This window comes from Pseudomonas sp. D2002, from assembly GCF_013385735.1.
Classification (GTDB): domain Bacteria; phylum Pseudomonadota; class Gammaproteobacteria; order Pseudomonadales; family Pseudomonadaceae; genus Aquipseudomonas.
Window position 1 is genome coordinate 23909 of record NZ_JACAPL010000011.1, and the last position, 57671, is coordinate 81579.

At 61.2% G+C, this 57671-nt stretch carries 51 protein-coding genes (1 of these 51 cut by a window edge); 13 read left to right on the forward strand and 38 right to left on the reverse strand.

What is annotated here, in order from left to right; genetic code table 11:
• Nucleotides 1-751: 751 nt before the first annotated feature.
• From HX783_RS21365 to HX783_RS21410, 10 genes are all read right to left on the reverse strand, one after another.
• Nucleotides 752-2455 carry an AMP-binding protein gene (locus tag HX783_RS21365; RefSeq protein ID WP_177018125.1) on the reverse strand — a complete coding sequence of 568 codons (1704 nt, stop codon included), beginning with the start codon at nt 2453-2455 and terminating at the stop codon, nt 752-754.
• Between the two features lie 30 nt (nt 2456-2485).
• Nucleotides 2486-3784: an acetyl-CoA C-acetyltransferase gene (locus HX783_RS21370; RefSeq protein ID WP_177018126.1), complete on the reverse strand. Its 1299-nt coding sequence runs from the start codon at nt 3782-3784 to the stop codon at nt 2486-2488.
• Nucleotides 3784-4671: a MaoC/PaaZ C-terminal domain-containing protein gene (locus HX783_RS21375; RefSeq protein ID WP_177018127.1), complete on the reverse strand. Its 888-nt coding sequence runs from the start codon at nt 4669-4671 to the stop codon at nt 3784-3786. Before HX783_RS21375 ends, HX783_RS21370 begins: the two co-directional genes overlap by 1 nt.
• A 3-nt stretch (nt 4672-4674) precedes the next feature.
• On the reverse strand, nt 4675-6018 hold the full coding sequence (locus tag HX783_RS21380) for a 3-oxoacyl-ACP reductase (protein WP_177018128.1): 1344 nt from the start codon (nt 6016-6018) through the stop codon (nt 4675-4677).
• Nucleotides 6019-6324: 306 nt separating this feature from the next.
• On the reverse strand, nt 6325-8850 hold the full coding sequence (locus tag HX783_RS21385) for an acyl-CoA dehydrogenase (RefSeq protein WP_177018129.1): 2526 nt from the start codon (nt 8848-8850) through the stop codon (nt 6325-6327).
• A gap of 259 nt (nt 8851-9109) precedes the next feature.
• Nucleotides 9110-10555: an outer membrane protein transport protein gene (locus HX783_RS21390; protein ID WP_177018130.1), complete on the reverse strand. Its 1446-nt coding sequence runs from the start codon at nt 10553-10555 to the stop codon at nt 9110-9112.
• Nucleotides 10556-10678: 123 nt separating this feature from the next.
• Complete coding sequence (praB, locus tag HX783_RS21395) at nt 10679-11191, reverse strand: alkane oxidation protein activator PraB (protein WP_159957141.1); 513 nt, start codon at nt 11189-11191, stop codon at nt 10679-10681.
• 136 nt (nt 11192-11327) lie between these two features.
• The gene (gene praA, locus HX783_RS21400) at nt 11328-11822 is read right to left on the reverse strand and encodes an alkane oxidation protein activator PraA (RefSeq protein ID WP_159957143.1); all 495 of its coding nucleotides are present in this window, start codon (nt 11820-11822) and stop codon (nt 11328-11330) included.
• Between the two features lie 129 nt (nt 11823-11951).
• Nucleotides 11952-13232 carry an alkane 1-monooxygenase gene (locus tag HX783_RS21405; protein ID WP_159957145.1) on the reverse strand — a complete coding sequence of 427 codons (1281 nt, stop codon included), beginning with the start codon at nt 13230-13232 and terminating at the stop codon, nt 11952-11954.
• 258 nt (nt 13233-13490) lie between these two features.
• A complete protein-coding gene (locus HX783_RS21410; RefSeq protein WP_177018131.1) occupies nt 13491-14489 on the reverse strand; it encodes an alpha/beta fold hydrolase in 999 nt (332 codons plus the stop codon).
• Between the two features lie 275 nt (nt 14490-14764).
• Between HX783_RS21410 and HX783_RS21415 the strand changes: the two genes are divergently transcribed.
• Genes HX783_RS21415 through HX783_RS21425 form a run of 3 tightly spaced genes read left to right on the forward strand, consistent with a single transcriptional unit; the run spans nt 14765 to nt 18051 of the window.
• Nucleotides 14765-16300 carry an NAD(P)/FAD-dependent oxidoreductase gene (locus tag HX783_RS21415; protein WP_177018132.1) on the forward strand — a complete coding sequence of 512 codons (1536 nt, stop codon included), beginning with the start codon at nt 14765-14767 and terminating at the stop codon, nt 16298-16300.
• Nucleotides 16297-17187, forward strand: coding sequence for an SDR family oxidoreductase (locus tag HX783_RS21420; RefSeq protein WP_177018133.1), 891 nt, complete (start codon nt 16297-16299; stop codon nt 17185-17187). The genes HX783_RS21415 and HX783_RS21420 overlap by 4 nt, the downstream gene beginning before the upstream one ends.
• Nucleotides 17188-17202: 15 nt before the next feature.
• Nucleotides 17203-18051, forward strand: a complete 849-nt coding sequence (locus HX783_RS21425; protein WP_177018134.1) for a metal-dependent hydrolase — start codon at nt 17203-17205, stop codon at nt 18049-18051.
• Here the strand turns inward: HX783_RS21425 and HX783_RS21430 are convergent.
• Entirely contained in the window at nt 18048-20120 is a 2073-nt protein-coding gene (locus HX783_RS21430; RefSeq protein ID WP_177018135.1) for a PTS sugar transporter subunit IIC/EAL domain-containing protein, read from the reverse strand. The two genes, HX783_RS21425 and HX783_RS21430, sit on opposite strands and share 4 nt — an antisense overlap.
• A gap of 174 nt (nt 20121-20294) precedes the next feature.
• Between HX783_RS21430 and HX783_RS21435 the strand changes: the two genes are divergently transcribed.
• Nucleotides 20295-20624 (forward strand): DUF6388 family protein, encoded by a 330-nt coding sequence (locus tag HX783_RS21435; RefSeq protein ID WP_177018136.1) that lies wholly within the window; start codon nt 20295-20297, stop codon nt 20622-20624.
• Nucleotides 20625-20632: 8 nt separating this feature from the next.
• Here the strand turns inward: HX783_RS21435 and HX783_RS21440 are convergent, their stop codons facing one another.
• From HX783_RS21440 to tssA, 16 genes are all read right to left on the reverse strand, one after another.
• A complete protein-coding gene (locus HX783_RS21440; RefSeq protein ID WP_177018137.1) occupies nt 20633-21475 on the reverse strand; it encodes a serine/threonine-protein kinase in 843 nt (280 codons plus the stop codon).
• On the reverse strand, nt 21472-22194 hold the full coding sequence (locus tag HX783_RS21445; RefSeq protein ID WP_256347245.1) for a PP2C family serine/threonine-protein phosphatase: 723 nt from the start codon (nt 22192-22194) through the stop codon (nt 21472-21474). Before HX783_RS21445 ends, HX783_RS21440 begins: the two co-directional genes overlap by 4 nt.
• A 5-nt stretch (nt 22195-22199) precedes the next feature.
• Nucleotides 22200-25559, reverse strand: coding sequence for a type VI secretion system membrane subunit TssM (gene tssM / locus HX783_RS21450; protein ID WP_177018139.1), 3360 nt, complete (start codon nt 25557-25559; stop codon nt 22200-22202).
• Nucleotides 25560-25575: 16 nt separating this feature from the next.
• Nucleotides 25576-26436: a type IVB secretion system protein IcmH/DotU gene (icmH, locus tag HX783_RS21455; protein WP_177018140.1), complete on the reverse strand. Its 861-nt coding sequence runs from the start codon at nt 26434-26436 to the stop codon at nt 25576-25578.
• A 5-nt stretch (nt 26437-26441) separates the two neighbouring features.
• A complete protein-coding gene (gene tssK / locus HX783_RS21460; protein ID WP_177018141.1) occupies nt 26442-27770 on the reverse strand; it encodes a type VI secretion system baseplate subunit TssK in 1329 nt (442 codons plus the stop codon).
• 1 nt (nt 27771) lies between these two features.
• On the reverse strand, nt 27772-28257 hold the full coding sequence (gene tssJ, locus HX783_RS21465) for a type VI secretion system lipoprotein TssJ (RefSeq protein ID WP_177018142.1): 486 nt from the start codon (nt 28255-28257) through the stop codon (nt 27772-27774).
• An 11-nt stretch (nt 28258-28268) separates the two neighbouring features.
• A complete protein-coding gene (gene tagH / locus HX783_RS21470; RefSeq protein ID WP_177018143.1) occupies nt 28269-29438 on the reverse strand; it encodes a type VI secretion system-associated FHA domain protein TagH in 1170 nt (389 codons plus the stop codon).
• Between the two features lie 17 nt (nt 29439-29455).
• Entirely contained in the window at nt 29456-29587 is a 132-nt protein-coding gene (locus tag HX783_RS21475; RefSeq protein WP_177018144.1) for a type VI secretion protein, read from the reverse strand.
• Nucleotides 29588-29670: 83 nt separating this feature from the next.
• Entirely contained in the window at nt 29671-31203 is a 1533-nt protein-coding gene (locus HX783_RS21480; RefSeq protein ID WP_177018145.1) for a sigma-54-dependent Fis family transcriptional regulator, read from the reverse strand.
• On the reverse strand, nt 31203-33626 hold the full coding sequence (locus HX783_RS21485) for an AAA family ATPase (RefSeq protein WP_177018146.1): 2424 nt from the start codon (nt 33624-33626) through the stop codon (nt 31203-31205). The genes HX783_RS21480 and HX783_RS21485 overlap by 1 nt, the downstream gene beginning before the upstream one ends.
• Before the next feature lie 12 nt (nt 33627-33638).
• The gene (gene tssG, locus HX783_RS21490) at nt 33639-34646 is read right to left on the reverse strand and encodes a type VI secretion system baseplate subunit TssG (RefSeq protein ID WP_177018147.1); all 1008 of its coding nucleotides are present in this window, start codon (nt 34644-34646) and stop codon (nt 33639-33641) included.
• On the reverse strand, nt 34610-36397 hold the full coding sequence (tssF, locus tag HX783_RS21495) for a type VI secretion system baseplate subunit TssF (RefSeq protein WP_177018148.1): 1788 nt from the start codon (nt 36395-36397) through the stop codon (nt 34610-34612). Before tssF ends, tssG begins: the two co-directional genes overlap by 37 nt.
• On the reverse strand, nt 36387-36806 hold the full coding sequence (gene tssE, locus HX783_RS21500; protein ID WP_177018149.1) for a type VI secretion system baseplate subunit TssE: 420 nt from the start codon (nt 36804-36806) through the stop codon (nt 36387-36389). Before tssE ends, tssF begins: the two co-directional genes overlap by 11 nt.
• Nucleotides 36803-38281, reverse strand: coding sequence for a type VI secretion system contractile sheath large subunit (tssC, locus tag HX783_RS21505; protein ID WP_177018150.1), 1479 nt, complete (start codon nt 38279-38281; stop codon nt 36803-36805). Before tssC ends, tssE begins: the two co-directional genes overlap by 4 nt.
• Before the next feature lie 27 nt (nt 38282-38308).
• A complete protein-coding gene (gene tssB / locus HX783_RS21510; protein WP_177018151.1) occupies nt 38309-38806 on the reverse strand; it encodes a type VI secretion system contractile sheath small subunit in 498 nt (165 codons plus the stop codon).
• 32 nt (nt 38807-38838) lie between these two features.
• Nucleotides 38839-40392 carry a type VI secretion system protein TssA gene (gene tssA / locus HX783_RS21515; protein WP_177018152.1) on the reverse strand — a complete coding sequence of 518 codons (1554 nt, stop codon included), beginning with the start codon at nt 40390-40392 and terminating at the stop codon, nt 38839-38841.
• A 489-nt stretch (nt 40393-40881) separates the two neighbouring features.
• Between tssA and HX783_RS21520 the strand changes: the two genes are divergently transcribed.
• Nucleotides 40882-41397, forward strand: a complete 516-nt coding sequence (locus tag HX783_RS21520) for an Hcp family type VI secretion system effector (RefSeq protein WP_159957170.1) — start codon at nt 40882-40884, stop codon at nt 41395-41397.
• A 56-nt stretch (nt 41398-41453) separates the two neighbouring features.
• Here HX783_RS21520 and HX783_RS21525 read toward each other — a convergent pair whose 3' ends face one another.
• The gene (locus HX783_RS21525; RefSeq protein ID WP_177018153.1) at nt 41454-42275 is read right to left on the reverse strand and encodes an aldo/keto reductase; all 822 of its coding nucleotides are present in this window, start codon (nt 42273-42275) and stop codon (nt 41454-41456) included.
• Between the two features lie 106 nt (nt 42276-42381).
• Between HX783_RS21525 and HX783_RS21530 the strand changes: the two genes are divergently transcribed.
• Complete coding sequence (locus HX783_RS21530) at nt 42382-42876, forward strand: DUF1543 domain-containing protein (protein ID WP_159957174.1); 495 nt, start codon at nt 42382-42384, stop codon at nt 42874-42876.
• Nucleotides 42877-42880: 4 nt separating this feature from the next.
• Here the strand turns inward: HX783_RS21530 and HX783_RS21535 are convergent, their stop codons facing one another.
• The 3 genes from HX783_RS21535 to HX783_RS21545 all read right to left on the reverse strand — a co-directional run bounded on the left by HX783_RS21535 (nt 42881) and on the right by HX783_RS21545 (nt 46074).
• Nucleotides 42881-43426, reverse strand: a complete 546-nt coding sequence (locus tag HX783_RS21535) for a GNAT family N-acetyltransferase (RefSeq protein WP_159957176.1) — start codon at nt 43424-43426, stop codon at nt 42881-42883.
• Nucleotides 43427-43550: 124 nt separating this feature from the next.
• Nucleotides 43551-44756 carry a YgcG family protein gene (locus tag HX783_RS21540; RefSeq protein ID WP_177018154.1) on the reverse strand — a complete coding sequence of 402 codons (1206 nt, stop codon included), beginning with the start codon at nt 44754-44756 and terminating at the stop codon, nt 43551-43553.
• A gap of 79 nt (nt 44757-44835) precedes the next feature.
• Nucleotides 44836-46074: a YgcG family protein gene (locus HX783_RS21545; protein WP_177018155.1), complete on the reverse strand. Its 1239-nt coding sequence runs from the start codon at nt 46072-46074 to the stop codon at nt 44836-44838.
• Nucleotides 46075-46203: 129 nt separating this feature from the next.
• Here HX783_RS21545 and HX783_RS21550 point away from each other — a divergent pair, with 129 nt between their 5' ends.
• A complete protein-coding gene (locus HX783_RS21550) occupies nt 46204-47019 on the forward strand; it encodes an alpha/beta fold hydrolase (RefSeq protein ID WP_177018156.1) in 816 nt (271 codons plus the stop codon).
• Nucleotides 47009-48142, forward strand: a complete 1134-nt coding sequence (locus HX783_RS21555; protein WP_177018157.1) for a PAS domain-containing sensor histidine kinase — start codon at nt 47009-47011, stop codon at nt 48140-48142. The genes HX783_RS21550 and HX783_RS21555 overlap by 11 nt, the downstream gene beginning before the upstream one ends.
• Here HX783_RS21555 and dapF read toward each other — a convergent pair.
• Nucleotides 48139-48942, reverse strand: a complete 804-nt coding sequence (gene dapF, locus HX783_RS21560) for a diaminopimelate epimerase (RefSeq protein WP_177018158.1) — start codon at nt 48940-48942, stop codon at nt 48139-48141. The genes HX783_RS21555 and dapF overlap by 4 nt on opposite strands.
• A 108-nt stretch (nt 48943-49050) precedes the next feature.
• On the opposite strand from dapF, the gene HX783_RS21565 reads away from it, so the two are divergent.
• Together HX783_RS21565 and HX783_RS21570 are read left to right on the forward strand one after the other, a co-directional pair.
• Nucleotides 49051-50097, forward strand: a complete 1047-nt coding sequence (locus HX783_RS21565; RefSeq protein ID WP_177018159.1) for an alginate lyase family protein — start codon at nt 49051-49053, stop codon at nt 50095-50097.
• 43 nt (nt 50098-50140) lie between these two features.
• The gene (locus HX783_RS21570; protein ID WP_177018160.1) at nt 50141-50635 is read left to right on the forward strand and encodes an AAA family ATPase; all 495 of its coding nucleotides are present in this window, start codon (nt 50141-50143) and stop codon (nt 50633-50635) included.
• 19 nt (nt 50636-50654) lie between these two features.
• Here the strand turns inward: HX783_RS21570 and HX783_RS21575 are convergent, their stop codons facing one another.
• Nucleotides 50655-52241 carry a murein L,D-transpeptidase gene (locus HX783_RS21575; RefSeq protein WP_177018161.1) on the reverse strand — a complete coding sequence of 529 codons (1587 nt, stop codon included), beginning with the start codon at nt 52239-52241 and terminating at the stop codon, nt 50655-50657.
• A 38-nt stretch (nt 52242-52279) separates the two neighbouring features.
• Between HX783_RS21575 and HX783_RS21580 the strand changes: the two genes are divergently transcribed.
• Both HX783_RS21580 and HX783_RS21585 read left to right on the forward strand, forming a co-directional pair.
• Nucleotides 52280-52993 (forward strand): murein L,D-transpeptidase catalytic domain family protein, encoded by a 714-nt coding sequence (locus tag HX783_RS21580; RefSeq protein ID WP_159957186.1) that lies wholly within the window; start codon nt 52280-52282, stop codon nt 52991-52993.
• Between the two features lie 30 nt (nt 52994-53023).
• Nucleotides 53024-53770 carry a creatininase family protein gene (locus HX783_RS21585; protein ID WP_159957188.1) on the forward strand — a complete coding sequence of 249 codons (747 nt, stop codon included), beginning with the start codon at nt 53024-53026 and terminating at the stop codon, nt 53768-53770.
• Nucleotides 53771-53937: 167 nt separating this feature from the next.
• On the opposite strand, the gene HX783_RS21590 is transcribed toward HX783_RS21585, so the two are convergent.
• The gene (locus HX783_RS21590) at nt 53938-54279 is read right to left on the reverse strand and encodes a hypothetical protein (RefSeq protein WP_159957190.1); all 342 of its coding nucleotides are present in this window, start codon (nt 54277-54279) and stop codon (nt 53938-53940) included.
• A 45-nt stretch (nt 54280-54324) separates the two neighbouring features.
• Nucleotides 54325-54969, reverse strand: coding sequence for an ATPase (locus HX783_RS21595; RefSeq protein ID WP_177018162.1), 645 nt, complete (start codon nt 54967-54969; stop codon nt 54325-54327).
• Between the two features lie 143 nt (nt 54970-55112).
• Between HX783_RS21595 and HX783_RS21600 the strand changes: the two genes are divergently transcribed.
• Complete coding sequence (locus tag HX783_RS21600) at nt 55113-55376, forward strand: hypothetical protein (protein WP_159957194.1); 264 nt, start codon at nt 55113-55115, stop codon at nt 55374-55376.
• Here the strand turns inward: HX783_RS21600 and HX783_RS21605 are convergent.
• The 3 genes from HX783_RS21605 to HX783_RS21615 all read right to left on the reverse strand — a co-directional run.
• A complete protein-coding gene (locus HX783_RS21605) occupies nt 55353-56186 on the reverse strand; it encodes an amidohydrolase (protein ID WP_177018163.1) in 834 nt (277 codons plus the stop codon). The genes HX783_RS21600 and HX783_RS21605 overlap by 24 nt on opposite strands.
• 27 nt (nt 56187-56213) lie before the next feature.
• Nucleotides 56214-57494, reverse strand: coding sequence for an MFS transporter (locus HX783_RS21610; RefSeq protein WP_177018164.1), 1281 nt, complete (start codon nt 57492-57494; stop codon nt 56214-56216).
• A gap of 113 nt (nt 57495-57607) precedes the next feature.
• Nucleotides 57608-57671, reverse strand: partial view of a GntR family transcriptional regulator gene (locus HX783_RS21615; RefSeq protein WP_159957198.1) — the 3' end only. Its footprint extends 668 nt past the window's final position; the window shows 64 of its 732 coding nt (coding positions 669-732); its start codon lies beyond the right edge, outside the window — the gene reads right to left on this strand; the stop codon is at nt 57608-57610.

The following is a 57671-nucleotide window of genomic DNA, read 5'->3' on the forward strand; positions in this document are numbered from 1 at the left end:
CAAGCCCGCTCCCACACTGATCGTGCTCATCCCGCATATCTTGCCGTGTAAACCCAATCTCTGTGGGAGCGGGCTTGCTCGCGAAGGCGCTGGGTCAGTACCAATTATGCAAGCTGACACACTGCATTCGCGAGCAAGCCCGCTCCCACACTGAACGTGTTCATCCCGCATATCTTGCCGTGTAAACCCAATCTCTGTGGGAGCGGGCTTGCCCGCGAAGGCGCTGGGTCAGTACCAATTATGCAAGCTGACACACTGCATTGGCGGGCAAGCCCGCTCCCACACTGACCGTGTTCATCCCACATTTCCTGCCGTGTAAACCCAACCTCTGTGGGAGAGGGCTTGCTCGCGAAGGCGCTGGGTCAGTACCAAATATGCAAACTGACACACTGCATTCGCGAGCAAGCCCGCTCCCACACTGACCGTGTTCATCCAACATATCTTGCCGTGTCAACCCAATCTCTGTGGGAGCGGGCTTGCCCGCGATGGCGCCGGGTCAGTACCCAATATGCAAGCTGACACTCTGCATTCGCGGGCAAGCCCGCTCCCACACTGATCGTGTTCATCCCACATATCTTGCCGTGTAAACCCAATCTCTGTGGGAGCGGGCTTGCCCGCGAAGGCGCCGGGTCAGGACCCAATGTGCAAACTGACACACCGCTTTCGCGGGCAAGCTCCCACATTGACCGTGTTCATCCCACATTTCCTGCTGTGTAAATCCAATCTCTTTGGGAGCACCTGCATCTGCCGATCAGCGCAAGGCGCGGCGCAGTACTTTGCCGACGGTGGTCTTGGGCAACTCGGTGGTGCGGAACTCGACATATCGCGGCACTTTGTAGCCCGTGAGGTATTCGCGGCAATGCGCCAGAAGCTGTTCCTGGGTCAGGTTCGGGTCTTTGCGCACCACGATGATCTTGACCTTCTCGCCGGTCACCGCATCTTCCACGCCGATCGCGGCGACTTCACCCACGCCTGGGTGCAGCGCCACCACGTCTTCGATTTCATTCGGGTACACGTTGAAGCCCGAGACCAGGATCATGTCTTTCTTGCGGTCCACCAGGCGGATGTAACCGCGCTCGTCCATCACGCCAATATCACCGGTCGACAGCCACCCCTGCGCATCCAGCACTTCGGCGGTTTCCTTCGGGCGCTTCCAGTAACCCTGCATTACCTGCGGGCCGCGCACTTGTAATTCGCCCTGCTCACCGACGTCGGCCAGTTCGCCGTCCTCACGCATAAACCGCACCCAGGTCGACGGCAAAGGCACGCCAATGCTGCCGGTGAATTCCATCTCGCGCATGCGGGCGATGTTGATCGGGCTGATGCTCACCACCGGCGAGCACTCGGTCAGCCCGTAGCCTTCGATGATCGGCAGCCCAGTGACTTCCTTCCAGCGCTTGGCCACCGCCGTGTGCGTGGCCATGCCGCCGGCGATGACCATGCGCAGGTCGGAGAAATCCCGCGCGCAGAATTCCTGGTTTTCCAGCAAGCCATTGAACAAGGTGTTGACCCCGGCAATCCCGTTGAAGCGCTCCTTGCGCAGGATCATCTGCACGCGCTTCACGTCACGCGGGTTGGCGATCAGAATGTTGCGTCCGCCCAGGCACATGAACATCAGGCAGTTCACCGTCAGCGAAAAGATGTGGTACAGCGGCAGCAAGGTGACGTTGGTTTCCTGCTTGTTCTGGTCCAACTGGTCCCCAACCCAGGCCTTGGCCTGCAGCAGGTTGGCGATGATATTGCGGTGGCTGAGCATCACGCCCTTGGCGTCGCCGGTGGTGCCGCCGGTGTATTGCAGAAAGGCCAAATCATCCAGGTTCATCGCCACCGGAAAGTGGTTCAGCACCCGCCCCTGTTTCAACACCTGGTTAAAGCGCAAAGCGCCTGGCAGATCGAATTTGGGCACCTGCTTTTGCACGCTGCGCAGGATGAAGTTCATCGCCGCGCCCTTGAAGGTGCCCAGCAAGTCGCCGATGGCCGCCACCACCACGCGTTTGACACTGCTGCCGGCAATGACCTTTTCCAGGGTGTGGGCGAAGTTTTCGAAGATCACCACGGTTTGGGCTTCGCTGTCCTTGAGCAAATGCTTGAGCTCATGGGCGGTGTACAGCGGGTTGACGTTAACCACCACCGCACCGGCCAGGATCGTGCCCAACAGGCAGATCGGGTACTGCAAGCAGTTGGGCATCATCAACGCCACGCGGTCGCCCTTCTTCACGCCCTGGCCCTGCAGCCACGCGGCAAAGGCCAGGCCTTGCACTTTCCAGTCGGCATAGGTCATTTCGGTGCCGATGCTGACGTAGGCAACACGCTCGCGGAACGTGTCCAGGTGCTCCAGGAACACCTCGCGCAACGACGGATAGGCCTCGATGGCGGCCTCAATGTCTGCCGGCACGCCGGGCAAGTAAGCGTTCAACCAGATCCGTTCTGCGTGTTCCAGGCTTACAGCGTTCATGGCAGTCTCCTTGTTGTTATTGTTTTAACGCTACTTTTCGACGATGGCGGTAATGCCCAGCCCGCCCGCCGCGCAGATCGAAATCAGGCCACGCCCGCCGCCATTTTCATGAATGGTTTTGGCCAGCGCGGCCAATTGCCGGCCGCCGGTCGCCGCAAACGGGTGACCACAACCCAGCGAGCCGCCGTTGACGTTCATCTTGCTGCGGTCGATGGCGCCCAGCGGTGCGTCCAAGCCTAGTCGCTCGCGGCAATAATCGGCGTCTTCCCAGGCCTTGAGTGTGCACAGCACCTGGGCGGCAAACGCTTCATGGATTTCAAAGAAATCGAAGTCGGCAAAGCTCAAGCCTTCGCGTTTGAGCATCCTCGGTACCGCATAGGCCGGGGCCATCAGCAGGCCTTCGGTGCCGTCGACAAAATTCACCGCCGCCGTCTCGCCGGTGCGCAAGTAGGCCAGCACCGGCAAGCCGTGTTCGGCGGCCCAGGCTTCGCTGGCCAGCAGCACCACCGAGGCGCCATCGGTCAGCGGCGTGGAGTTGCCTGCCGTGAGCGTGCCGTTCTGGCGGTCGTAGGCGGGCGAGAGGCCCGCGAGTTTTTCCAGGCTGGCGTCGGCGCGCAGGTTATTGTCGCGCGCCAGACCTCGATAAGGGCTGATCAAGTCGTCGAAAAAGCCGCGTTTATAGGCCGCATCCAGGCGTTGGTGACTGGTCAGGGTCAGCTCATCCTGGGCCAGGCGCTTGATCTGCCAGCGCTTGGCCATTTCTTCACAGTGTTCGCCCATGGACAAGCCAGTGCGCGGCTCGCCATTGCGCGGCAGCAACGGCTTGAAAAACATCGCCGGGCGCACCTTGAGCAACGCCTTGAGCTTGTCGCCCAAGCCCTTGGCGCGATTGGCGGCGAGCAAGGTATGGCGCAGGGATTCGTTGATGCCGATGGGCGCGTCGGAGGTGGTATCGGAACCGCCGGCAATGCCGACTTCGATCTGGCCCAGGGCGATTTTATTCGCCACCAGCAACGCCGCTTCCAGGCCGGTGCCGCAGGCTTGCTGCACATCGTAGGCCGGCGTGTCCGGCGATAACGTGGTGGACAACAGCGACTCACGCGCCAGGTTGAAATCCCGTGAATGCTTGATCACCGCGCCGGCGGCGAACTCGCCCAGGCGCTGGCCGTGCAGATGGTAGCGGTCGACCAGGCCTTGCAACGCGGCGACCAGTAAATCCTGGTTGCTGTCGTGGGCATACAGGGTGTTGGAGCGCGCAAACGGAATACGGTTGCCGCCGATAATCGCCACGCGGCGAACCGGGGCCGGGTTGAAGCTGTAGTCACTCATCAACGGCTCTCTTTCCAAATAAATAAGCCACGCATATGCGGTTTATCACCGGCCGCATTGCGCACTTCGAACTCACGGCGCGGGCCGCTCGCCGGGCGGTTCCACAAGGCGACCTGGCCGGGCAGGAAGATCGGCAGCTTGAAGTCGCAATGGGCCTCAGCCGCCTCCAGCCCGCCGGGCGGTTGCTGCGCGGCCAATGCGCGCCCGAGGGTCCACATGCCGTGGGCGATGGCACGGCGAAAGCCGAAGATTTTGGCGCCGATCACCGAGGTGTGAATCGGGTTGAAATCCCCCGAGACCTTGGCAAAACGTCGGCCCAGGTCGGCAGGCAACACCCAGCGCTGGGTGCGCAACAGGCCGTCTTCGTGCAACGGCAGTACGTCCTCCCAGGGTTCACCGACTGGGTCTTTCACGTCGCGGCGCAGGTACAGGCTGTCGCTCTCCCACACCAGCGCGTCGGCGCTGTAGGCCCGCGTGGCAATACTCAGCGCCTGGCCCTTGGGATGCGCCACCCAACGCTCGCAAAACACCTCCAGGCGCAAGGCCTGACCCTCGTGCAGGCGCTGGTGCTGACGAATGCGATTGGCCAGGTGCACCATGCCGCTGGCCGGGTACGGGAAGCTCGGCCGCGTCAGCAACATCAGGTGCAACGGGAACGCCAACACATGCGGGTAGGACAACGGCACGCCCTGCTCGCGGCGAAAACCACAGGCGCGCCCATACGCCGCGATGCCGCTGGCCGACAGATCCACCGCCGTGCGCACCAGTCGTGCGTTGGGCAGCTGCGGCGCCGCGTCGAGCTTGGGCTTGCGCAGCGCGCGCACGCCGTCCAGCAGCAACTGGGTGCGCGACGGTGGCGGGTCGATTATCTGCGTCACGTAGTCCATGGCTCAGGCTCCCAGCAGGCTTTGGCCGCACACGCGTACGACTTGGCCATTGACCGCGCCGGACGCCGGGTGCGCCAGCCAGGCAATCGTCTCGGCCACATCAATCGGCTGCCCGCCCTGGGACAGCGAATTCATGCGCCGCCCGGCCTCGCGAATCATCAACGGAATCTTGGCCGTCATTTGCGTCTCGATGAACCCCGGCGCCACGGCATTCACCGTCACCTGCTGCGCCGCCGCCAAGGGCGCCAGGCCTTGCACCAGGCCAATCACGCCGGCCTTGGAAGTGGCGTAATTGCTTTGCCCGAGGTTACCGGCAATGCCCGAAATCGACGACACGCACACGATGCGCCCACCGGGATTGAGCCCTTGGCTATGCAGCAACGCATTGCTCAGTTGCAACGGCGCTTCCAGATTCACCGCCAGCACACTGCGCCACGCGGCCTCGGTCATCTTGGCGATGGTTTTGTCGCGGGTAATGCCGGCGTTGTGCACCACCACGTCGAACGCGCCGTACTGGCTGACATGCGCCTGCAACAGCGCGGCCGCATCCGTGGCGGTGATGTCCAGCGGCAAGGCGGAGCCGTTCACGCTGCTGGCGGCTTGCTGCAACGCTTCCTGGGCTTGGGGCACGTCGACGCACACCACGTGGGCGCCATCGCGGGCCAGCACCTGGGCGATGGCCAAACCAATGCCACGGGACGCGCCGGTGACCAGGGCACGGCGGCCGGCGAAGGGTTTGTCCCAGTTGACGGTTGGGTGGCCGTCCACCGGTTTCTCCAGCCGCACCACTTGCCCGGACACATAGGCCGAACGGCGCGACAGAAAGAAGCGCAGGCTGCTGTCCAGCGCGTCTTCGGCGCCCGGCGCGACGTAGAGCAATTGCACGGTGATCGCCCGGCGCAGTTCCTTGGCCAGCGACCGCACCAGGCCTTCAAGGGCGCGTTGGGCGATGGCTTGGGGCAAGTCCTGGCAATGTTCCGGCGCCGTGCCGAGCACCACCACGCGGCCATGCTGGCCGAGGCGTTTGGCGTTGGCGTGGAAGAACACGTAAAGCTCATCGAGCTGCTGCAGGTCGAGCACCGCGCTGGCGTCAAACACCGCGCCTTGCACCTTGACCGTGGACGGCGCCTTGAGGGTGGCCGGGATGGCGGCGACGGTGTCGGTGGCGGCGAAAATCTGCTGCACCTGCGCGGTCAGCCGCCCTGCCCCGGCGACAATCACCGGGTTGGCGAGGCCTTGCTGGCCGCTGCGATAACGTTGCAGCGGCAAGGGTTGCGGCAGGCCGATGGCCTGAGCCAGGCGCCGGCCCCAGGGGGAATTGACGAAAGATAGGTAGCTGTCACTCATAAAAGGTCCCACTCACAAAACAATCCTGCCTTGTAAACCCGATTAAATGTGGGAGCGGCGGTTCGACGCTTCGACTTGCTCGCGAATGCGGTCTACCCGATACATAGGTGTCAGCTGACCCACCGCTTTCGGGAGCAAGCCCCCTCCCACATTGACCGTGTTCATTCATTGAACGTATTCACCTGCACCACCGGCCATGCCTTGTAAACCCGCACCTCTGTGGGAGCTGGCTTGCCTGCGATGGCGGTGTGTCAGGTAAACCGCTATCGCAGGCAAGCCAGCTCCCACATTTGAGTCGGGTTTCTCCTAGTTGACCGAGGCGTTTTCGCTTTGCGGGGTGCGGCGTTTGGCCTTGGGCTCAAGAGCCTGTTGACGCTGCTGCAACGCTTCCAGCAAACCAAAGTCCTGCGGGAAGTCGTCGACCTGGATACCGTGGTCGGCGTATTCCACGTAACGGCCGAGCAGGCTGTCTTCGTCGTCGCTGATCAGGTCCAATGCCCGCGCCTTGACGCGCCAGCCGGTGAAGGCCGTGGCGGAAATCGGCATCGGCTCGATCAGGCCTTGCTTGACGGCGGACTTGAGCCGGGCGTCGATCAGCTCGACTTGCGGTAACAGGCGGAAACCCAATTCGCCGTAGGCCAACTTGTCGATTTCCGGCCGTGGGATGTAGGAATTGGCCAGCAGGCGGTCGCGGGTTTCACCGGGGGTTTGCACCACGTCAGCCACTTGGGCGAGCAAACGATCCGACGGTTTGCGCAGTGGGATACCCCACGGGAAACTCAAGCCGCGCACCACGGCTGCAGCGGCTTTCGACGGGTAATTATCCAGCACTTCGGCCAGGGCTTCGTGGGCCCGCAGCAACGCATCCTGGGCCGACCAGTGCACCAATGGCAGGTCGGCCTGGGGCCGCCCGTCATCCTCAAAGCGCTTGAGCACGCAGGACAGGATGTACAGCTGCGACAGAATATCGCCCAGGCGCCCGGTGATACTTTCCTTGCGCTTGAGCGCGCCGCCGAGCACGCCCATGGACACGTCCGAAATCAACGCCAGCACCACCGACAGCCGATTGGCCTGGCGGTAGTAAGGCGCCAGCGCCGGGTCGGTCTTGGCCGGGGCGGAAAGCAGCCGCCCGCCGGTCAGCGAGTGCACCGCCGCACGTACGGTATTGGCCAGCACAAAGCTCACATGGCCGAACATCGCGCTGTCGAAGGCTTCCAGCGCCTGGCGCCGGTCCGGGTTGCGCGCGGCTTCCATTTCACGGAACACATAAGGATGGCAGCGAATCAGGCCCTGGCCAAAGATGATCAGGCAGCGGGTCATGATGTTCGCGCCTTCCACCGTGATCGCAATCGGGCTTTGCTGGTAGGCACGGGCGAGGAAGTTGTTCGGCCCCATGCAGATGCCTTTGCCGGCAACAATGTCCATGCCGTCGTTGACGATGATCCGCGCACGCTCGGTGACGTGGTATTTGGCGATGGCCGAGATCACCGAGGGTTTCTCCCCCGCATCCAACGACGCCACCGACACCCTGCGAACCGCATCGCAGGCATACAAATGCCCGGCCATGCGCGCCAGCGGCGCCTGCACGCCTTCGAACTTGCCGATAGGCAGGCCGAACTGTTTGCGCATCGCCGCGTAGGCCGTGGTGCCGCGTACCGCAACCTTGCCCAAGCCGACGTTGGCCGATGGCAAGGAAATCGCGCGCCCGGCGGCCAGGCATTCCATCAACATGCGCCAGCCGTTGCCGACTTGTTCGCGGCCACCGATCACCCATTCCAGCGGAATAAACACATCTTTGCCGGTGGTCGGCCCGTTCTGGAACACGGCGTTCAGCGGCCAGTGACGACGGCCACTGTTCACACCGGGATGGGACGTCGGGATCAGCGCGCAAGTAATCCCCAGCGAACCGGGCGTGCCCAGCAGACCGTCCGGGTCTTCAGCGCGAAACGCCAGGCCGAGCACCGTGGCGATCGGGCCAAGGGTGATGTAGCGCTTGTCCCAGGTCACTTTGAAACCCAGCACTTCCTCGCCTTCGTGCAGGCCTTTGCAGACAATGCCCAGGTCCGGAATCGCCCCGGCATCGGAACCCGCGTACGGGCTGGTCAGCGCAAAGCACGGGATGTCTTCACCGCGCGCCAGGCGTGGCAGGTAGTAATTGCGTTGGGCATCAGTGCCGTAATGCAGCAGCAGTTCGGCCGGGCCCAGGGAATTGGGCACCATCACCGAAATCGCCGCCGCCGAGCAGCGCGTCGACAGCTTCATCACCACCTGCGAATGCGCATAGTGGGAGAAGCCTTTGCCGCCGTACTGCTTGGGAATGATCATGCCGAGGAACCCGGCGTCCTTGGTGTATTGCCAGCCTTCGGGGGACATGTCCTGCCAGACCTGGGTGGTTTCCCAGTCGTTGGCGATGTCGCACAGCGTCTCGACTTCGTTGTCGAGGAAGGCTTGTTCCTCGGCGCTGAGGCTGGCCGGTGCGGCCTTGAGCAGACGGTCCCAGTTGGGTCGGCCGCTGAACAGCTCGGCGTCCCACCACACGGTGCCGGACTCGATAGCCGCGCGTTCGGTGTCAGACATCGCCGGCATGATCGTACGAAACAGGCCCAAGGCCTTGCTGGTCAACAACGCGCGGCGCAGCGGTTTGATCGCCAGCAGCAGCGCGGGGGCCACCACCAACAGCGCCGCGACGGTGGCGCCCAACCCTGCGACCACATTGAACAGATAACCAACCGCCAGCCAGATCACACCAGCGCCGAGCCACAGGGCGGCGGTGGCTTGTCGGTACGCCAGGGCAATCGCTGCTGCGAAACCCGCCAATAACCAGATAACCATGGGGATACCTCTACTTGATCAGGGCATGGCCGATGCGCAGGCCACACGGAATGCGTTGCGCTGTAAAGCCACACTACAAACTTGAATGAACAAATTCAAATTTTGTTTTGAAATTATTATTTAATCCGTAGGCAAAAAAACAGGCTGAACAGGTCAGCCGGTTTCAGCCTTGAAGCAGCAAGCACGACGGACGCGGGTGTGAAGCAGCAGAAAGATGCGCTGACTGACTGCTTCACACCTGCACGCACACGTTTACCGGTTAGAACATGTAAGTTGCCGACAGGCTGACCACCTCGCCTTTGCTGTCGACCTTGCCATTCAGGCGCGCGGCGCCCAGGCGGTCTTCGTTGACAGTCTTGAGCTTGACCTCTTCGACGAATTGCCGCGAATACGCGCCATCGATGCTCAAGCCCGGCACGGCCTTGATGTTGTAGCCAAAGCCCAGGGACGCGAAGTAACGGTCGCCGTCGGGGATCCGCGGGTCACGTGTGGAGTTGCGGGTTGGGGTCTGGTCGTACGCCACACCGGCACGCAGGGTGAAGTCGTCGGTGAGCTTATAGTCACCGCCCAGCGAGTACATCATCACGTCTTTGTACTTGTAGGGGATCGACACAATGGTGTTGCCGTCAGACTTCAACGTCAGCGCCTTGAACGACGACCACTGGGTCCACAACGCACTGGCGCCGAGGCTGAAGCGATCATTGAACACGTGCACCCAGTCGATGGCCGCCGTGGCCGGAATATCCAGCTGGGTGCTGGCGTTGGCGCCGTCCGGGAACAGTTTCAGGCCCGGATAGGCACGTTCGACCAGGGTCAGGCCATCGCCGCCGACGTCGGTCATCAACAACCGGCTGCCGGGGTCCGCGTTGAACTTGTACTTGCCCTCCAGCTTGTTCTTGATCTTGGCGTGGTAGTTGAAGCCAACGGTGTCTTGATCGGTGGGTTTCCAGGCCATGCCGGCGAACCAGCCCACGGACGTATTGTCGACCTTGACCCGAATCAGCGATTGCCCGACCCCGGAAGGGAATGGGATGCCAAAGCCGCCCAACCCCGGTGAAACCGCCGCCGCCGCGTACAGGTCGACGTTCTGGCTGACAAACCCGCTGGTGTGTTGAACGATCGCGCCGCCGCCGATGGAGAACTGGTCGTTGACCTTGAACGACAGCGAACCGGTCAGGCCCACGGTTTCGATTTTGGTGTCTACGGCAAAGTCACGGCCTTTCCAGTCAGGGTCCCACGTCGACTTCATGCCTTGGGGCACGACCTGGCTCAAGCCGAAACTGAAGCGATCATTAATCGGTATCACCAGGAACCCGGTGGGCAGCCATGCGGTGAAACCGCCCTCACCGCCGTCACCGGTACGCGGTGTGGACGTGACGCCGCCAAATTCGTCGAGTACGCCGACAGAGGCAGGATCACCTTTGTAGTCGTAGGCGTCGCCTTTGAACTTGATATTGACGCGCGCATAAATGACGTTCTGCTGCGCGATGGTTTGATCGATAAACGCCATGGCGGCGGGGTTGTTATAGGCGGAGGACGGGTCGTTCTTGAACAACGAACCACCGCCGAACGCACGGCCCCACCCTTGAGCGCCGAACGTAGGAGTCGAGAAGCCGCCGGCGTGCACCGGCCCGGCTGCGATCATAAGCCCGCTCAAGATTGCCAGGCCGAGTAATGCCTGGGCCGGTTGTTTCTTATTATTCATGCTCCACTCCTTATTATTTTTATCCACCACGGCCGGACCTACCGTCCCTGGCTTTCCTCAACAGGTGCCCCAACCGGGGCACCTGCATTTCAACGTGTGATCATCACGTCAAGCGCATTGCTATCAAGGGTTTACAGTCAGCGATGGGGATGGAGCGGCGTTCAGAGCAGTAATTTTGCAGCTGCCGACGGTTTGCGCCGAAGGCACGGTGATTGCGTGGGTGTTGTTGTTGTAGAGCACGTTGATGGTGGTCGGGCTGCTGGAGCAGTTGCTGACGATCTTGAAGTTCACGCCCGACACAGTGCCTGCGTACACGCCAGCCCCGGTTGAGGTAGAGGTTGGGGTCAAGGTCCAAGGCAGACCGAGCAGCACCGGCACACCACACAGTGGGTTGGAACCACTGACCGACGCGCCAGTGATGGAGGCGGAGGAACCGTCGCCCGCTACGCTACCGGTAAACACGATGCTGCAAGAAACCGCCGCACCGAACGACGCCGGTGACGACACTGCAATCGTGCCGCCTGGCGTGGTGAAGCCAGTGCCCGCTGGAGAAATGGTGGCCGCAGTGGCCATCGAAGCAGCACCCATGCAAACAGTCAGAGCAGTCAACGACACGAGAGTTTTCAAGCTTTTCATTGTTTTTCCTCACATGTTATGGCGATTCATTTCGCCAGGGGTAATGGCCATGATCGAGAGGTCACGGTGAAACTGCAGAACTTCCCTTTCCAGCCAAATCTCAATTCAATTACCGCACGCTTTATTCGACAGCTTTTTATTCCACAACTTTGAAGCTCGGCGGCATCTTGATCGACACCGCTTTAATCTTGCAGTCCTCGCCAATCGGCACATTCGCGGCTTCCAACTTGCCGGTGGCGTTATCCCAGGTGCCGTCGGCAGTTGAAGGGCCGCACTTGCCGCCTAAACCGAACGCATGCACGTCCACACTGATCTTTGACATGGACCCGCTCTTGGTATCTTTGGCAACTAATACCCACGGCAAGTTGATGGCTTCGACGCGGCTGCATTTAAGGCCGCCGTCAAATTCAACTTTATCGACATTCACCGACGCCCCATCGGCGGCGACTTTACCCGCAACCTTGATGGTGCAGTCGGCGCTGATGAGTGCGCCCTTGGAAAAGCTGATCGGCCCCTGGGCAGTAAAGGCGCTGCCGGCAGGTTCGATGCGGGCGGCCTGGGCCTGGTGGTAAATAATCAGGCCCAGGGCGGCCAAAATAACGTGAGCGGTGAACGAGGCAGGGCTTTGCATAATGTACGTCCTTCCCTTGAAATTATTGTTGTAGGGTCAAACTTTGCGGTACTCAGTTCGGTAAACCGTGGGCGATAAAACCCTGCGCAATACTCAGATTGCGAGTACGCCCACTGCTGTTAATTCAGATTAAAACGGCCTGGCACTGTTGCTGTATTTCTCCAGGTACTTCAAGCGTTGCGACGGCTGAAGATTGGTCAGGGTGATATCCCCGGCGTAATGATTAAGTACCCGGTGGTCCATGCGCCGGCGCCACAAGTACGGTACATAGGCCCAGACAATCATGCTCGCGTAACCGTAAGGAAGTTGCGGCGATTCATCAAAGTGGCGCAACGACTGATAACTGCGCGTGGGGTTGGCATGGTGGTCGGAATGCCGTTGCAGTTGGAACAGAAAGATATTGGTGACAATACGGTTGCTGTTCCATGAATGCCGCGGCGAACAACGCTCATAACGGCCATTGGGCAACTTCTGGCGTTTCAGGCCGTAGTGCTCGACATAGTTCACCACTTCCAGCAACGAGAACCCGTAGATGCCCTGGATGATCAGGAACGGAATCACCGCCGCGCCCAGCCAGGCAATCATCGCGCCCCACAACACCACGCTGTACATCCAGGCGCTGAGCACGGCGTTCTTCCAGTGCAACGCCGGCAGGCCGAGTTTGCGCAGGCGTTCACGCTCCAGGTTCCAGGCCGACGTGGCGCTGAACCACACCGAGCGCGGCAGGAACGCCCAGAAACTTTCACCCAGACGCGAGCTGGCCGGATCTTCCGGGGTTGCCACGCGTACGTGATGGCCACGGTTGTGTTCGGTGTAGAAGTGCCCGTAGAAGGTCGGCGCCAGGGTGACTTTGGCCAGGAACACTTCCAGCGGCTTGGGCTTGTGCCCCAGCTCATGAGCCGTGTTGATGGCGATCCCGGTGGCGGCGCCGGTGGACATCGCCATGCCCAGGTAAGTAAACCAGCTGACCTCGCCGTGCAACTCGGTGCGTGCGGTAATAAACGCAGCGGTCTTGGCCAGCCAGCTCGACGGGTCGAGGCTTGCGGTGGCGTTGAGCAGGCCGCCGTTGATGATCCAGTCGATACCGCCAGCGGCCAGCCAGCCGGTAATCACCACCGAGGCGATCACAAACACCACGCCGGTGTAGACGATCCAACGATAGTAGCGCTGCGATTCGAGGTTGCTGACGGCGGATTCGGGCGGGTTGCTGACGTCTTCACCGAGCAGGCCGTCGATCAACGGGATAAAGCCGAAGATGATCAATACGCCGACCCACCACAGTTGCTGCACGCCGGTGGTGATGGCCAGGGCGCCGGAAAGCAACGGGGTAGCCAAAGGCATGATGCCCAGCCACCACAGGTGACGTTTGCCGTCGGTCCAGACGGTCGGGGTTGCCAATGTCTGATTCATGGCAGCCTCCGAACGAGACAGATTAGAGAGGCGATAAAAGGCGTTTTTTTCATTATTTTATTCGCTCTTAAGCTCTTCAAAAATTGTTTCAAATTAGACATTGAAATAATTTTTTTAAATAAATAGCGCGGAATCGTTAGGTCGTCAACTAGTTTCTCGAAGGCTTTTTGACGTGACCGGGCAGTCTCTTTTTCAGCCGTTTGGTCAGGTGTCTAGAGCAGGCATCGACGCCGTTGAACCGCGAATCGGATAGCACAATTATTTACTCGCCAGGGCAAACGGCGGGTGCAACAGCGTGGCGCTTTCGGCTGGGCGCACGCGCTTGGCCACCTGCTCCACCACCGCCACCACGCGCTCTGTGGCGGTGATCGGCAACATATGCCCGCGGCCCTCCACCACCTGCAGCTTGAGCCCCGGCACCTTGCTCGCCAGGGCCTGGCCGTGCTTCTGGAAGTCCAGCACCTTGTCGCGCGCGCCATAGATCAGCCCGATCGGCAGGGTCAGTTGCGGGTAGCGCTTGACCATGTCCGGCAAGTGATCGTTGACCGTGTTGATCTCGGTGGAGGCGGCATAGAAGTTGTGCGGACGCATACCCAGCAGCCCGCCACCGCGCGTGGCGAAGTCGTCTGGCGCGGCATCCGGGGCGAACACGCCTTTCACCACCGCGCTGCGGGTCAGCAGGCCCACGGGCATGGTCAGGGTGTGTGACATCCAGCGTCGCAACAGGGCCGGGCGCACGGCCAAAGACAGAAACACCGCCGGCAGCATGCGCTGCGGATGGGTCAGCGGCGCCACCAGGATCAACCCGGACACCGCCTGCGGGTGATCAAGCGCCAGGGCCAGCGCTATCGCGCCGCCGAGGGAATGGCCCAGCACCAAGGGTTTATCCAGGTCCAGCGTCTTGATAAACGCCGCGATTTGGCGGGCCTGGGCGGGCAAGTCTGCCGCCGTGCCCGCCTGCCGGGTGGAATAGCCGGAACCCGGACGGTCCAGCGTGATCACGCGAAAGCGCTCACGCAATTGGCCGGACAAGGCATACGTCAGGTTACGACTGCTGCCCATCAGCCCGTGAATCATGACCAGCGGTGGGCCTTTACCTTCCTCGACATAATGAAAGCGCTCGCCATCAACCTCGACGAAACGCCCGTCGATCGGCACGCGGGCTTCTATGCGCCGTGTCATCCAGGCACTGAAGCCCCATAACACGGCACTCGCGCCGACCAGTACTCCCGCAGCGACAACCCATTCAACAGCCATAGCTCGGTCCTCTGCTTCCCTGCCGCTGGCGACCTGACCGGTATTGATCAAGGCCTCAGCCATCGTCCACACCCTGGACCTAAACTGCCTGCATACCGTGCGCGTCCGTCGGACAAGTCGCACATGCGGAACAAGGTCCTAGCGTAGGCGAAATTTTCAGGTAGATTATTTAAAATCTTTTTTAAAATAATTAATTCATTTTTCCTTTGCAATGGTGTTCTATCTAAAAGACAAAACAAAAACAGGAGCACATCGATGCCCACGAGGGACAACCCATGAATGCCCACAGCGATTCCATCGACATCGCCATCATCGGCTCAGGTTTTGCCGGCCTGTGCATGGCGATCAAACTCAAGGAAGCCGGGTTCACCGACTTCTTTATCGCCGAGCAGGCCGACACCCTCGGCGGCACCTGGCGTGACAACCACTACCCAGGCTGCGCCTGCGATGTGCAGTCGCATGTGTACTCGTTTTCGTTTGCACCCAATCCGGACTGGACGCGGCAGTTCGCACCGCAGGCGGAGATCCGCGCCTACCTTGAACAGTGCGCGCAACGTTTCGGGCTGGCGCCCTACTTGCGCTTCGGCATGGGCCTTGAACGTGCGGTGTTCGATGAACAGCAGCAGCGCTGGCAACTGCGCTTCAGCGATGGCCGCCAGGTCAGCGCGCGGGTGCTGGTGTCGGGCATGGGCGGCTTGTCGCGCCCGGCGCTGCCGGATATTCCAGGGCTGGACAGTTTCAAGGGCAAGCGCTTTCACTCCCAGCACTGGGACCACGACTATTCATTGAAAGGCAAACGCGTGGCGGTGATCGGCACCGGCGCCAGCGCCATCCAGTTCGTGCCGCAGATCGCCCCGCAGGTGGCGCACCTGGACCTGTTCCAACGCACGCCGCCGTGGATCATGCCCAAGCCCGACCGCGAAATTTCCCGCCTCGAACGTTGGGCCTTCAAGCACCTGCCCTTCACCCAGCGCCTGGTGCGCGGGGCGTTTTATTGGGCGCTGGAAGGCCGTGTGGTGGGCTTTGCCCTGCATCCTCGGCTGATGAAGATGGTGCAGAAAATCGCCCTGCGCCACCTGCGCAAACAAGTGGCGCGCCCTTCCCTGCGCAAAACCCTGACGCCGGACTACACCATCGGCTGCAAGCGCGTGCTGATCTCCAACGACTATTACCCGGCGCTGTCGCGCAGCAATGTCGAGGTGGTCACCGACAGCGTGCTGCGCATCGAAGCCGATGGCGTGATCACCGCCGACGGCATCAAGCACCCGGCCGACTGCCTGATCTTCGGCACCGGCTTCCAGGCCACCGACCCGCTGCCGCGCGATTGCATCATCGGTCGCGACGGCATCGACCTGATGGACGCCTGGCGCGACGGTGCCCACGCCTACAAAGGCACCACCGTGCCGGGCTATCCGAACCTGTTTTTGATCGTCGGGCCAAACACCGGCCTAGGGCACAACTCGATGATTCTGATGATCGAGGCCCAAGTCACCTACATCCTCGATGCGCTGAAGCAAATGCAGCGCCAGCGCCTCGCCACGGTCGACATCAAACCGGCGGTCGAGCTGGCCTACAACAGCCGACTGCAGGACCAGCTCAAGCGCACCATCTGGAACACCGGCGGTTGCCAGAGCTGGTATCTGGACCCGCGCACCGGCAAGAACACCACGTTGTGGCCCGGCTCGACCTGGCGCTTCAAGCAGGTCACGCGGCATTTCGCGCTCAAGGACTACCTCACCGAGCCGTTGCCCACGCCCACCCCGCGCCCGGTTGCGGCGCCCCACTCCAGCGTAGAAGGCAGCCTGTCATGAAGTCATTCAACGGCCGCGTGGCGGCAATCACTGGCGCGGCGTCCGGCATGGGGCGCGCCCTGGCCCTGGCCCTGGCGCGCGAAGGTTGCCACCTGGCACTGGCAGACAAGAACAGCCAAGGGCTGGAACAGACCGTGGCGCTGGTCAAGGCCTCGACGCTGGCCCCGGTGACGATCACCACCCAGGCGCTCGATGTGTCCGACCGCCAGGCCATGCAGGACTGGGCGGCGCGCTGCATGGCTGACCACGGCCAGGTCAACCTGATCTTCAACAATGCCGGCGTGGCGTTGTCGAGTACCGTTGAAGGCGTGGACTATGCCGACCTTGAGTGGATCGTCGGCATCAACTTCTGGGGCGTGGTGCATGGCACCAAGGCATTTTTGCCGTATCTGAAAGCCTCCGGCGATGGCCATGTGATCAACACCTCCAGCGTGTTCGGCCTGTTCGCCCAGCCCGGCATGAGCGGCTACAACGCAACCAAGTTTGCCGTGCGCGGCTTTACCGAAGCCCTGCGCCAGGAACTCGACCTGCAACGCTGCGGCGTGTCGGCCACCTGCGTACACCCTGGCGGTATTCGCACCGATATCTGCCGCAGCAGCCGCATCGACGCGAACATGACCGGTTTTTTGATCCACAGCGAGCAACAGGCCCGCGCCGACTTCGAAAAGCTGTTTATCACCGATGCCGACCAGGCCGCCAAGGTCATCCTGCACGGTGTGCGCAAGAACAAACGCCGCGTGCTGATTGGCCGCGACGCGTACTTTCTCGACCTGCTCGCCCGCTGTCTGCCCGCCGCGTATCAAGCCCTGGTGGTGTTCGCCAGCAAGCGCATGGCGCCCAAACCCCGCGCGCCGGTGTTTGAAACCAACGACGAACCTCGTCTCTGAACAGGAGCACCTGAAATGCTGCCCATCCGTCGCGACATCCGCTTTGCCTTGCCTGCCGAGCGCATCAAGGACTGGCATGAACAAGGCCCGTTCATCACGCATTTCTTCAATGCATTGTCACTGCTGTTTCCTCAAGGCGAGCTGTTTTTCATGGACAGCGTGCGCCACTACCGCCAGCGCATCGACGATCCCGAACTGAAAAAAGAGATCCAGGGTTTTATCGGTCAGGAAGCCATGCACAGCCGCGAACACGTGGCCTACAACGACCACTTGCAAGCGGCCGGCCTGCCGGCGCACACCCTGGACCGGCGCCTCAAATTCATCCTCGACCTGCAGAAAAAACACCTGCCGCCGTCGTTCAACCTGGCGGTGACCATCGCCCTTGAACACTACACGGCGATGCTCGCGGAAATCCTGCTCAGCGACCCCACGCGCTTTGGCGATTCACTCAAGGGCTACCAGCAAATGTGGTATTGGCACGCCCTCGAAGAAACCGAGCACAAAGCCGTGGCCTACGATGTGTGGAACCGCGTGATCAAGCCCGGGCCTGGGCGCTATCTGCTGCGCACCGGCACCATGCTGACCACCACCCTGTTCTTCTGGCTGGTGGTGTTTGATTTTCACGTGCGCCTGCTGATCGCCGACCGCAAGGCCGGCAGGCACCTGAAGGGCTTCTGGCGCATGCTCAAGTTTCTGTATGGGCCCAAGGGCGTGTTCCCACGCATGGTGCGGCCGTGGCTGCACTACTTCAAACCGAGCTTTCACCCCTGGGACCACGACAACCGCGCGCGCCTGGCGCGGATCGAAACGCTGGTGGAGGAAATCGAGCAGACCCAGCGCGAATACGCCGCGCAGCCGGTTTAAACCTGGGCCGCCGCGCGTTCGCGCACAAAGCGTTGCAACTGGTCGGCGGGCAGCGCCTTACTGAAATACCAGCCCTGAACGAACAGCTCGGTGCCGGTATTCAAGAACGCCAACTGCTCGGCGGTCTCGACGCCCTCGACCACCACGCCCAGGTTCAGCGCCTCACAAAAGCGCAGCATGCCGGTCAGTACTTGCGCGCCCTTGGGGTCGCGCTGGGCCACCACAAAGCTGCGGTCGATCTTGATGAAGTCCACCGGAAACTGGTGCAGGTAACTCAAGGCGGAAAAACCGGTGCCGAAGTCATCGATATACACTTTGGCGCCGATGGCCTGCAGTTTGTGGATGGTCTGGCGCGTGGCCTGGATATCACTGACCAAGGCATCCTCGGTGATCTCCACCGAGACCTGGCCGTGGGCCTGGGCGAGGATCTCCACCAGCCGATCACCGTAGGCCGCATCGGTCAGGGTGGCGCTGGAAATATTGATGGTCATCGGCAAGGCAAAGCCGCTCTTGCGCCACATCTGGTACTGGCGCACCGCCTGGGACGCCACCCACACATCCACGTCCGGCATCAACCGCGCCTGGGCCAGCCATTGCAGAAACTCCCAGGGCGAATGCACCGTGCCCTGGTTGTCCCGTGCACGCATCAGCGCTTCGCAACCAGTGCACAGGCCGGTGCGCGTGGAGATTTGTGGCTGGAATTCGAGGTAGAACTCGTAATCGCTGATCTGCTGGATACGGCTTAACTCCACGGCCTGGCGGGCCATGCGCTTGTGCGAGGCCAGCACCGGGTCCAGTTCCAGCAGGCGGCCTTTCTCTTCGAGGCCGCGAAAGGTCATGTCCAAGGATTTGAGATACACCGTGCCGCCTTCGCTGGCCTGCCGATGAATCGCGCGCACATAGGGCGCATACACCAACGTGCCGAGGCCCAGCAACGCCAGTTGCAGCACCACCGCCGCCGCATCGCCGTGGGTGCTGAGGTAGGCGTTGAGCAGCACCGGCGCGGTAAACGGCACACTGGCCACCGCCGGTGACACCCAGCCCATCTGCACCACGGTCAGCGCCAGCAGCGTGTTGACGGCCGGCACCAGTAGAAACGGGATGAACAAGCGCGGGTTGAGAATAATCGGCAAGCCGAACAACAGCACCTCACTGACGTTGAACAGCGACAGCGGCAAACTGGCCATCGCCAGCAAACGCATGGGCTGGCTCCTGGAAAACAGCAGGATCGCCAACAACAGGCACAACGCACCGCCCGAGCCACCGATAAACGCGAAACTGCCGAGCAAACCGCTGTTGAGCAAGTACTTGACCGGCTCACCCGCAGCGGATGCGCTGGCGTTCAGCACCACGGCCTGGTCCAGCACATCGAACAACGGCTGCATGGCATACACACCATGAATACCGAAAAACCACAGCAGCGAATTCATCAAGGTCACAAACAAACCGCTGCCATACGGCGATTGCAGCGCGTCGAGCACCTGCGGCCCCTGCAGTTGCGCCACGTAGGGAATCTGCAACAGCAACGACAACAGCACCACCAGGCACAGCGCCGTGATGGCGCCCGGCACCACCATATTGATGGTGCCACGCAGGTTATGGCCCACCAGGTCTGCGTTGACCAGCCGGGTCCAGCGAAAGCGGTGCAGCCAGGCCATCGCCGGCACATTAAGCAGCGGCGAGGCAATCGCGATAAACAACATGAACGTGGCCGACGCCCGTGGGTACTCACGCAAGACAAACGTGGCGACCATCACATGGGCCAGGCACAGGAAGGCCACCGGCAATTGGGGCAGGCGGTGCTGGATCGCCAGCATGTAACCAATCGAGGCCGCCACCAGCAGCGGGATCACCGAGCTGATCTGGTTGTGCAACCCGGACAGAAAGGCCACCACCTGCGGATCGAACCCCAGCACCTTGGCGCATTCAGACAAGATCAGGAAGCCGGCAGACACCAGCAGGCACGGCAAAATCCACAACAAGCCTTCACGGATCGCACGCAACGATTCGGTGCTGGCCAAGGCCGCCAGACGCTGCGTCAGGAACAGTTTGAACAGCGTTTGCGCCATGACCAATCCCTCTGCGCCCTCGATGGGCAAGCCCGAAAACCCGCGTTAACGCTACACGCCCTGATAGCCTGCGCGAAAGGCTTTTGCCGCACCTGCGGGTAATTATTCCGCTAACCTGTGGCTCGTTCGGGGCATGGCCCCCTTTAATTAACTCACCCAAACGGGAGCAAGCCCTTGTCAGAACCCGGTGATAACCACCAGCGCGCGCTGGACCGATTCTTGAGCGAACATCCGGACGTGGTCACGCAGCTGGACACCCTCAACCCCCTGGCCGCGCAGGCCAAGGGCGAAACCCTGGCGCAGTACCGCGCCGAACGCCTGCACGAAGCCTTTGAAGCCGAAGCGGAACGCCAGAACCTGTTCGCCTGGGAACTGACCCTCAAGTTGACCGCCGACTCCGCCGAAGCCTTCGAAGCCCAGCGCCTTGAGGTGCACAGGGAAGTCGCGCAGATGGCGGGGTTGAACTGGGCTGAATACTGTCAGTTGCATGGTTTGGCGGGGTAAGGTTTTTGCTACAGGTACCAGGCACGTCGCGCACATCCCAGCGCCTCGCGCAATTCGGCAACGGTGAGGGTTCGGCGCTCAGGGTCAACCGCCAAGGCTGCGCGTAACGCCGGCCAGCACTGCCTGGGCAGTTGCCGAGGGCGCGCCAGTGTGTGCCTGGGCTGCTGTTCGCCAAGGCGCTTGCCTTGAGCCAATTCGTAAACAATGCAGGCCACGCCATACAGGTCGGCGGCGGCGGTCAACACACCGCCTGCCAGCAGTTCCGGGGCGGCGTAAGCGCGGGTCCACGCGTTAAAACGGTTGCGGCTCAAACTCGGCAAACCTGCCGCCACCTGCGCCTGAGCAAGGCCCAGGCCAAAATCGAACAGGCGAATGCCCTCCTCGCTCAGCATGACGTTGGCGGGTTTCACATCGCCATGCAGCACATTTCGCTGGTGGGTATAAACCAGCGCATCCAGCAACTGCAAGACCATCGGCTGCAGCTCTGGCCACGACAAGCCCCCCGGACATTCCAGCAGCAGTCGGTCCAGGGTGACGCCGTGCAGCAACTCCATGGTGAAGAACGCCGTACGGCTGCCGCTGTCGACCTCGAACGAAAATGCCCGGACCACGCATGCATGGCGCAGGCTGCGGGTCGTCGCGAACTCGCTGTACAGCAGCACATGGGCGTCAGGGCACGCAGCAAAGGCTTCGCCCAGCAGTTTGAGGGCGACGCTGGAACTGGGCTCGCCAAACTGCTCGTGCAACAGGTCTCGGGCGCGATAAACCACGCCCATGCCGCCCCTGCCCAGCTCGCGCTCCAGGTGATAGCGCCCGGCGAGTAAACCAGGTGGGGCCCAGGCTTCACTCATGGCTGTACCACCACTGCGGTCAAGTCATCCCGCGCGGGTGTGCGTAACACCATCGCAAATAACCGCTCCACCACTTGCTGCGGCGTCCCCTCGCTCAACGCTCGCCCCAGTTGCTGATGGCTGAGTGCCTGATACAAACCATCGCTGCACAACAGAAACACATCGCCCGGCTGGGTGTTGAGTTCCAGCCTCTCAAGCCGCAATGACGTGCGCGCCCCAATCGCGCGGGTCAATGCCCTTGCATCCGGGTGTGCCTGGGCTTGCGCCAGGCTCAATCGGTGCTCAGCCATAAGGCGTTGAAGCAGCGAGTGATCCCTCGACAACTGGTACAGGCGCTGTCGGCGCCATAGGTAGCAACGGCTGTCTCCCGCCCACACGCAGGCCGCCCGGCCCTCTTCAAGCAGTAACGCCACGACGGTACTGCCCATCGTGGCATCGGCGCCTGCGGTGGATCGCGCGGTCGCACTCCCCAGCCGCTGGTTCACACTTTGCAAGCGTTGCTGGGCGGCCTTGACACGTTGGTCCAGGCTTCCCTCAACCGCTAACGATGCAAGGCTGCTGATCACCCATTGGCTCGCGACATCACCGTCACGGTGCCCGCCCATACCGTCCGCCACAGCCCAGCAGCCATTCTGCGGGCAGTCCAGAAAGGCATCTTCGTTACGCGCCCTGGCCTCGCCCCGTTGCGTTCGTCCGGCACTGCGCCACTGAAGGTGCAGGGCCTTCACAGTTGCTCCGGCAGGCGGAAAGTGCGCCATGCCTCCATGTCAAACGGGCTGGGTGTGCGTTGGCTGGTGAGCAGGTAATTGGCGCGCAAACCGGCGAGGTCTGCCTTGTACAGCTGCGCACTGCGTCCACTGGCGGGTTCTTTTTGCAATAAGTCGAAAAACCTGAAGAGCGACCAGGCCCCGGTGTTTTTCTCGATACCCAATGGCCGTTGTTCGGCGCCTCTTTCCAGTACCAGGCTGCTACGACCATTGTCCGCGTCGGTGGGCCACTCAAACGCCATGCTCACGATCGGACCATGGCGATACTCAAGCTGCTTCTCGCCAAAACGCAGGGTCGCGCGACTGACCGACTGATCCAGGCTATAGGGCGCCAAGGTAAAGCGAACAGACAACTCACTGTTGCTCTCGGGGAAGAAAGCGCGACGGATGACCTGAGCTTTCGTCAGTTGCTCCAGCAATGATCGCGATATCGGCAAGCTATGGCCATCCAGCCCCCGCAGCCGGTAGCGGTTGCCGTCAGCACTGATGAAAGGCCGCAGATAGGCCTCGTAAAAGCCCGCCATCACACCATTAGGCTTGAAGAACTCCTGAAAATCATGAAGCGCAACCTCGCTGGTCGCGTGGGCCTCGAAGGGGTATCGCTGGCGAATCGCTTTGGCGTAGAGGCCATGCACCTCGCTCTGATAGCGTTGATTGACATGCACATAAGCCCCTTCCAGCAAGTGACGCCAACTGTCGTCAGCCACGCCCTCAAACCAGCCGGCGAGCGGCAACGGCAGACGCGCAGCTGCATCGCGCAGGCTGCCCAACGCATCCTGCTGCCCCTCCATTCGCCGCTTGACCCGCTGGAAGGCCGCCTGCTCCGGCAAGTTCTCCCGATTCAGCGCAGTGAATTGCAGGTGCAACTCGTCGAGCACGCGCAATGCCTGGGTCAACTCGACACCGGGGTTCTGCTGTTCATCAAGCAGTTGGTGCAACGGTTCAAAACGCCGTTGCAGCGCACGACGCGCGGTGTCTGGAACCGCCGCCACCCGCCCATCGGCCAGCACCGACTGCAGCCGTTCGCCGGCCTCACCGACCGCAGGGGCCAACGTGCTCAACAGTTGCGGGCTGGGCAGCAAGCGTGTGTTTTCACGCAGTGACAGCAATAACTGCAGCAACGGTGACTGGGCCGATGTCAGGCTCGCCAGCTGTTCGGCATCCTGCTTGAGGCTGTCAGTGCGTTGCAGCTTGACCTGCCCAAGGGCTGCGCTCCAGACATCGGCATACTCACTGAAATAGCGCTGGTGCAGTTCAGCCATCAGCCGGCGCAACTCCATGGCACTGAGGTCGGTGCTCTGCCCCAGTACCCAGTTGTCCTGCGCGATGGCGTTCACCAGCCTTGGGCCTTGTGCCTCGAAGTACTGCACATAGCGTTTTGAATAGAAACCGGGAATCGGTGGGTCTATGCCCGCAAACACCTTGCCCTCAGCCAGACGCACAGGCTCCAGGTTGCGCGATTGCTCACGCAGGGCGCGGTAGACCGCATCGGCCAGCGACTCACCGCGCAGTTTTTCCCGCGCGGTGGCTACCAGCGTTTCATCGAGTGGCGCTGCAAACGGTTGCTTGAGCAGACGTGCCAAGTGTTCATTCAGGCGCCTCTGCGCCGATGCATCGCCCACATGACTCAAGGACCATTGGTCTGCCACCCGCTGCGCCAGCCATGCGCTGTCTCGGCGCTCACGCACGTTAAGCATCAGGTATGCACGCAGGTGGTCAAGCAGCTGTTCACGATCCCCCAGGCTTGCGCGCACCTGCTCTTCGAGCTGTGCCGTTACCTGCGCCAGTAACGCTGTCAGCAGGGCCTGCTCGTAGGCGCGGGTCAGTGGTGGGCGGCTCGCCTCACCTGGGTACAAGCCGGCGCGCTCAATAAACGCGACGTCCGCAACCGGCGCAAACACCTGCGTTGCCGCAAAGCGCGCATCCAACAGCGCCAGGGTCTGGTGAATATCCGGCACATTGGGCGACGGGTGTGCGAGCAATGTTGCCAATTGCGCCAGGCGCTGTTGGTTGACTGAATAACTGTAGGCCCAAAGCCACCCGGCGCCACCGATCACACCTGCCATGGCCAGGGCCTGCAACCCCAGGCGCTGACGAATGCGCCGTTGCTCCGTGGCCTGCAGCCCCGCCAGACCCGCCTCAGTGAAGATCACCCGACTGAACAAGCCCTGGACGAAGTGGCTGCGCCTGTCGCCGGCACAGGTCAAATAGAAGCCGCGCAGCCCCTTGATCCGCTGGTAACGGTGAGCGGAAAAAGCCGACTCGACAAACAGGCACAAACGCTCGCCGAGCTGCGCCGCGTGCTGGGGGAAATCCAGCATACGACCCCGACGGTCAACATTGCGCTCCTGGTGCAATCGCGTCATCAGCTCAGCGCTCAAACCTTGCAGTAGCGCCTCGAACGCCTGACGCACCTGCGTGACGTCAATGCCCGCCGCACCCGGGTCGAGGAACTCACCCAGCACGCTTTCAGCGTCCTCTGCCAAGGAGGCGTCGAAAAATTCGGCGAACCCCGGTACCCGATCAGCCTGAGTCAGCACCAGGTACACCGGTACATCCACGTGCAATGTCTGCTGCACTTCCTGCAAGCGTGAATGCACACGGCGAGCATGGAGGTCCAGATCGTGCTCATTGCCGCTCAACAGCGCGTCTACCGATAACGTCACCACCACACCATTGAGGGGGCGTACTCGACGCCGCAATCTGAGCGCACTCAGCAGAGTCGACCAGCCCGCGGCATCCACCACACTGTCGGGTTGCGTCAAGTAGCGCCCCGGCGTATCGATGAGCACGCCTTCGTCGGCAAAATACCATTCGCAATGTGCAGTGCCGTGTGTCGCCCTCGCCTCAATGTGATCCAGCGGCGACTGCAAACCAGCTGCAGCCAATAAATGCGTTTTGCCGCTGCCGGGCCCGCCGATCAACAAGTACCACGGCAAGTCATTGCGCCAACGTGCGTTGTGCCCTGCGTAACGCCGTGAGGTTTTCAGGCGCTGAACCGCCTCCTTGAAGCGACCGCGTACCTGTTTCTGCTCATCTTGCGCCCCGGCCGAAGACGGTTGGCAAACGTCGCGTTCAGCACTTCCCGGCGTGCTCGCACGGCGGCCACCGACTACGACCATCGCCAGCCCCCACAGCAGAAACAACGCGCAGAGGGTGACCAGTCGAGCCGTCTGGCTTTGCCAGAAGCGGTAATCATCCACCGCCAGCAACGGCCCTGCGCACCACACCAACACTGCACAGGAAAGCACCAGCAGCAAGCTCCAGACCCAAATCCTGCCCAGCACGGTGCTCGCGCTCTTAAAGAATGCGTTCATTCATTGCTCCCAGCGTTTACAAGGGCGTCTGAGTCAGTGTCGACGCCGAAAATTGAAGGGGTTGCAGCGTGGTCGTGACCTCGAGGCCCAGCTTCCAGGCAAACCCTGCGTACATCGCCAGCACACAGGCCAGGGTGAAGACTGCGAGCCACGCCGTTGAAATCACGCGTAATCGCCCACGCCGTGCGCGCCCCGCCTTGACCGGCGGCACACGTTGCCGGGTGGGTTCACCGCGCACTTGCCGTATCTGTCGATACAAGGCGTCGCGGACGCTCTCGAGCTGCGATGCACCGCGTTCCATGATGCGGTACTTGCCTTCGAAACCGATGGACAGGCACAGGTACATCAGCTCCAGCATCGCCAAATGCTTGACCGGATCGCGGGACAGACGCTCCAACAGCTGGAAGACTTTTTCACCGCCGAAGGTTTCGTTGTGAAAACGACTCAACAGGCTCATCTTCGACCAATCACTGCGATTACCCCACGCCGTGGTGACCACGGCCTCATCGACGACGCTGCACAGCACGTAGCGCGCCGACATGACCTGGCTGCTCTCGACACCGCACTGCAAGGCACGGGCTTCAAATTGAGTGACCGCCGCTGAGAGTCGATCATTGACCGTGCCCAGGCTTTCGCGACCGGAGCAGCCCTTGAGCTCAATCACTTGCGACAATAAAGCCGATGCTGCGGCGACCAACGGATTGAGGCCAACCTTGAAGCATTGCGCGTCGTGCAGGCGGGCCGCGTAGATCATCCGATCTTCCAATTGCTCAAAGCGCGGCGGCGCGGGGAAGTCCGTTATCGGCCCCTGTGCAGGGCCACGGCCTTCATGGTCGAGCAATACGGTTTTTTCGTCCTGCGGGTATTCACTGTCCATAGTGTTCAGTTCCTGATGGCCCAGAAGTTGAGTTCAAGCGCTGAAAATTCACCGCCGACATGGAAGGCAAAACCGCCCGACTGCTCCAACTGCGTGATATCGCGGGCATTCAGATCGAGCATGAAATAGGTTTTTGCGGCATGGAACGGAAGCTGTCGCGGCGCCACCGGCAGCGGCTTGACCTTGATACCCGCCAAGTGCAGGTTAACCAGCTCGCGTATGCGCTCCACCGGCCCGACCTTCAGATGGGCCGGCAGGCGATGACGCAACTCCTCCGAATCACACTGCGCCGTGGCCGCGAGAATGAAGGTTGCCGTGCCCAGCAGCTTCAGGTCGCTCACCGGGCAGACCAGCACCCCGTATTGGCGTTGCTGCAGTGGCAGCTCAAGGGCGTGCTGCTCCAGGACCATCGACAGCACGTCTCGAACGCCCGCCATCAGCTCACGAAAACTCTCACTCTGATCGCCATGCCTGTAGCGTACGTCCAGCTGCGCGCGTTTGCTGGCGCTGGCGAACGTTGATAACTCACCCACCATCGACAGCAGCGCTCGGAACAGCACATGCGGGCGCACCTGGGCCTGGCTCAAGTAGTGACGCAGCTCCAGTTCGGTGCGATTGATCAGTTGCAACATCAGGAAGTCGCCAATTTCCGAGCCTGCTGCCACACCGTCGCCGCGCATACGCGCCGCAATGGCGTCCCCGCGACTCGCCAGCAGGCTGATGACTTCCTTGAGGCACGATGACAGATAGGCGCTGCCCTGCAGAAAAATGAAGGTCGGTGTGAAATCCGTATCCAAGGTCACGCCGCCTTCATCGGAGGCGCCCACTACCTGCGCGACCTTGAGCTTGATCAAGCCATGGTCACTGGGCTGGTCTCCCAACAGAAGACGCAGATCAGGGCGTGCGCAATTGATGCGTAATCTTGAGTCGATGCCGGCGTTCGAATCACCCACCTCAACGTCACAGGCCAGGTAGCGTGACAGGACATCGACCTGCTGCTGCTCGCGGACCTCGACCTGGTTGCCGGTGGCCAGCGGCAACGCCAGATAAATCGCTTGCTTGCCCGAGTTGGCGGGCACCTGCAGGACCAAGGGTTCCATCGTCCCACCCAGCTCGAACAGGCTGCCGTCCGGTAAAACACCCGAGGCCTGGTTGACCACTACCTTGCCAAAATTCAGGTACTGCACGTCAACCTCAAGCGTGAGGAAACCCCAGGCGTCCGTGTCGAGCAACCGAATTTGATTGAGTTGCTGCTGGTAATACCGGTCGTTGTGCTGGAAATGCTGTGGCCTGAGCAACATGCCTTCCTGCCAGATGACTTTATGAATCGGCATATCACTTGCCCTCCTTGTCAGGAAGGGGCGAAACCACGCGAATACCCGATTGGTCCAGCACCAGGTCAGCAACGGTCAGCTGTTGCGCGGTGACCGGGATGACCATTCGCCATTGCACATGAGGCAGGTCTCGATAGGCCGCCAGTACCCCCAGAAAACGCGCTCCAGGTTCAAGCCTGAGCTTGAGGCTCAGCCGTTCACCCGGGCGCAGCTCAAGTTCCTCGCTGCCCACCCAATCCTTGGGCAGCGCTTGTTCGGCATTGCTGTACAGGCTGAAAAAGTCGGCATTCTCAAAGGCCACGGGATGTCGCAACTCAAGCAGGTGTATCACCACCGGCGAGGGGCGGCCGTGCAGATCAGGGTTGACCTGGTCAGCGGCGGTGAGCGTCACGTCCAATTTGGTCAAGGTGGAAAACGGCGACACCGCGCTGCAACCGGCCAACACACCGAGCAGGAGCAGCATTGAAACAAGCGTGGCTCGATACATAACTATCATCCTTAATAATCGGCGTGCAGTGTCGAGATCAAACGAAGCTGCTCTTCATAGGCCGTGGCGAAATCGCCGCCTGACCACTGCTCATCCTCAATCCAATGCTGGTAGTGGCGCTGGTAGGCCCGCCAGTGCCCACCGTCAGTGGCAAACCGCGGCCGCTTGCCCCGAGACGCAAAGCACATCAGTAGATGACCCGGCGCGAAGGCATTGCGTGTGTTGCGCAGCGCACTGCGAGACGCCGCCAGCAGTGCAACCTGATGAGCCTGTAGAGCCCGGTGAGCCTGGGTAATGGCCTGTTCGGCAGGTAAATGGTGCGCGTCCGCCGGCCCCAGCAGCGTCGCCAAGGCAGCATCGGTATCGACACACGCGCTCAAGGGGTTGCGGCTTTTTTGCAGAGGGCCGACAAACCCCAGGCCCAGCTCATGTTTGAGCTCTTCACAGGTATGCAGGCTTTGCTGCAACCCCTCGACGCCCACACGAAGCAAGCGTGCCACCTTGATCGCCAGGGCCTCTTGGCTCGCGCGGTCGAGCGTCTCCAGACGAATGCCCAGCGCCGCCGCAAACTGCTCCCCAAAGGCGTTAGTGTCCGACGGCACCCTGGCGCAAGGGTTCGAGAGGGTTTCCCGGACAGGCTCAGCCCGACGCGGTATCGTCAGATGGTCTCTGCTGGCCACACGGTTATCCGGCCACGACCCAGGCCCCTCAGCGGCCTCCTCCAATGCCGCCAACTCCTGCGACCTGGTCTGCTGCTGATGCTCCAGGTCCAGTGCCTGGATAGGGTCCAACGTCAGGAATGCATCATCGGGAATGGCGCCGCTGCCGACATCGTATGGCGTGTCCACAGACCGTACCGGCGTGATCAATCGTGCACGTATCGCAAACGGCCCCAATTCAAACACCTCGCCGTCGCCGATCAATCGCGCCTGCCCTTTGTGCAGTCGCTCGGCACTGCCGGATACACCAATACCGTTAGTGCTGATATCGGTTAAAAAGTACCGGCCTTCGCGGTAAGCGACCAATCCATGGTGACTGGAAAGCAGGCGGCTGGAATCGGCAATCATCCAGTCACAACCCGCACCGCGGCCAATCACACCGCCGGTGCCGTCGAACATTTTACGCGCCGATACTGCGCTGTTGACGCCCTTGACATCACATACTTCAAACACGAGTTGCATGGTCGGGCTCTCCCCATTCAATGGTCACGGGTTATCACCTTCGGCTCACCCAGCGGGCGGTAATCGGCATCATCAAACACATAGTTCGCGCTGCAACCACCCAGTAAACACAACACAAGCACGACGGCTTGCCACGAACGAACAGGCATCAGCTTTTCTCCACAACGTTAAGGTCGCCAAGCCCGATTCGACGCAGGCGGCGTTGATACTTGGCAGCGCTCAAGCACAGCATTCAGCACTCCCCCTTGGCATCGCCAATAGGGATGTTGAGCCGCGCCAGACGGTAGAGCAGCGTGCGACGCGCAACGCCAAGCTCACGCGCGGTACGGGTGCGATTGCCACGATTCTTGTGCAGGCAATCAATCAGGAACACCCGCTCCACCCGCTCCATGCGCTGGCGTAGCGTGGTGTCGAGTGCCACGGCGGCAGCCGGGGCCTGTGGCAGTGACAGGTGCATGGGCAGAATCACACCGTCGTCACACAATAAAACGGCGCGTTCCACCAGGCACTTGAGTTCACGGACATTGCCGGGGAAGCCATGGCTCGACAGCTGGTCAAGTGCGCTGTTCGACCAATCAACAGCCGCCCTCCCCAGTGACGCGCACGCCTTTTCAGCGAAATGTCGCGCCAGTTGCAGCACATCGCCATCGCGCTCACGCAAGGCGGGCAATTGGATAGGGAACTGTGCGAGTCGGTAATAGAGGTCTTCACGGAAACTGCCTTGCGCCACCATCGCAGACAGATCGCGGTGGGTCGCAGCGATGATGCGCACATCAACCTTATGGGCAGTGCTGGCGCCCAATGGACGCACCTCGCCTTCCTGCAAAACCCGCAGCAACTTGGCTTGCAAGGCCAGCGGCATGTCGCCGATCTCATCCAGCAGCAAGGTCCCGCCATGTGCGGCGTCAAACAGCCCTGCGTAATTGCGCTCGGCGCCGGTGAAGGCGCCTTTGCGGTAGCCAAACAGCTCACTTTCGAGCAACCCCTCCGGAAAGGCCGCGCAATTTTGCACCACAAACGCCTGGCCACTGCGCGGCCCCGCCGTGTGAATAGCGCGTGCCACGACCTCCTTGCCGGTGCCGGTCTCGCCGCGTAGCAGAACGGTGTAAGGGGTATGCAGGACCTTGTCGATCAAGTGGCAGGTCGCCTCAATCGCAGCGCTGTTGCCGATCAAGCCGTACGCACCTGTCACCGGTGTACCGCGTTGCGCCTTTTTGGCGCTTGGCGCGGGCTGCACGCTCCGGAGCAGACGCAGCTGGCTCAAGGCAAAGCCGCCCAGTTTGCCCAACGAAGGCGCGTAGCCCAGCAACGGCGTTGCCTGCCAACTGGCGCACAGCAGCACGCCGTTCACCTGCTGGCTCTGATTGAACAGCGGCACGGCCAAGAGTGAACACCAGCGGTGCTGCGCGATCGGCAGAAAAGCCGTGTCATACAGGCACCGCTGCACGTCATCGACGCCGAGCACGCTGCGCTGGTTGAGCACGTAATGCAGCAGCTGCTGTTCTTGCCATACCGCACCCACAGCCGGGTCGACGCGCGTTGGCGCTCCCAGTAGATGCTGGGCGATCAGGTCCAGTCGCCCCGTGACCTCATCAACCCGATACAACTGGCTGAGTTCGCACTGGCTCAGTTGCGCGGCGCCCGCAACACACAGGTCGGGCAAGGTTGACGCATCACGGCCTTGGCCCAGGCTCATCAAGCAGTTCAGCAAGCTATCGGCATAGGCCAGAGGGTCGGACAAGCCGTTAAACAGGGCGTCGTTCATCAGCTGAACTCGCACGTCGGCTGGCCGTTACCGTCCAATCGCGCATGGGCCAAGGACAATGATTCGCCCATGGCCATGGCACTGAGAAAACGGTCCACCATCTGTGGCAGCAACTCGCGCTCGATCCATTGGTCGATGTACCGCGCACCGCTATCACCATGGGCACAGCGCTCGGCCATGTGCGCAATCAGTTCGGACGAATAACTGAATGCGAGCTGGCGTCGTTGCAGCCGCTCACCCAGGCTTGCCAGCTTGAGCCGTGCCACGTCATGCAGCACCTGCCCGGCAATCGGGTAGTACGGTACGACACGCATCCTGGCTAACAACGCCGGCTTGAAATGAGCACGCAAGATCGGTTGGATAGCGTCCTGCAGCACGTGGGCGTCTGGTCGCCGGCCGTCTGCACAGAGTGCGCTGATGCAATCGCTGCCCAGGTTTGAAGTCATCAAGAGCAGCGTGTTGCGAAAATCAATTTCTCGCCCTTCGCCGTCATTGGCGCGGCCCTTGTCGAAGACCTGGTAAAACAGGTTCAGCACTTGCGGGTCGGCTTTCTCGACCTCATCAAGCAGCACCACTGAATAAGGGCGTTGGCGCACAGCTTCCGTCAGGATGCCGCCCTCGCCGTAACCGATGTAGCCCGGTGGAGCACCGATCAGTCGGGACAAGGCATGCTGTTCCTGATACTCCGACATGTTGATGGTGGTGATAAACCGCTCACCGCCGTACAAAAGCTCGGCCAGGGCCAGCGCTGTTTCTGTCTTGCCGACGCCACTGGGGCCCACCAGCAGAAAAACCCCTACTGGCGCATCGGGCTTGTTAAGCCCGGCAGCGACGGCCCGCAATGCGCGGTCAAGGGCTTGCACGGCGTGCTCTTGCCCCAGGATTCGAGCGCGCAGGGCATCGGCAAAGCCCAGGACTTTTTCGTTGGGCTCAAGTGCCAGTTGCTCCAGCGGAATACCGGTCCAGGCGCTGATTACTTGCGCCACCAGGCGCGGGCACACCTCCAGCGTGTTCGACGATTGCCCGCCCTGCTGCTCCAGCGCCTGGCGCTCGCACTCCAGGCCCTCCAAGCGCAAGTTCAACGCCTGCAACGTCTGCGCTTCGGCCGGCAACCCCCGGTCGGCGTCGCGACTTAATGCCAGGTAGTGTCGGTTGCCTTCTGCCAGTTGCGCGCAAAGATGCTGCAATGCCTCAGGTGGCAGAGCCTGGCGCGTGCGCACACGCGCGCATGCGGTATCCAGTACATCCACGGCCTTGTCCGGCAACTGGCGACCCGCGAGGTAACGCGCGCTCATATGCGCCGCCGCTACGACGGCATCGTCGCGTACGTAAACCCCATGGCTTGCCTCATAAACCGGGACCAGGCCACGCAGGATTGACACAGCCGCCTCAACGCTCGGCTCGCCGACCAGTACCGGCTGAAAACGCCGCGCCAATGCCGGGTCTTTTTCGATGTACTGTTTGTACTCCGCCCACGTAGTTGCGGCGATGGTGCGCAGCCCTCCCCGCGCCAATGCCGGCTTGAGCAGGTTGGCAGCGTCGGAACCTCCCGTCTGGCCTCCGGCGCCGACCAGGGTATGGGCTTCATCGATAAACAGAATCACCGGCTGTGGCGCAGCGTTGACCTCATCGATCAAGCCTTTGAGGCGCCGCTCGAATTCACCCTTGAGGCTGGCACCGGCTTGCAGCAGGCCCATATCCAGGGTCAACAGGCGCACATTATTGAGCGCTTCGGGCACCTGAGAAGCGACGATCTTCAAGGCAAGCCCTTCGACAATCGCCGTTTTGCCCACGCCGGCCTCGCCGACCAGAATCGGGTTGTTCTTGCGCCGTCGCACAAGGATGTCAATCAGTTGTCGAATTTCGCTGTCGCGACACAACACCGGGTCGATCAACCCTTCGCGCGCTTGAGCCGTCAGATCATGCGTAAAGCGCTGCAGCAGCGACTCCGTCACCACAGGCTGGGGCGCTGACACCTGGCTCGCCAAAAAATCACGCACACGGCCGGCATCCAGACGGCTTAGCACGCCGTAATAGCCGCTGCCGGAATAATCCAGCGGGTGGCGCAGCAACGCCAGCAACAGCGCGCCATGATCCACACAGCGTTGTTCCAGCTCAATATGAGCAACCATCAGCGCCTGCTGCAGCCAGTGAACCAGCGCCTGGGCAAAGACCGGGTTGCGCGTAGCGCTCTGTTCACTTCTGGGCTGCAACACGGCTTGCAGCTCGCTCACCTGCACGCCTGCATCTGCCAGGGCCTTGACCATTAACCCGTCGGGCTGCTCAAGCAACGCCAGGAGTAAATCTTCCACCAGCACTTCACGGCCACCGCGCATCACACAGCGCTCAGCTGCGCGTTCCAGGTCTTGCCGTGTCTGGGCTGTCAACGTGCGTATAAGTTGTTGCAGGTCCACATTAATCATGATCATCAGCCCCTAACGAAAATTGCCCGCAAGCGTGACCACGCCGTCGGCATGTTCAGGCACCAGCCAAGTGGTCCAACCCAGGCGGCAGACGTTGCGCTCGCCAATGTGCAGCGCCTTGATCTCGCCTTCGGCCAACACCAGCCGCAAGTCGTACTCCAACGGGTCGCGTGCGGTGAAACGCACCAGTGAGCACAAGGGCTGATACCCACTGCCAGTGGGCAGGAACTCGTGCAGTCGTTGCCAACTCAGTGCGCGCATGTGCACCCTGAATTTGCCGCTACGGTCAGCCACACGCTGCCCCAGCACCAGGTTTTGACCGAGCTCGCTGTTGGCGACCCCCAAGTGATTGCGCTGCAAAGGGGCAACCTCCACCGTGCGCTCAACCCACTGTTCAATGAACAAAGGGCGGTGCTTGAAGTAATGCCGCAGGACAGTCTCGATCAACGTCGCCGAATGGGCGCGCAAACTCAGGAGCCCCAAGTACGGCAACAGGCGCTTGCAATCCAGTTGCGTAGCTTGACGAATCGCCTCGCCACCCAAGCCGATGAGCGCAAACATCTGCTCGGAAAAGACATCGCTGGCACCGCGCTGGAAACACGCGCGGTAACGGTACTTACGCCAGATCGGCAACATCAGGCGGTGCAGTCGCTGGTGGAACAGGTCAAGGAAATCGCGAGTGGGGTTGCCCCCAGGACGCTCGGCAAATGCCTGTTCGCCATAAAACGCCGGCAATGGCGACCCAGCACCAAATAACCCCAGGATGTTGAGGCGCAGACGAGCGCGCAGATGACCGTGCTCCACAAAAAACGCCACATGATCGATGTCATGCCCGGCAAACCCCAGGCCAGGGTTGGCCTGAAACTCAAGGTGCTCATACAGCGCGTCCTCATCCAGCAACGGATGGGCCTCGCGCAATCGCTCGATCACCTGCTGCACCGCCTGAAATAGCGTGTACTCGCGGATGACACGACACAGGTGGTTCAAAGCAGGGGTTGTTGCCCCATCCGGGATGGCCATAGATACACGTCTCCTTGTGTGCTGGTGACTCGCAACTCGTGGTACGAATTAAGGCTGGCGTAGAGCGCGAAGAACTCATTGAGGACAGAGGCAAACACAAACATGTCGCCCAACCCGAGAAAGCCATGGGGGTCGACTGTCAGGTCCACCCGTAAACCGCGAATGGGCAGCCCTCGGTGCAACCGGTCAACTGCCTCGTGGCTGATCGACCGCAACGCGCCCAGCCTTGTCTGGCTGACCTTTTGCGCCTGTCGATCGTGATAGCGCGGCAAATCGTAGGTTTGCAGGATCACCTTCAAGGCGCTGATATCGGTCAACGACACATAGTTGAGTGACATGTTGCTGATCAGCTTCCACAGGAAATCCTGATCCAGCGGCGGCACGAAGCTCGCCGTGGGTGCCGTGATATTGCGGAAGGTGAGTGACTCAGGGGCCTGTTCGCAGGGCCGGTTTATGTCGCCGGCACGTAATTGCCGTGGCAGGTTGCTATTGGTACAGGTCAGTTCGATGGAGAGTGTTTCCTGACCTTCCCCTGCGCGCGCACCGAAACCCATCCAGGTATCAAGGCCTCCATGCTGCAACGACAAGCGTTGGCGGAGGCTGTAGCTGGATGGCGCCACCGCCAGGTCACTGTCCTCGTCATGCTCAAAGGACTCGAACGGCACGTAGGCCTGATAGCCCAGCCCGCCGGGGCGCCAGCCAATAACACTGTCCACGGAAAACACAGCGGCATTGCCCGCCGTATATTCCCCCGGCACCAAGAGGTACTCGTCCTGCTTACCGTCCAGGCGAACGGGCACCGCATCATGTTTGAACAGGTTAACGATGGGTGTGCAATACAACTTCAGGTTGTCCAGGGTGGGTCTTGGGGGGCGATGCCCCTGGGTGCGCAACTCGAAACGCAGCACCATGCCCTGCACTTGCTTGAGCAATTCATGGGGAAGCGCGTGCAGCGCACTCAGCCCCTCGACATCGACAAACAGGTACTTGTCCGGGAAAGCAAAGTATTCCTGCAGGTGTCGGTAACCGCGGAACGTATTCTGCGGATACGGAATCAACGCCTGCGCCTCTGAAAACCCCACCGGCTGGACCTGACTGGCGCGCAAACGCAGTGTTGCCGGTTGCCCGTCGGCGCGGTTGACCGGCAAGCCTGCGTGATCCAGCAAGCGCAATTCGATGCCGTCAAGGTGGCGCAACAAACTAAGGTAGAGGCCTTGGCTGATGTAGCGGTCCCCCGCCAGGTGCAGGCGCAAGGAATCAAATGCCAGCTCAGTGAAATTGCCTTCGGCACTCATGTTCAAGCGCAGGTCCAACCGTGCAGTTTCGCCCTGGCACGTGTACTCCAGGCCGCTGATTTGCAGTGGCATGACGTCGGTGGCGTAGCAGGTCCGAAAGCGACAACGCTCGCCTTGGACAGCGGCGCTTTCCACGGCGGTATCGCGTGCCACTCGTACACTGGGGCCAGCACGTTTCAAGGGGTCAAATTGCAGGATGCTGAACGCAGGCATTGGCCGCATGTAGTTCGGCCATAGCAAGTGCATCAAGGAATGCGTCAGCTCTGGCAACTCGTCATCCAGCTTCTGGCGCAGGCGCCCCGTGAGGAACGCAAAACCCTCCAGCAGCCGCTCTACGTCGGGGTCCTGGCCGGTCTGCGCAAGAAACGGTGCCAACGCAGGGTTACGCTCAGAGAACTGCCGCCCAAGTTGGCGCAAGGCGCTCAGCTCACTTTGGAAATAGCGGTTAAAGCCCATCAACACTTACCTCGACGCGACCGGCATCCGCCAGCCGCGCATGAAACACAACCGGCTGCATGACACCCTCCACCAGCAGCGCTGCTTCAATCGAAAATGCCAGGGTCAAGGGTTCACTCACCCGTGGCAGAACCCTGACGCGCACATTCGCCAACCGCGGCTCGTACGCCCGGATGAAACGTTCGATCAGTACGCGCGACTGGCTCAAGGATTCATGCAGGCTGAGCCGCATATCATTGAGGTCAGGCAAGCCGTAGTCAGGCAGCGTCTGGACACTGCCTGCGCGGGTGCTGAGCATTTTTTCCAAATGTGCAGCAACAGAAGCCACGCTGCACGCCGGGGTTGGCGCATCGCATTCGAGGCGTTCGAAAAGGCTATTGTGGTGGGGCCTCCCCTGGCTTCGGCTCATTCTTTATCGAGCTTGCCGACCAGCGACAACGTGAAGTCTGCGCCCATGTACTTGAAGTGCGGGCGTACGCTCAAGTTAACCCGGTACCAGCCTGGTTCTCCGTCGACATCGCTGACGACGATGCGAGCTGCGCGCAATGGGCGGCGTCCACGCACCTCTGCACTGGGGTTCTCCTGATCGGCCACGTACTGGCGAATCCACTTGTTGAGTTCCAACTCCAGGTCCGTGCGTTCTTTCCACGAACCCAGCTGCTCGCGCTGCAAAACCTTGAGGTAATGAGCCAGACGATTGACCACCATCATGTAGGGCAGCTGGGTGCCAAGTCGGTAATTCAACTCGGCCGCCTTGCCCTCTTCACTGATGCCAAAAGACTTGGGTTTTTGCACGGAACTGGCGGAAAAGAACGCCGCATTGTCACTGCCCTTGCGCATGGTCAGGGCAATAAACCCTTCTTGTGCCAGCTCGTATTCACGCCGGTCCGAAACCAGCACTTCGGTCGGGATCTTGGTTTCAATCTCGCCCATGCTCTGAAAGTGATGCAGCGGCAAGTCCTCCACTGCCCCGCCGCTTTGCGGGCCGATGATGTTCGGACACCAGCGAAAGCGCGCGAAGCTGTCGGTCAGGCGCGTAGCAAAGGCATACGCGGTATTGCCCCATAGATAATGCTCGTGGCTGTTGACCACGGTTTCCCGGTAGGCAAAGGTTTTAACCGGGCATTCAAGCGGGTCGTAGGGCGTTCGCAGCAAAAAGCGCGGCACCGTAAGGCCGATATAGCGCGCGTCTTCGCTCTGGCGAAAACTTTGCCATTTGGCAAACTGGGGGCCTTCGAAATGGTCCCTGAGGTCCTTGAGATCAGGCAAACCGGTGAAGCTTTCCAACCCAAAGAAGGCCGGCCCGGCAGCGGCAATAAAAGGTGCGTGAGCCATACAGGCGACGCTGGATGCGTATTGCATCAGCTTCACGTCCGGTGCACTGGGTGACAGGAAATAGTTGGCGATGATCGCGCCGACCGGCTGACCACCGAACTGGCCGTATTCGGCGCTGTAAATATGCTTGTAAAGCCCGGACTGGGTAATTTCCGGCGAGTCCTCAAAATCATCCAGCAGATCCTGCCGCGAGACATTCAGCAGTTCGATCTTGATGTTCTCTCGGAAGTTGGTACGGTCGACCAGCAGCTGCAAGCCCTTCCAGGCAGACTCCAGCGCCTGGAAATCCGAGTGATGGAGAATTTCGTCCATTTGCTGGCTGAGTTTGGTGTCGATCTCGGCAATCATCCGGTCGACCAGGCGTTTCTTCACCGGTTCTGCGCTGTTCTGCGGCTTGAGCAGTTCCTCGATGAACGCCGACACGCCACGTTTGGCAATGCCGTACGCTTCGTCGTCGGCACTCAGCAGTGTCTGGGCAACGATGTTGTCGAGGATGCTGTACTCGTCAGCGGCGCTTGCGGGCTGCGAGTTGGGCTGGGTGGTGATCATGGTGTCAGTGTCCTTTTACTGAAGTGTTCAGGTGACGGGGCTGCTCAGCCCCAGCTCAGCAAGTACCCGCGCACGCGACTCGTCATCGGCCAGTGCCTGCTCAATGGCTTTGCGAAAGCTGGGTGTATTGCCCAAAGGCCCTTTGAGCGCCATCAACGCCTCCCGCACTGCCATCAGTTTGTGTAACTCGGGTATTTGCTCAACCAGGTTGGCGGGGTTGAAATCCTTCATCGAGTTGATCCGCACCTGGACGGCCAACGCTTCGACATCCGTGTTCTCCTGCAAGCGGTTGGGTACGCTCAACGTCAAGCTCAACGCCTGTTTGGCCAGCACCTCATCAAGGGTGTGCTTGTCGATACCAATGGGCTTTCGATCTTCGAGCTTGCGCGAATCCTCACGCTGGCTGAAATCCCCCAGCACGAGCAATTTCAACGGCAGCTCGACTTCCTCTTGAGCGCCGCCAATGGCGGGCTTGAAGGTGATATTGATACGTTCCTTGGGTGCTACCGAACCGTCTTTGGCCACGGCCTTTCTCCTTTTTTGGTCGGCTCGAAAGCCTATTCAAGTACCGCTTCGAGATCGAAGTGGCACAACCTGCGATGGGTGACTTCCTTGCGTTCGCGCACGGCGTGGTCTTGTGGCAAAAGGTCATAACAGCGATGCAGCAGCCGCGCGACTTGAAAGGCCAACTCGGGTTCCCAGCGGTCCAGGCCTGCGTGCTGGAGTTCAAGGTCCATCTGCTCAAGCTGGATCCTGCCCAGCTCATGCTTGCCCGCCCGGATGCACAACCTGGCCAGCGCCAATCGCCAATGAAAACGCGCGCGGTCACTGCACGCGGCGTGCAAACCTTGCTTGAGCTCACCGACCGCTGCCTTCAGCCCCTCTTTACGCAGCCTGGACATCACTGCCTGCAACGCCGTTTCCCAGGGCGCACTGCCCACATCGACCACGACATTTGAGGGCTCGGTCTTGTGCAGATGGCGAAGCACATGCAGTGCGATCCAGTCCGCTGTCGCGGAATCGGCAAACCCGCTGCCGTCGTCAAACTTGAACTGAGGCAGGCTCGGCAGCCGTTGCAACAACAAGGCAAAATTCATTTCCAACTCGGTCATGGCCAAGTCGGCCTGCAAGGCTTCGAGGCACTCCCAAGCCATACGCAACCCATCGAACCAGAACAACGCGCCAGCCAGGCTCACCTCGAGTTCCAGTAAAAGATCGGCGTAATGCCCCTGGTCAAAGCGGTCCTGCAACCGTTTAAGTTTGTCGGGCGACGGCGCACGCAATGCCGTTACTCGCTCGCTATTGGCGTCGGGGTAATTGACCAGCGCAAGCCATGCAAGGGTTCGGCTCAGGCGCAAGGCCCGCAGGTCTGTCGCACTCTGGCGTAGCCACCAGGCGCACAACGGGCGAGCCTGCTCCTGCAATGCACGCAGCAGTTTGTGAGCGTCTTTTTCGTTATTCACCAACTGCTCGGGCTGGCGCAGTTGCGTTGCCGCCTGCTTGACCTGGGCAATAACACCCGCCACTGCGCCAGGCTCAGGACGGCTTTGCGCGGCAAGTGCCAGGCGCTCCGACAGTTGCCTGCGAATCGGTAATAACAAAGGCGCATCGTCACCCAGCCGCTCGCCCCATATTTCGTCGAGGCTCGCGAGGTGTTCAAGCAGCGCCTGAAACACTGCCTGCTGTTCGGTAAGCGAGAGGTTCTGCGCAAAAAGCGGCTCCAACCGCAACACCAGCCAATTGAACGCAGCGCTGCGGGTCCTCGACTTGGCGGGGTACACAACCGCCCAGTGGTGCACACACAGGTGGCGTAGCAAACCGAGACCCGCCAGAAGCCCGGGAAATGAATCACGCTGATACAGCGCCCATGTCAACCAGACAGCCACCCGCAGATCCTTGGAATGCTCACGCAGCAGACGCTCACCGTTCTCGCTGACTTTGTGCCAATCCGGCTGGCTTGCACCATGAATCGATTGCGCTTTGCCAAGCTCGGATTCCAAGGCCTCGAACTCGCTGGAAAACCGACTATCACAGCCGGAAAAATCCTGTGGCGAACAAGGTAGCCGCGCAACTTCAAGGTAATAAGCGTACAGCGTGTCTGAATAATCCATTTTAGGCCGCAGGTAACTATTTCAAGGCAAAAGTTCAAGGCAAAAGCAGCACACTAATTTCAATTAACCAATCAGCGCTCCATTTGCTTCCCGTTCATTTTTTGAGGAAGCCATCGAACCTTAGCCATCCAAAAAGCAATCAGCAAGCCAGGGTTTTAAACTTAAGAAAGTTCCTACAGGCCCAGTAAATAAAGGCCTGCGCAACAGCTTGCGCAGTTCACCCAGCCAAAAAACCCCGTTTAACCTTAAACATCCGCATCCACGCACCACAAATAGTTCGAGCAACTAACTGCACATAGGTGCGCAAAAAAAGACACTAAAACACCGACAAAAATTAGGACAACTTCTTAAATACTTACCCAACTAACGCCAAAGACCGCTATTTCATTAGCGTTCGTCATTTCAGGCACGCTTCTTGTTATAGAGACTTGCCTGAACGGCCGTAATGCCGCTCGGGAATACTTACTTAATCAGACAAGGAAACCAGTCATGCCAACACCCGCGTACCTCTCCGTCACCGGCGTCAAACAGGGCTTGATCACGGCAGGCACATTTACCCAGGATTCGGTCGGCAACATTTATCAGGAGGGCCATGAGGACCAGATCCTCGTGCAGGCATTTGCCCATCAGGTAATCATTCCCCGCGATCCGCAATCGGGCCAGCCAACCGGTCAACGGGTGCACAAACCACTGATGATCAGCAAGGTCTTCGACAAATCCTCACCGCTGCTCTTCAGCGCGCTGACCTCGGGCGAAGAAGTGTCGTGCCGGCTGGAGTGGTTCCGCACCTCCTCGGCCGGCACCCAGGAGCATTACTTCACCATCGAGCTGGAAGGCGCGACCATCGTCGACGTGCAATCGCGCATGCCCAATTGCCAGGACCCTGACAATGCGCACTTCACGCATTTGGAGGATGTGTATTTCACCTATCGCAAGATCATCTGGACCCACGAAGTGGCCGGCACGTCCGGCTCGGACGACTGGCGTAGCCCGGTCGCCGGCTAACTTCGGCTGACGCAGGCACGGCCGCCAGGGACGGCGCCGTGACTGCTGCCGGTTGACTACACCATCGCCAGCGGGTGCTTGCGTTTGGGGGCGCCGAATACGCGGTCGATTGCGTCCAGGTCGTGCTCATCCAGCACCAGTTGCGCAGCCCTGGCATTGAGCCGCACGTGTTCGGGTGTAACGGCCTTGGGGATGGCGATCACACCGTCCTGGCGCAAGACCCAGGCGAGTGATACCTGGGCCGGTGTCACCTCGTGGCGACGGGCGATTTGCTTGAGCGTGGGGCTGGCCAGCAACTCACCGCCCTGAGCGATGGGGCAGTAAGCCATCAGCGGCAAGTGGTGCTGTTGCCACCATGGCAGCAGGTCGAATTCAATGCCGCGCTCTTCAATGTTGTAGAGCACCTGGTTGGTCGCACAGGCTGGGGAGGCAAGTTCCTGCAGGTCGGCCACGTCAAAGTTGGACACGCCCCAGCGGCCGATCTTGCCGGCTTCACGCAGGCGTTCGAAAGCGTCGACGGTTTCTTCAAGAGGGTATTGGCCGCGCCAGTGCAACAGGTACAGGTCGATATAGTCAGTGCCCAGGCGTTGCAGGCTGGCTTCGCAGGCGCGAGGCACGCCTTTGTGACTGGCATTGTGAGGGTAGATTTTGCTGACGAGAAACACTTGGTCGCGCTTGCCGCGAATGGCATCGCCGACCACCTCTTCGGCACCGCCTTCACCATACATTTCAGCGGTATCGATCAGGCTCATGCCTTCGTCGATACCCAATTGCAACGCAGCGACTTCAGCCCGGCGCTGGTCCGGGTTTTCGCCCATGCGCCAGGTACCCTGGCCGATGACAGGCACGGGAACACCGGCCAGATCGATAGTACGCATGACAACCTCCTGATGAGTTCGCGGGTTAACTGTGTGGCACTGACCGGACAAAAGGGTTCAATCGAAGTATGGTTAGCCTTTGCCAAGTCGCCAGGAAGAACCTGCAATGCTGTTTGTCGTCATGCTCGGGGGTAAGCACCCACGGGCCAGAATTGAAGTTCACGATGTGGTGTTCGCAGTGGCGCCAACGCTGCAAGCCACCTACCCGCAACTGCGCGACGGTTGGTTCGGCAGCCCCAAGGGTGTGCATATCGACTCCTGGATGGCCGTGGAGGGCGTCGACGGCTGGAAAGTCGAGATCAGCCACATGGCACCACAAGCAGACGCGCACCACCTGTACTTCATCAACCTCGGCGGCTATGAAGCCAACGTGTTTGGCGAGGCTCATCATTATTTGCTGGTGGTTGCCCGCGACAAAAAGGAGGCGATGAGCAAGGGCAAACAGCAGATGCTGCGCCACTGGTCACAGGCCCATACCGACGGCGTGCTGGATATCGACGACTGCCTGCCGATCGACCTGGTGGACGGGCGCTATGTCCATCTGGTGCAAGGACCGCATCGACCGATCATCCAGCAGAACGACTATATCGTTCTGCCCTGACGCCTCACACGTCGAGTATCAGGGTTTTACCAAACAGGCGGTTGCCGTGGGTTTCACCCTGGAAGGTGTAGGTCGGTGAACCCAGCACCTCATAGCCGCGTCGAGGGTAAAAGCCCAGTGCGCGTTCGTTGCCGACCCACACGGTTGCCCACAGTAACGCAGCGCCATCGCGTGCAGCGCTTTGCTCCGCCGCGTGCAGCAGCTGATAGCCCAGCCCCTGGCCGGTAAAGCGCTCCTGAATATAGAGGCGTTGCAGCTCGGCAGCGTCAGCGGTGTCGATCATCGAGTGGCTGGCGTTAAGCTTGATCTGGGCGAAGCCGACCAGGTGGCCGTTGGTTTCAGCCACCAGCAACGCAATGCCGGGTTGCGCAATCAGTTGGGCGATGGTGTGCGGCGCAAAGGCTTGCAGTGCCTCATGGGCAATCGAGCTGCGAATGCCTTCAGTGGCGTAGGTGTCGAGAAACACCTGCATGCCCAATACGCCAATGCACAGCGCATCCTCGGCAATGGCGGCACGAATAATGAACGTTGGGGTGGGGGCGGTAGGCATTGAGCGTCCGTACTCAGGGTTGAAAAGATCACCGTTTTACCACGAATGCAGGGCGAAGGCGTTGAGCTGTTCTACGCCCGCTTCAGCTTTAAAAGCTGGGTGGGTTACGAGCCGCGCTAGTGGCTTACCAACTGCCCGACGCCCCGCCGCCGCCACTGGAACCACCGCCACCGGACGAGCTGCTGCTGGAGCTGGAACTCGAGCTTGCGGAACTTGAACCCGACCCACCGCCCGACCCCGAGCCGCCATCGGAAATGCTCGTCAAAAACACGATAAACGCAACGACGGAGGCCGCCGGTATTGCCAGTATCCAACCCTGGTAACCGTGCCCGAGCATCAACCCCACCGCCACATACACCTCTGCCACCGCCAGCACACGCACGAGGAAGAAACGTGGTTTGGTCTTCCAGGATTGATGGATGACAAAGAACAGCCCCACGTACAACGCCAGCACCAGGGCGCCGCCAAACGGCAACGCCAGCCAATGCACGTAGTTGACTTCGACGAAGTGGCTCACCACCAGCACCGCGACGATGTAGGCCAGCGCTGCCACCACGCAATAAAAGACCGCGCGCGCCAGCCACAGCGCGCCAAACGTGGCCCCGCCGATCAGCAGGGTCAGTGGAAAGGCCACCAGGTACACCGGCCACTCCTGCCCGCCCGAATAAATCGTCAGCAGCACCGTCACCGCCACGGTGGCAATCAGCGCCCGGCGCCAATGCAACTTGCCGGCGGCGATCAGTACACCGCCGATGGCGCCGGCGATAAACGCCAGCAGTACCGCGATGATCTGCGGATTCACCTGCGGTGCCGCCTGCTGTGGCAGGTCGCCGCCGTCCACCAGCACGGTCAGATCGTTGACGGCTTGTTGCACGCCGCCCGCATAGTCGCCCTGGCGAAACGCCGGGGTGATGTGTTCTTCAATGATGCGATGGGCCAACAGGTCGGTGACGGTGCCTTCCAAGCCGTAACCCACCTCGATGCGCACCTTGCGGTCTTGCTTGGCCACCACCAGCAGGATGCCGTCGTTGACATCCTTTCGCCCCAGCTTCCAGACGCGGAACAGTTGGTTGGCGTAGTCCTCGATGCTCGCACCGCCGGTGGTGGGCACCAGCAGTACCGCGACTTGCGCGCCTTTGCGCTGTTCAAGGGCGGCCAATTGGTCGTTAAGGCGCTGGGTCGTGCTGGTGTCGAGGGTATTGGTGAGGTCGATTACCCGTTGGTCAAGGGCTACGCCAATCGGCGAAGTGTCTGCCTGCGCTGTGCTCAGCAAGCCGATGAACACCAACGCGAGAAGACCCAAGACGGATTGCCGCAGAATCGCCATCATGTTTGTTACCTGAAGTTTCAACCGGGAGGCGCCGACTTTACCTGATCGGGGCTAAAGCACGTATAAGTCACGCCAGTCGTTACCAGCTTCCGGAAGCCCCACCGCCGCCACTGGAACCGCCTCGACCCGCACCGCCGCTGCTACCGCCAGCGCTACCGCTGCTGGAGGAACCGCTGCTCGAGCTGGACCTGCGGTATCTCGAGCGGGAGGAGCCGCCGCCCGACCCTGAGCGAAAACTGCTGGCGGTCAGGCAAAAGATGAATACCCCCGCAAACGCGGCTTTCGGCAACGCCAGCAGCCAACCGCCAGGACCGGCGTGCGCGTCCAGCCCGGCCCCCACAAACACTACGGTTGCCAGTAAAAACCGCACCAAAAACCCCACTCGGCTCCTGCGCCAGGCGTCTTTCATGACCCAAAACAGCGCCAGGAACAGCGCCAGAATCGCTACTGTCCCCAGCAAAAACGCCAACCAGTCGAAGAAATTGACGTCGCGGTATTGATTCACCACCACCAGGCTGACCCCATAGATCAACAGCGCCAGCGCGCAATAGAACACTGTGCGTGCCCTCCACAGCCAGCCGAAAACCGCGGCGCCGATCAGCAGGTTGAGTGGAAACACCACGAGGTACACCGGCCATTCCCGACCGCCGCAAACCCCCACCACCAGCGCAGTCAGCACCGCCATGGCAATCAACGCGTGGCGCCAGTGCAGCGTGCGGGTCACCACCAGCACGCCGACGCCGGCACCGACAATGAACGCCAGTAACACCGCGCTGGCGCCCAGGGGCAACCCCGTTTCAGCGTCCCTGGGCAGGTCACCGCCGTCTACCAGCACGACCAGGTCATTCACGCCCCTGGCCACGCCGCCCACGTAGTTTCCCTGGCGAAACGCCGGCGTGATGTGCTCGTCGATGATGCGATGGGCCAGCAAGTCCGTGACGGTGCCTTCCAGGCCATAGCCCACCTCGATGCGCACCTTGCGATCGTCCTTGGCCACCAGCAGCAGGATGCCGTCGTTGACGTCCTTGCGCCCCAGTTTCCAGGCGCGAAACACCTGGTTGGCATAGTCCTCGATGCTCGCGTCGCCGGTGGTCGGCACCAGCAGCACGGCCACCTGTGAGCCTTTGCGTCGTTCAAGCGCGTCGAGTTCGAGTTTCAGGCGGGCCAGGGTTTGGGCGTCGAGGGTGCCAGTGAGGTCAATCACCCGTTGGTCGAGGGCCACGCCAATCGGCGAAGTCTCGGCCTGAGCGGTGACCAACAGGCCGGCGACCATCAACACCAGCAAACTCACAACAAATGGCTGCAACCACCGCAACATGTCCGTACCTGACGTTTCTTCCTGAAGGCGCCGACTTTACCTTATCGACGTATAACGCGTGACCCCACGCCTGCGACTATCTAAACTGCGCCCATACCCACATAGCAAAAAGCCATGCACGAGAACGCCATGAACCTGAAGCACCGCAACAACGTCAGTGTGACGGGCAATGGCATGGCGACCCTGGTGTTCTCCCACGGGTTCGGCTGCAACCAGGCCATGTGGAATTACCTGGCGCCGGCATTCGTCGACCGCTTCCGCGTGGTGATGTACGACTTGGTCGGGGCCGGCCTGTCGGACCTCAGTGCGTTCGACAAAACCAAATACGCCACACTGGCTGGCTATGCCCAGGATTTGAACGAGATTGTCGACGCCTATGCAACGGGGCCGGTGATCCTGGTCAGCCATTCGGTCAGTGCGATGATCGCCACCCTCGCCGACCGCCTGGCGCCTGCGCGCATCGCCGCGCACGTGATGATCGGCCCTTCGCCGCGCTACATTAATGACGCCGATTACGTCGGTGGTTTCCAGCGCAGCGACATCGCCGACCTGCTCGACACCCTCGACAGCAACTACCTCGGCTGGTCCAGTGCGATGGCCCCGAAGATCATGGGCGCGCCGGGGCAACCGGCCTTGAGCGACGAACTGAGCGACAGTTTTTGCCGCACCGAGCCCGACATCGCCAAGCAGTTTGCGCGGGTGACGTTTATGTCGGACAACCGCCAGGACGTGGTCGGCCTGGCCACGCCGGTGCTGATCCTGCAATCGAGCGATGACCTGATCGCCCCGGTCGCCGTGGGTGAATACCTGCACCGCGTGCTGCCCAACAGCACTTACTGCTTGGTGGACAACGTCGGCCATTGCCCGCACATGAGCGCGCCAAAGGCCTGCGCGGCGGCCATGGAAGACTTCCTGGCGCCGTGGGCGATTGCCGATGTCGGCTGAGTTGTTCGACAACGCCGCCTGCGCCCTGGCCGTCACCGCTGAAGACGGCACGATCCTGCAGGCCAATGCGCGCTTCAGCGAATGGCTGGGGTTCAGCCGCGCCGAGTTGTGCGGGCGCCGCTTCCAGGACTTGTTGACCATGGGTGGGCGGATTTTCCACCAGACCCACCTGGCGCCGATGCTGCGCCTGCGCGGCAGTGTCACCGAAGTAAAACTCGACATGCTGCACCACGACGGGCACAAAGTGACTGTGCTGCTCAATGGCAACAAGCGCGAGCAGGCTGACGCGGCGGTGTACGACCTGGCCTTGTTCGGCACCACCGACCGTGACAAGTACGAACGCGAGTTGCTCAACGCACGCCACCTGGCCGAAGCCCTGTTGCAGGAAAGAACCGCCACCGAAATTGCACTGCAGCAAGCGCAGGCCGAGTTGAGCGAGGCTTACGCGATTGCCCAGCGCCGTGCGCTGTTTGCCGAGCAGATGGTGGCGATCGTCAGTCACGATTTGAAGAACCCTCTTACCGCGATCCGTATGGCGTCCGACTTTCTCAACCGTGGCGAGCGTACGGCCAAAGAGCATCAGTTATTGGGCCATATCGCCCAGTCCTCCGAGCGCGCCCACCGCATGATCGCCGACTTGCTGGACTTCACCCAGGCCCGGGTCGGCCACGGTATTTCCATCAAGGCCGCACCGTTGGACTTGCATGCGGTTATCGCGCACGCCGTGGATGAACTGCGCGTGGCGTTCCCCAAGGCCACGCTGGAGCATCACGCCGAAGGCCAGGGCAATGCCTGCCTGGATGCCGACCGCGTGCAGCAGATCATCGGCAACCTGGTGGCCAACAGCGTCGCGTACGGCGACTTGCGCCAGCCGATCAGCGTGACCTCCAGGCTCGGCGAGAAAGGCTGCGAGGTGTCGGTTCACAACTACGGCGCGGTGATTCCAGAGGCATTGCTGGCCGACCTGTTCGAGCCCATGACCCGTGGCACCGACCAGGGCAGCGAGGTGCGCAGCGTGGGCTTGGGCCTGTACATCGTGCGTGAGCTGGCCAGAGTGCACGGCGGCGATGTGGCAGTCAGTTCCTGCGCCACCGGCGGTACGACGTTTACGGTGAAATTTTAGAACACATACGCTGCGCCCTGCATGACCGGCTCAACGCTGCCGGTCAACACCACACCGCCCTGCCCGTCCCATTGCACCGTGACCGTGCCGCCGTCGCACTGCACCTGCACGGTGTCGTCCAACAGGCCGCGCCGAATGCCGTTGACCACCGCGCCGCAACAGCATGAACCGGAGCCCAACGGCACACCGCCGCCGCGCTCCCAGATGCGCAAGCGGATGTGGTTGCGGTTCAGCACCTGCACGAAGTGCACATTGGTCCTGGCCGGGAACAGCGGGTGGTTTTCGAGTGCCGGCCCCACGGCTGCCACATCGACGGCGGCAATATCCTCGACAAAAAAAGTGCAGTGCGGATTGCCCATGCTGCACGCGGCCGGGTTGCCGTCGATAGGCAAGCTGCGGGTGTCCATCACTTCGGCCAAGGGTACGGACGCCCAATCCAGCGATGGCGCGCCCATATCAACCGACACCTGCTGCGCGGCCGCGCGCACACAGGTCAGCAAGCCGCGCTCGGTGCGCAACACAATCGAATCGCTGCCGGTTTCATGCATCAGGCGGTCGGCCACGCCCCGGGTGGCGCTGCCGCAGGTCTGCAGCGGCGTGCCGTTGGGGTTCCAGAATTTGATGCGTGCAGCGGCGTCGTCGCAGTCAAGTACCACGGCCAGTTGGTTGAAGCCGATGCCAGTGTGGCGGTTGCCCAGGCGGCGGGCGATCTGCGCGGTGATCGGGTCGTCCTGGCCACGGCGGTCGATGATGATGAAATCGTCGCCATGGGCATGCATCTTCACGAACGGCAAGGTCATGGGCGGTCCTGGGGGCAAAATGAGTGGAGATCCAGCATACGGGAGTTTCATCCAAGCCGATTCGACCACATGTTAGCGTGGGCGCGTTCTCGTCCTGCAGAGCCCTCGATGAAAAAAACCGCCTTCGTTTTTACCACATTGCTCGCCACGTTTTGCCACACGGCCGTCGCCGCCGCGCAAGCACCGAGCCTATGCCAGCCGGCCTTGTCGAACCCGACATCCCAGGCACTGCTAACTGCCGCGCAACGGCATTTGGCCGACGTGCCTCAGCCCCTGCCCCATCTGCACACCGAAGGCACCCTGCCTCACCAGGGTATCCGCGAGCAAAGTATCGCCGCCGAAAAGGATTGGCCGGTGATGCGCCAGGCCGCCCTGGCGTGGCGGTTGAGCCATGACCCGCGTTATCTCAAACAAGTCGACGACTACCTGGCGGCGTGGGCCGAGGTGTACCAGCCGGACTTCAACCCGATCGACGAAACCAACCTCGACATGCTGATCAACGCCTATGCGCTCACCGCCGACAGCCTGCAACCGGCGACCCGCGAGGCCAGCCGCCGCTTGATCAGCAGCCTGGGCAACGGCTACATCGCGCGCATCGAGCAGTTTCACGGGCAGAAAAAAGGTACCCAGACCAATAACTGGCAGAGTCATCGCGTGAAATTGGTCACGGTCGCGGCCGCCGCGCTGGGTGACCATGCGATGCTTGAGCAGGCCCATCAGCTGTTTAAACAGCAGATCGCCGATAACGTACTGCCGGACGGTTCGGTGATCGACTTCCAGGACCGCGACGCCCTGCATTACGTGGTCTATGACCTCGAACCGCTGGTGCAAGCCGCGCTGGCGGCCAAGCCTTACGGGGTCGGCGGCGACTGGCTGAGCCTGCGCGCGAACGGCGCGTCCCTGGCCGCTGCCCTTGATTGGCTGGTGCCCTATGCCACTGGGCAACGCAGCCATCAGGAGTTCGTGCACACCCATGTGCAATTCGACAAAGATCGCGCTGGCGTGGGCGAAGCCGGTTACAGCGGCACCTGGCAACCCAGGAGCAGTGCGGCGTTGTTCTGGCTGGCGGCGCAGTTGGACAAGCGGTATTTGCCCGTGGCCACGCAATTGGCCGCGCACCCGGCCGACTGGATCAGTGCCTGCTATTTAAAGTAAGCGCCGCTAGACTGGCCGCACTGCCCTTTGCAAAGGATTGACCATGCTCATTGTGTTCAGCGGCCTGCCCGGCACCGGCAAAACCACGCTTGCCCGCGAGGTGGCGCGCCAGGCCGGCGCGGTTTACCTGCGTATCGATGTGATCGAACAAGCGCTGCGCGGTTCTGGCGTATTGGCCGGGGATGTGGGGGCCAGCGGCTATGGCGTGGCGAATGCGTTGGCGCTGAGCAATTTGCGCCTGGGCCACAAAGTCGTCGCCGATTGCGTGAACCCGGTCAAGGAAAGCCGCGCGGCGTGGCAGGCAGTGGCTACGACGGCGGGGGTTGAGTTGCTGGATATACAGGTGGTCTGTTCGGATCGGCAGGAGCATCGGCGCCGGGTTGAAAGTCGCGCAGGTGATATTCCTGGCCTGGTTCCGCCGAGTTGGCAGTCGGTGACGGCGCATGAATATGAGGTGTGGGATGAGGTGCCGCTGACGGTTGATACTGCGAGTGTGACGGTAGATCAGGCGGTCGCGTTGATCCTGACGCACATCTAACCTGTGGCAAGCCCACCCCCTAAAGCACCGCCCCCATCGCCTTCATCAACACCGGGTCGCGCCCGTAAATGTCCGGCGCGTACACCAGCCCGCCCTGGCGATCGACTTCCACTGTCCAATAGCCCAGCAACACCGGCACCGGCGTCGCCAGCCGGAATTCATGGGTCACGCCGGTGGCCAGCAACTCGTCGGTGCGCGTGCGTTCGGCCGGGGTCACCAGCAGGTCGCGCAGCAGCAACGGTTGCTCAACCCGCACACACCCGGAGCTGAACGCGCGCGGGCCTTTGGTAAACAGCGGCTGGCTGGGCGTGTCATGCAGGTACACCGAGTAAGGGTTGGGGAAGCGCATCACGATTTTACCCAGCGGGTTGCGCGGGCCGGCGTCCTGGCGCAGGAGAATATTGCCGGGGCGCGCCCAGTCGATCTGCTCAGGCGCCAGCGGGCGGCCTTCGGGGTCGAGCACTTGCAGGTTTTGCTGGCGCAAATACTCGGGGTTGAGGCGGATCGCCGGGAGTTTGTCCTCGCGCATGATGGTCGGCGGGATGGTCCAGGTCGGGTTCAGGGTCAGCCGGGTGATACGCGACTTCAGCAGCGGCGTCTGGCGTTCGGCGCGCCCGACTTGCAGGCGGGTTTGCCACACGGGGATGCCGCTCTGGTAAACGCTCAATTGCGCAGCGGCGACGTTGACCAGCACACCTTCAGGCTCCAGGTCCTGAGCCAGCCAGCGGAACCGCTCAAGGTTGATGCGCAGTTGGTCGCGGCGCATCGCCGGGCTGATATTCAGCTCGGCCACGGTGCCTGCGCCGATCACGCCGTCGGCCTGCAACGAATGGCTGAGCTGGAAGGCTTTGACTGCCTTGACCAGTTCGTCACGGTATTGCTTGCCATTGCCGGTGGGCGCCTTGGCCAGGTAGCCGCCACGGTATAAGCGTTGCGCCAGCTCCGGCACGCGTGGGTCTTCCATGCCGGGGCGCAGCAACGGGCCAGTGGCGACCGGGTCCCAATGCGGCAACGGTTGCAGGCGCACGGTGGCATAGGCATTGCGCAAACTGCGGTAAAGGTCGGCGCTGGGGCGCGCCTGGTCGAAGGCTTGGGCCATGTTTTGCAAGCCGCTGGCGGCGAAGGCCAGCACCTCGGTATTCGGGTCGCGGGTCGGCGGCTGGGAATGCCACAACGGTTCAAAGCGCGATTGCTGCAAGCGCCCGTAATGCAAATCCTGCAGGGCTTGCAGGTACTGGCGGCTGACGTCGATATCGCTGCACAGCACGTTGGCCGTGGCGTCCGCCGCAGGCAGGCTATAGTGGGTGGGGTCCAGGCCGTCGTCGGCGAGCATCAGCAACTGGGTGTTCAGGGCTTGGCGGCGATCATCGGCGGACCACAGCGGCACATCACCCTGCTGCTGGTAGAACGCTTGCAGGCGCGATTGGGCTGCGGCGTCGATGTGCGGGGCGAGGCTGGGGCAAACGCTGGGCAACTGCCCAAGGGCCTGTTGCAGCGGGCTGGCTGAAATAACCGGCACGGCGCCCACGGGCAGCTCATCGGCTGTCGCGACCAGTGGTGCAACGAGCAGGCAAATGCTCAAGTAACATGCGTGTTTTTTGAACAATTGACTGGCTCCAATCCACAGCGGGGGACGTTTTGTAGATGCTGACTTTCATGTGCCGCTTCGGTTTGATCACCGTCACCCTGGCCGCGCTGAGCAATTTTGCGCTCGCCGCCAATGGGAATACTCCTAACTTGTATAGCAGCCTGGCGCGCTCGGCTCCAGAACTCAATCCCACCGTGCTGAAAAGCGCCCTGAACGCCGTGCAGTGCGCGGTCAATAATGGCGAGGAACGCTCAGAACGCCTGGCGGTTATTGACTACTCCCAACCTTCGACCGCTCGTCGGCTGTGGATCTTTGACCTACGCAAAAAGACTTTGGTGCTGCGCGACCTGGTGGCCCACGGGGCAAAATCCGGGGAAAACTTCGCCACCCAATTTTCCAATCGTGAAGGCAGCCACCAGTCCAGCCTGGGCTTGTTCCGCACCCAGGAAAGCTACCTGGGCACCCACGGCTACTCGTTGCGCATGGACGGCCTGGAGCCGGGTTTCAATGATCAGGCCCGCGACCGCGCACTGGTCATTCACGCCGCCGACTACGTAAGCCCCTTATGGAGCAAGCGCGAAGGCCGCATCGGCCGCAGCCAGGGTTGCCCGGCCGTACGCCCGCAGGTGGCGCGCCAGGTGGTGGACAAGCTCAAGGATGGGCAGTTCATGTTTTCCTGGTACCCCGACCAGCACTGGTTGAAGTCCTCAACCTATCTCAATTGCAAGCCCCAACAGGTGGCGAGTAGTCGTACAATCCGTGGTGGTTAGCCTGTCCCCACAGATAAAAGAGAGCGTCGCATGCTTCTACACCACTCCACCTGGATCGAGATCGGGCAGTTTCTGGAACGCAGCCGCACGGTGGTGATTCCCATCGGCTCCAACGAGCAACACGGCCCCACCGGCCTGCTGGGCACTGACTGGATGTGCCCGGAGATCATTGCCCATGAGGCGCAGAAGAACGCCGACATCCTGATCGGCCCGACCTTCAATATCGGCATGGCCCAGCATCATTTGGGTTTTCCCGGCACCATTTCGCTGCGCCCTTCCACCTTTATTGCCGCGATTGGCGACTGGGTGCGTTCGCTGGCCGGGCATGGTTTCGACAAGATCCTGTTTCTGAACGGCCACGGCGGCAATATCGCCACCATTGAGGCGGCATTCTCCGAGCTGTACGCCGAGGCCAGCTTCGCCCGCCGCCCGGCCGGTTTCGCGCTGAAGCTGGTGAACTGGTGGGATCTGGAAGGCGTCACCGACCTGGCTCAACGCCAATTCCCGGTCGGCCACGGCAGCCATGCCACGCCGTCGGAAATTGCAGTGACGCAGTGGGCGTACGCGGATTCGATCAAGTCCGCCGAGTATTCACCCCAAATTGCCAACACCGGGCCAATTCGCGAAGCGCTGGACTTCCGCGCACGCTTCCCCGACGGGCGCATGGGGTCGGACCCGGCCCTGGCGACGGTGGAAAAAGGCGGTGAGTTGGTGGCGTTGGCGGCTCAAGGGCTGGTCAAGACCGTGAACAGCTTCAGCAGCGAAGCGAAGCCCTAGGCCGCACCCATAGAACAATGTGGGAGCAAGCTTGTGTGGCGAGCAAGCTTGCTTGCGGTGGGGTGCGCAGCGCCCCCAAAAAAGCAGGGGCGCTGCGCACCCCAACGGGAGCAAGCTCCCTCGCCACACAAGCCAGCTCCCACAGAAGAGTTGTGTGTGGTCTTGGATTACTTGCAATCCTGCGCCGACATTTCCAGCCGCGACGGCTTGATCGCCGAGGCCAGCGGCTTGCGCTCGTACAGGAAGACTTTGGTGCCGTCCTGGGACTTGTAGGCCTCCAGCACGTCATCGGCGGCAATCTTGCTGGTCAACACCACCTTGGCGTGACGCGAGTTCTGCGTCACAGTCGAGGAAATGCCGTGTTTTTCAAGCTTGGGCAGTACGCATTGCACGTAGCTTTCGGGCGACTTGTCGGTTTGCAGCGTCAAGGTCGGAGCGTTGGGAGCAGTGATACAACCGGTCAACAACAAAGAAGCAAAAGCCAGGGCCGGGACGAAAAAAGAGCGCATAAACATTCCTGAAAATAACCAATAGGGTTCACATCGATCCGCACATCATCCGGCGCGGACCAGGGCCTTGAGCGATGCGTCGAACTGCTTCAACGCATCAAGCTGCACATCACGTTGCTGTTCAATCTGCGCGGCAATTTCCGGGGCCGCTTTGTCGTGCGCCCATACCGACGGCACCTGTTTGTGCACCGAACCTTCGGCCTTGGCGATGTATTGCAGGTCCGCATCATAGAACCGTGCAACAAAGCGCGCCTCGACCACGTCGTTACGCTGGGTCAGCAGTTGGTTATGGGTATCGAGCATCACCACCACATCGGGGTGAGCCTGCACCAGTTCATCCAGGCTGCTATAGACCGTGACGATACGAAAAGTGCCCTGCAATGAATTCATCAGCCAATCAATCGCCAGCTCCGGGTCGGAACTGTTGACGAACGCCTCGCGGATGCGCCCGTCAAGGGCATCCTTGGCGCCGTTCATGGCCATGGCGTGGTAGCGTTCAAGGTAACTGAGGTTGTCGCGGGTGTTTTCGCTGTACAACACACCCACCGACTGCACGTGCTGCAGGGAGTCTACGCTACCGACGAGTGGCAGCAAATGGCCCGTACGCAGATCATCAGCAATTGCCGGGTTAGCCAGCACCGCAGTGCCGAGCATCAGCATCATTAAACCCAGTTGGATTATCGTCCTCATCGCGCATTTCCTTGAACAGCGTCTCGATGGGGGGATTGTCCGCCTTTGGCACAAAAACAGAACTTGTGATCCTTGATGGTGACTATCATTTGAACCGATAGTGTCGGGAATCGCGATCTCTATAAAACGATAAGGACCTTGCCATGAAGCCCCACCAGAAAATCTTCGACCGCATCCGCGAAGCCGTTTTGCCGGAGTTTCGCGAGCGGGTCGCCGATTACCTGGTCGACTATGAAAACGTGCTGCAGGACGCAGCCGCCGATGCCGACCAGCGCTACGCCAGCGCCCAGCAATTGCGCGGTTACCTGCGCGGCTTGAACACCACGCGGGTTCTCGGAATGGCAGATTGGGAAGACCTCGACCGTCGTGTGGAACAGGCTTCGCTACACGTGCTCGAAGCCGAATAACCGGCTGGGCGTGTCGATCAGCAAAGCCTGCTGCACCGACGTCGAAAAACCCAGCGCCTGGCGTTGCTCCACCACACTGGCATAGCTGATACGGTTTTCGTGCTGGGTATGCGGCCAGTCACTGCCCCACACCAGGCGCTCAAGGCCAAAGCTCTGCGCCAGCAAGGGCATGGCCGCACGGGCAAACTCGAGGTTTTGCTCTGGGGCGCCGGCCAAGCGGTAGATGCCCGAGACCTTCAGCCAAACCTGCCCGCTTGCGCCCAACGCCAGCAATTCGCCGAACGCGGGCTGATCAACGCCGCGCCGCGCGTCCGGGCGCCCGAAGTGATCAATCACCAGCTTGACCCCGAATGGCAACAACTGACGCACCAGGTGCGGCAGGTCGTCCAGCTCGCGGTGCAGCTCCACATGCCAACCCAGCTCGACTAACCGCTGGAAAAACACCGCCCAGCCCGGCTCGGCGAAGTCCGGCAGCGGCTGCCCCACCAGGTTCAACCGCACCCCGACCACACCCTGGCGAGCCATGGCCTGCAGGGTCTCGGGCGCGACCTGCCGGTCGACAACCACTACCCCGCGCAACCGGTCAGGCGCCTGCTGCAAAGCACCCAGCAGATAGCGGTTGTCAGTGCCGAGAAAACTCGGCTGCACCAAGACACCATGGCTCAAACCATTGGCGTGCAGATGTTCGAGGTAATCCGCCAGTGTGGCGTCGTAACCCGGCGTGTAGCGGCGCCCGCCGGCGAGGGTCAGCATGTGGCTGAACACATGGGCGTGGGCGTCGATGCCGGTGAGGGTGCGGTTATCAAGCATGGTTTTATCGTTCACCAAAAAAGAAGTTCAAGCCTGGGCACGCTGGCCAACCGGGGCACAGTCGGCAGGCGCGGCTTCGAGGACACGGCCACGGGTTTCCGGCAGGCACAAGGCGGCAATCACCGCGACGCCGTAGGCAATCCCGGCATCAATGCCAATCGCCGAGCCCAGGGACATCGAGTCACTCATATGCCCCACCAGAAACGGGAACACGGCGGACAACACGCGCCCGAAGTTGTAGCAAAAACCCACGCCGGCACCGCGTACGTCTGCCGGGTACAACTCGTTGAACAGCGCCCCCAGGCTGGCGGGAATACCCGCCGCGAAAAAGCCCAGCGGGAAACCGAGGAAGAGCATCTGGGTATTGGTCAGCGGCAGGAACACATAGGCCTGCACGGTGACCACGCAGCACAGCGCAAACAGCACGATATTCTTGCGTCGGCCAATGCGGTCGATTAGCAAACCACTGACTACGCAGCCACACCAGAACGCGAAGATGATCACCGCCAGGTAGCCACCGGAATTAAGCACCGACAGGTTGCGCTCGGTCTTGAGAAAGGTCGGCAGCCAGGTCATCACCGCGTGGTAGCCGCCGTGGGCGCCCAGGCCGAGCAAGCCGCCGAACAGCGTGACGCGGATCAAGTCAGGGCGAAAAATGCCGGCCAGGGACTTGAAGAAGCTCTGCGGGATCGCCTGTTCTTTTTGCAGGCGCTGGAAGCTGTCAGGCTCCTCGACATTGCGCCGCACCCAGATGATCAGGAATGCCGGCAACAAGCCGACCACGAACATCACTCGCCAGGCCATGTCCTGGGGCACAAACGAATAGATCAGCGCAAACACCCCGACCGCCACGCCCCAGCCCACGGCCCAGGCGCTTTGCACCGTGCCCATGACCTTGCCGCGATACTTCGGGTTGATGGTTTCGGCCATCAACACCGCGCCCGCCGCCCACTCACCGCCGATGCCGAAGCCCTGCAGCGCCTTGACGATCAGCAACTGGTTGAAGCCGGTAACAAACGCCGACAAAAACGTGAAGAACGAAAACCACACAATCATCCATTGCAAGGTGCGCACGCGGCCGTAGCGGTCGGACAGCGTGCCGCCGACCCAGCCGCCGATGGCCGAGGTGATCAGCGTGACACCGCTGATCAACCCCGCATCGCCCTTGGTCAAGGCAAACGCGGCAATCAGTGCCGGAATCGCCAGGCCGAACATTTGCACTTCCAGTGCGTCGAGTGACCAGCCGCCGAAGCAGGCCCAAAACGTTTTGCGCTCGCGAGGAGTGACTTGGCGATACCAACTGAACATGATTTCTTATCCTTATAGGTCAAACGCAAGGCAGCCGAACGCGAACCGCGCCGCAGCCGAGCCAGGGGTGGCAAACATTAGGAATGTGGGGCGAGCCGTAGCCCGCCCGCGCGTCAGCGAATATCCACGCGGTAACGGAAATGTTCGGCATGCCCACGCGAGCGTCGCCACTCCAGC

Excerpts from the sequence above, each read along its gene's own strand:
- HX783_RS21485 (WP_177018146.1), bottom strand. The coding sequence starts at position 33,626 with ATGATTAATGTGGACCTGCAACAACTTATACGCACGTTGACAGCCCAG.
- HX783_RS21415 (WP_177018132.1), top strand. The coding sequence starts at position 14,765 with ATGAATGCCCACAGCGATTCCATCGACATCGCCATCATCGGCTCAGGT.
- HX783_RS21595 (WP_177018162.1), bottom strand. The coding sequence starts at position 54,969 with ATGAGGACGATAATCCAACTGGGTTTAATGATGCTGATGCTCGGCACT.
- praB (WP_159957141.1), bottom strand. The coding sequence starts at position 11,191 with ATGAAAAGCTTGAAAACTCTCGTGTCGTTGACTGCTCTGACTGTTTGC.
- HX783_RS21540 (WP_177018154.1), bottom strand. The coding sequence starts at position 44,756 with ATGATGGCGATTCTGCGGCAATCCGTCTTGGGTCTTCTCGCGTTGGTG.
- icmH (WP_177018140.1), bottom strand. The coding sequence starts at position 26,436 with ATGGACAGTGAATACCCGCAGGACGAAAAAACCGTATTGCTCGACCAT.
- HX783_RS21585 (WP_159957188.1), top strand. The coding sequence starts at position 53,024 with ATGCTTCTACACCACTCCACCTGGATCGAGATCGGGCAGTTTCTGGAA.
- HX783_RS21375 (WP_177018127.1), bottom strand. The coding sequence starts at position 4,671 with ATGGACTACGTGACGCAGATAATCGACCCGCCACCGTCGCGCACCCAG.
- HX783_RS21380 (WP_177018128.1), bottom strand. The coding sequence starts at position 6,018 with ATGAGTGACAGCTACCTATCTTTCGTCAATTCCCCCTGGGGCCGGCGC.
- dapF (WP_177018158.1), bottom strand. The coding sequence starts at position 48,942 with ATGACCTTGCCGTTCGTGAAGATGCATGCCCATGGCGACGATTTCATC.
- tssK (WP_177018141.1), bottom strand. The coding sequence starts at position 27,770 with ATGCCGATTCATAAAGTCATCTGGCAGGAAGGCATGTTGCTCAGGCCA.
- HX783_RS21580 (WP_159957186.1), top strand. The coding sequence starts at position 52,280 with ATGCTGACTTTCATGTGCCGCTTCGGTTTGATCACCGTCACCCTGGCC.
- praA (WP_159957143.1), bottom strand. The coding sequence starts at position 11,822 with ATGCAAAGCCCTGCCTCGTTCACCGCTCACGTTATTTTGGCCGCCCTG.
- HX783_RS21535 (WP_159957176.1), bottom strand. The coding sequence starts at position 43,426 with ATGCCTACCGCCCCCACCCCAACGTTCATTATTCGTGCCGCCATTGCC.
- tssJ (WP_177018142.1), bottom strand. The coding sequence starts at position 28,257 with ATGTATCGAGCCACGCTTGTTTCAATGCTGCTCCTGCTCGGTGTGTTG.
- tssM (WP_177018139.1), bottom strand. The coding sequence starts at position 25,559 with ATGAACGCATTCTTTAAGAGCGCGAGCACCGTGCTGGGCAGGATTTGG.
- HX783_RS21545 (WP_177018155.1), bottom strand. The coding sequence starts at position 46,074 with ATGTTGCGGTGGTTGCAGCCATTTGTTGTGAGTTTGCTGGTGTTGATG.
- HX783_RS21570 (WP_177018160.1), top strand. The coding sequence starts at position 50,141 with ATGCTCATTGTGTTCAGCGGCCTGCCCGGCACCGGCAAAACCACGCTT.
- HX783_RS21405 (WP_159957145.1), bottom strand. The coding sequence starts at position 13,232 with ATGAATCAGACATTGGCAACCCCGACCGTCTGGACCGACGGCAAACGT.
- HX783_RS21525 (WP_177018153.1), bottom strand. The coding sequence starts at position 42,275 with ATGCGTACTATCGATCTGGCCGGTGTTCCCGTGCCTGTCATCGGCCAG.
- tagH (WP_177018143.1), bottom strand. The coding sequence starts at position 29,438 with ATGCAACTCGTGTTTGAAGTATGTGATGTCAAGGGCGTCAACAGCGCA.
- HX783_RS21605 (WP_177018163.1), bottom strand. The coding sequence starts at position 56,186 with ATGCTTGATAACCGCACCCTCACCGGCATCGACGCCCACGCCCATGTG.
- HX783_RS21420 (WP_177018133.1), top strand. The coding sequence starts at position 16,297 with ATGAAGTCATTCAACGGCCGCGTGGCGGCAATCACTGGCGCGGCGTCC.
- HX783_RS21475 (WP_177018144.1), bottom strand. The coding sequence starts at position 29,587 with ATGCCTGTTCGTTCGTGGCAAGCCGTCGTGCTTGTGTTGTGTTTACTG.
- tssA (WP_177018152.1), bottom strand. The coding sequence starts at position 40,392 with ATGGATTATTCAGACACGCTGTACGCTTATTACCTTGAAGTTGCGCGG.
- HX783_RS21565 (WP_177018159.1), top strand. The coding sequence starts at position 49,051 with ATGAAAAAAACCGCCTTCGTTTTTACCACATTGCTCGCCACGTTTTGC.
- HX783_RS21530 (WP_159957174.1), top strand. The coding sequence starts at position 42,382 with ATGCTGTTTGTCGTCATGCTCGGGGGTAAGCACCCACGGGCCAGAATT.
- HX783_RS21600 (WP_159957194.1), top strand. The coding sequence starts at position 55,113 with ATGAAGCCCCACCAGAAAATCTTCGACCGCATCCGCGAAGCCGTTTTG.
- HX783_RS21425 (WP_177018134.1), top strand. The coding sequence starts at position 17,203 with ATGCTGCCCATCCGTCGCGACATCCGCTTTGCCTTGCCTGCCGAGCGC.
- tssC (WP_177018150.1), bottom strand. The coding sequence starts at position 38,281 with ATGATCACCACCCAGCCCAACTCGCAGCCCGCAAGCGCCGCTGACGAG.
- HX783_RS21590 (WP_159957190.1), bottom strand. The coding sequence starts at position 54,279 with ATGCGCTCTTTTTTCGTCCCGGCCCTGGCTTTTGCTTCTTTGTTGTTG.
- HX783_RS21610 (WP_177018164.1), bottom strand. The coding sequence starts at position 57,494 with ATGTTCAGTTGGTATCGCCAAGTCACTCCTCGCGAGCGCAAAACGTTT.
- HX783_RS21520 (WP_159957170.1), top strand. The coding sequence starts at position 40,882 with ATGCCAACACCCGCGTACCTCTCCGTCACCGGCGTCAAACAGGGCTTG.
- tssE (WP_177018149.1), bottom strand. The coding sequence starts at position 36,806 with ATGAGCCGAAGCCAGGGGAGGCCCCACCACAATAGCCTTTTCGAACGC.
- HX783_RS21370 (WP_177018126.1), bottom strand. The coding sequence starts at position 3,784 with ATGAGTGACTACAGCTTCAACCCGGCCCCGGTTCGCCGCGTGGCGATT.
- HX783_RS21430 (WP_177018135.1), bottom strand. The coding sequence starts at position 20,120 with ATGGCGCAAACGCTGTTCAAACTGTTCCTGACGCAGCGTCTGGCGGCC.
- HX783_RS21440 (WP_177018137.1), bottom strand. The coding sequence starts at position 21,475 with ATGAGTGAAGCCTGGGCCCCACCTGGTTTACTCGCCGGGCGCTATCAC.
- tssG (WP_177018147.1), bottom strand. The coding sequence starts at position 34,646 with ATGGCCATCCCGGATGGGGCAACAACCCCTGCTTTGAACCACCTGTGT.
- HX783_RS21390 (WP_177018130.1), bottom strand. The coding sequence starts at position 10,555 with ATGAATAATAAGAAACAACCGGCCCAGGCATTACTCGGCCTGGCAATC.
- HX783_RS21365 (WP_177018125.1), bottom strand. The coding sequence starts at position 2,455 with ATGAACGCTGTAAGCCTGGAACACGCAGAACGGATCTGGTTGAACGCT.
- HX783_RS21555 (WP_177018157.1), top strand. The coding sequence starts at position 47,009 with ATGTCGGCTGAGTTGTTCGACAACGCCGCCTGCGCCCTGGCCGTCACC.
- HX783_RS21550 (WP_177018156.1), top strand. The coding sequence starts at position 46,204 with ATGAACCTGAAGCACCGCAACAACGTCAGTGTGACGGGCAATGGCATG.
- HX783_RS21410 (WP_177018131.1), bottom strand. The coding sequence starts at position 14,489 with ATGGCTGTTGAATGGGTTGTCGCTGCGGGAGTACTGGTCGGCGCGAGT.
- HX783_RS21480 (WP_177018145.1), bottom strand. The coding sequence starts at position 31,203 with ATGAACGACGCCCTGTTTAACGGCTTGTCCGACCCTCTGGCCTATGCC.
- tssF (WP_177018148.1), bottom strand. The coding sequence starts at position 36,397 with ATGGGCTTTAACCGCTATTTCCAAAGTGAGCTGAGCGCCTTGCGCCAA.
- HX783_RS21385 (WP_177018129.1), bottom strand. The coding sequence starts at position 8,850 with ATGGTTATCTGGTTATTGGCGGGTTTCGCAGCAGCGATTGCCCTGGCG.